Annotated in this window: 48 protein-coding genes (1 of these 48 cut by a window edge); 27 read left to right on the plus strand and 21 right to left on the minus strand. The window is 44.0% G+C overall.

Going from position 1 to position 51,985, the window contains the following annotated elements:
- The 5 genes in view from ACHUFM_RS04990 to ACHUFM_RS05010 are tightly spaced (at most 20 nt apart) and all read right to left on the minus strand, a layout consistent with a single transcriptional unit that may run on beyond the window.
- On the minus strand, positions 1-769 hold the 5' portion of the coding sequence (locus ACHUFM_RS04990; protein ID WP_394180153.1) for a VWA domain-containing protein. It extends 944 nt beyond the left edge of the window; the window shows 769 of its 1,713 coding nt (coding positions 1-769); it begins with the start codon at positions 767-769; the stop codon falls past the left edge of the window.
- On the minus strand, positions 766-1,764 hold the full coding sequence (locus ACHUFM_RS04995; protein WP_394180155.1) for a vWA domain-containing protein: 999 nt from the start codon (positions 1,762-1,764) through the stop codon (positions 766-768). Before ACHUFM_RS04995 ends, ACHUFM_RS04990 begins: the two co-directional genes overlap by 4 nt.
- Positions 1,757-2,230: a DUF4381 domain-containing protein gene (locus tag ACHUFM_RS05000; protein ID WP_394180157.1), complete on the minus strand. Its 474-nt coding sequence runs from the start codon at positions 2,228-2,230 to the stop codon at positions 1,757-1,759. Before ACHUFM_RS05000 ends, ACHUFM_RS04995 begins: the two co-directional genes overlap by 8 nt.
- The gene (locus tag ACHUFM_RS05005; RefSeq protein ID WP_394180159.1) at positions 2,230-3,141 is read right to left on the minus strand and encodes a DUF58 domain-containing protein; all 912 of its coding nucleotides are present in this window, start codon (positions 3,139-3,141) and stop codon (positions 2,230-2,232) included. The genes ACHUFM_RS05000 and ACHUFM_RS05005 overlap by 1 nt, the downstream gene beginning before the upstream one ends.
- Positions 3,142-3,161: 20 nt before the next feature.
- On the minus strand, positions 3,162-4,148 hold the full coding sequence (locus tag ACHUFM_RS05010) for an AAA family ATPase (RefSeq protein WP_394180334.1): 987 nt from the start codon (positions 4,146-4,148) through the stop codon (positions 3,162-3,164).
- 111 nt (positions 4,149-4,259) lie between these two features.
- On the opposite strand from ACHUFM_RS05010, the gene ACHUFM_RS05015 reads away from it, so the two are divergent.
- From ACHUFM_RS05015 to ACHUFM_RS05035, 5 genes are all read left to right on the plus strand, one after another.
- Positions 4,260-4,481 carry a DUF2835 domain-containing protein gene (locus ACHUFM_RS05015; RefSeq protein ID WP_394180161.1) on the plus strand — a complete coding sequence of 74 codons (222 nt, stop codon included), beginning with the start codon at positions 4,260-4,262 and terminating at the stop codon, positions 4,479-4,481.
- A 39-nt stretch (positions 4,482-4,520) separates the two neighbouring features.
- Positions 4,521-5,561 carry a quinone-dependent dihydroorotate dehydrogenase gene (locus tag ACHUFM_RS05020; RefSeq protein ID WP_394180163.1) on the plus strand — a complete coding sequence of 347 codons (1,041 nt, stop codon included), beginning with the start codon at positions 4,521-4,523 and terminating at the stop codon, positions 5,559-5,561.
- A gap of 126 nt (positions 5,562-5,687) precedes the next feature.
- Positions 5,688-7,859 (plus strand): bifunctional 23S rRNA (guanine(2069)-N(7))-methyltransferase RlmK/23S rRNA (guanine(2445)-N(2))-methyltransferase RlmL, encoded by a 2,172-nt coding sequence (rlmKL, locus tag ACHUFM_RS05025; RefSeq protein ID WP_394180165.1) that lies wholly within the window; start codon positions 5,688-5,690, stop codon positions 7,857-7,859.
- Positions 7,860-7,951: 92 nt separating this feature from the next.
- A complete protein-coding gene (purU, locus tag ACHUFM_RS05030) occupies positions 7,952-8,809 on the plus strand; it encodes a formyltetrahydrofolate deformylase (RefSeq protein WP_394180167.1) in 858 nt (285 codons plus the stop codon).
- A 162-nt stretch (positions 8,810-8,971) separates the two neighbouring features.
- On the plus strand, positions 8,972-9,235 hold the full coding sequence (locus ACHUFM_RS05035) for a formyltetrahydrofolate deformylase (RefSeq protein ID WP_231908859.1): 264 nt from the start codon (positions 8,972-8,974) through the stop codon (positions 9,233-9,235).
- A 77-nt stretch (positions 9,236-9,312) separates the two neighbouring features.
- Here ACHUFM_RS05035 and ACHUFM_RS05040 read toward each other — a convergent pair whose 3' ends face one another.
- Positions 9,313-10,383 carry a DUF3549 family protein gene (locus ACHUFM_RS05040; protein WP_394180170.1) on the minus strand — a complete coding sequence of 357 codons (1,071 nt, stop codon included), beginning with the start codon at positions 10,381-10,383 and terminating at the stop codon, positions 9,313-9,315.
- Positions 10,384-10,482: 99 nt separating this feature from the next.
- Here ACHUFM_RS05040 and ACHUFM_RS05045 point away from each other — a divergent pair, with 99 nt between their 5' ends.
- From ACHUFM_RS05045 to can, 5 genes are all read left to right on the plus strand, one after another.
- Positions 10,483-10,821 (plus strand): YqcC family protein, encoded by a 339-nt coding sequence (locus ACHUFM_RS05045; RefSeq protein ID WP_394180172.1) that lies wholly within the window; start codon positions 10,483-10,485, stop codon positions 10,819-10,821.
- 3 nt (positions 10,822-10,824) lie between these two features.
- Complete coding sequence (locus ACHUFM_RS05050; RefSeq protein ID WP_394180174.1) at positions 10,825-11,682, plus strand: DUF1853 family protein; 858 nt, start codon at positions 10,825-10,827, stop codon at positions 11,680-11,682.
- A gap of 67 nt (positions 11,683-11,749) precedes the next feature.
- On the plus strand, positions 11,750-13,765 hold the full coding sequence (locus tag ACHUFM_RS05055) for a putative bifunctional diguanylate cyclase/phosphodiesterase (RefSeq protein WP_394180176.1): 2,016 nt from the start codon (positions 11,750-11,752) through the stop codon (positions 13,763-13,765).
- A 92-nt stretch (positions 13,766-13,857) separates the two neighbouring features.
- Entirely contained in the window at positions 13,858-14,706 is an 849-nt protein-coding gene (locus tag ACHUFM_RS05060) for a putative RNA methyltransferase (protein ID WP_394180178.1), read from the plus strand.
- A 3-nt stretch (positions 14,707-14,709) separates the two neighbouring features.
- A complete protein-coding gene (gene can, locus ACHUFM_RS05065; protein ID WP_394180180.1) occupies positions 14,710-15,345 on the plus strand; it encodes a carbonate dehydratase in 636 nt (211 codons plus the stop codon).
- A 102-nt stretch (positions 15,346-15,447) separates the two neighbouring features.
- Here can and ACHUFM_RS05070 read toward each other — a convergent pair whose 3' ends face one another.
- Together ACHUFM_RS05070 and ACHUFM_RS05075 are read right to left on the minus strand one after the other, a co-directional pair.
- Positions 15,448-16,401, minus strand: coding sequence for a LysR family transcriptional regulator (locus tag ACHUFM_RS05070; protein ID WP_394180182.1), 954 nt, complete (start codon positions 16,399-16,401; stop codon positions 15,448-15,450).
- A 90-nt stretch (positions 16,402-16,491) separates the two neighbouring features.
- A complete protein-coding gene (locus tag ACHUFM_RS05075; RefSeq protein ID WP_394180184.1) occupies positions 16,492-17,682 on the minus strand; it encodes an AGE family epimerase/isomerase in 1,191 nt (396 codons plus the stop codon).
- A 130-nt stretch (positions 17,683-17,812) separates the two neighbouring features.
- Here ACHUFM_RS05075 and ACHUFM_RS05080 point away from each other — a divergent pair, with 130 nt between their 5' ends.
- Positions 17,813-19,060 (plus strand): ROK family transcriptional regulator, encoded by a 1,248-nt coding sequence (locus ACHUFM_RS05080; RefSeq protein WP_394180186.1) that lies wholly within the window; start codon positions 17,813-17,815, stop codon positions 19,058-19,060.
- Positions 19,061-19,064: 4 nt separating this feature from the next.
- Complete coding sequence (locus ACHUFM_RS05085) at positions 19,065-20,558, plus strand: TyrR/PhhR family helix-turn-helix DNA-binding protein (protein ID WP_394180188.1); 1,494 nt, start codon at positions 19,065-19,067, stop codon at positions 20,556-20,558.
- 62 nt (positions 20,559-20,620) lie between these two features.
- On the opposite strand, the gene ACHUFM_RS05090 is transcribed toward ACHUFM_RS05085, so the two are convergent.
- The 4 genes from ACHUFM_RS05090 to ACHUFM_RS05105 form a co-directional block, all read right to left on the minus strand.
- Positions 20,621-20,779 (minus strand): hypothetical protein, encoded by a 159-nt coding sequence (locus tag ACHUFM_RS05090; protein ID WP_394180190.1) that lies wholly within the window; start codon positions 20,777-20,779, stop codon positions 20,621-20,623.
- A gap of 119 nt (positions 20,780-20,898) precedes the next feature.
- Complete coding sequence (locus ACHUFM_RS05095; protein ID WP_394180192.1) at positions 20,899-21,720, minus strand: HAD hydrolase family protein; 822 nt, start codon at positions 21,718-21,720, stop codon at positions 20,899-20,901.
- Between the two features lie 155 nt (positions 21,721-21,875).
- Positions 21,876-22,223: a HopJ type III effector protein gene (locus ACHUFM_RS05100; RefSeq protein WP_394180194.1), complete on the minus strand. Its 348-nt coding sequence runs from the start codon at positions 22,221-22,223 to the stop codon at positions 21,876-21,878.
- Between the two features lie 43 nt (positions 22,224-22,266).
- A complete protein-coding gene (locus tag ACHUFM_RS05105) occupies positions 22,267-23,445 on the minus strand; it encodes a Bcr/CflA family multidrug efflux MFS transporter (RefSeq protein WP_394180196.1) in 1,179 nt (392 codons plus the stop codon).
- 250 nt (positions 23,446-23,695) lie between these two features.
- Here ACHUFM_RS05105 and ACHUFM_RS05110 point away from each other — a divergent pair, with 250 nt between their 5' ends.
- On the plus strand, positions 23,696-25,555 hold the full coding sequence (locus ACHUFM_RS05110; RefSeq protein ID WP_394180198.1) for an ABC transporter ATP-binding protein: 1,860 nt from the start codon (positions 23,696-23,698) through the stop codon (positions 25,553-25,555).
- A gap of 160 nt (positions 25,556-25,715) precedes the next feature.
- Here the strand turns inward: ACHUFM_RS05110 and ACHUFM_RS05115 are convergent, their stop codons facing one another.
- From ACHUFM_RS05115 to ACHUFM_RS05125, 3 genes are all read right to left on the minus strand, one after another.
- Positions 25,716-27,473 (minus strand): alpha-amylase family glycosyl hydrolase, encoded by a 1,758-nt coding sequence (locus ACHUFM_RS05115; protein WP_394180200.1) that lies wholly within the window; start codon positions 27,471-27,473, stop codon positions 25,716-25,718.
- Positions 27,474-27,545: 72 nt separating this feature from the next.
- Positions 27,546-28,772 (minus strand): glycosyltransferase family protein, encoded by a 1,227-nt coding sequence (locus tag ACHUFM_RS05120; RefSeq protein ID WP_063333375.1) that lies wholly within the window; start codon positions 28,770-28,772, stop codon positions 27,546-27,548.
- A 53-nt stretch (positions 28,773-28,825) separates the two neighbouring features.
- The gene (locus tag ACHUFM_RS05125) at positions 28,826-29,653 is read right to left on the minus strand and encodes an HAD-IIB family hydrolase (RefSeq protein ID WP_394180202.1); all 828 of its coding nucleotides are present in this window, start codon (positions 29,651-29,653) and stop codon (positions 28,826-28,828) included.
- A gap of 127 nt (positions 29,654-29,780) precedes the next feature.
- Between ACHUFM_RS05125 and ACHUFM_RS05130 the strand changes: the two genes are divergently transcribed.
- On the plus strand, positions 29,781-30,653 hold the full coding sequence (locus tag ACHUFM_RS05130; RefSeq protein WP_394180203.1) for a DMT family transporter: 873 nt from the start codon (positions 29,781-29,783) through the stop codon (positions 30,651-30,653).
- A 135-nt stretch (positions 30,654-30,788) separates the two neighbouring features.
- The gene (locus ACHUFM_RS05135) at positions 30,789-31,421 is read left to right on the plus strand and encodes a LysE family translocator (protein ID WP_394180204.1); all 633 of its coding nucleotides are present in this window, start codon (positions 30,789-30,791) and stop codon (positions 31,419-31,421) included.
- A gap of 134 nt (positions 31,422-31,555) precedes the next feature.
- Here the strand turns inward: ACHUFM_RS05135 and ACHUFM_RS05140 are convergent, their stop codons facing one another.
- Positions 31,556-31,981 (minus strand): DUF3010 family protein, encoded by a 426-nt coding sequence (locus ACHUFM_RS05140; RefSeq protein WP_394180206.1) that lies wholly within the window; start codon positions 31,979-31,981, stop codon positions 31,556-31,558.
- A 299-nt stretch (positions 31,982-32,280) separates the two neighbouring features.
- On the opposite strand from ACHUFM_RS05140, the gene ACHUFM_RS05145 reads away from it, so the two are divergent.
- On the plus strand, positions 32,281-33,525 hold the full coding sequence (locus tag ACHUFM_RS05145; protein ID WP_394180208.1) for a pyridoxal-phosphate-dependent aminotransferase family protein: 1,245 nt from the start codon (positions 32,281-32,283) through the stop codon (positions 33,523-33,525).
- A 34-nt stretch (positions 33,526-33,559) separates the two neighbouring features.
- On the opposite strand, the gene yddG is transcribed toward ACHUFM_RS05145, so the two are convergent.
- Positions 33,560-34,483 carry an aromatic amino acid exporter YddG gene (yddG, locus tag ACHUFM_RS05150; protein ID WP_394180210.1) on the minus strand — a complete coding sequence of 308 codons (924 nt, stop codon included), beginning with the start codon at positions 34,481-34,483 and terminating at the stop codon, positions 33,560-33,562.
- A 240-nt stretch (positions 34,484-34,723) separates the two neighbouring features.
- Between yddG and ACHUFM_RS05155 the strand changes: the two genes are divergently transcribed.
- The 6 genes from ACHUFM_RS05155 (at position 34,724) to ACHUFM_RS05180 (ending at position 41,021) form a co-directional block, all read left to right on the plus strand.
- On the plus strand, positions 34,724-35,716 hold the full coding sequence (locus tag ACHUFM_RS05155) for a Bug family tripartite tricarboxylate transporter substrate binding protein (protein WP_394180212.1): 993 nt from the start codon (positions 34,724-34,726) through the stop codon (positions 35,714-35,716).
- 82 nt (positions 35,717-35,798) lie between these two features.
- On the plus strand, positions 35,799-36,239 hold the full coding sequence (locus tag ACHUFM_RS05160; RefSeq protein WP_394180214.1) for a tripartite tricarboxylate transporter TctB family protein: 441 nt from the start codon (positions 35,799-35,801) through the stop codon (positions 36,237-36,239).
- Position 36,240: 1 nt separating this feature from the next.
- Positions 36,241-37,755 carry a tripartite tricarboxylate transporter permease gene (locus tag ACHUFM_RS05165; RefSeq protein WP_394180216.1) on the plus strand — a complete coding sequence of 505 codons (1,515 nt, stop codon included), beginning with the start codon at positions 36,241-36,243 and terminating at the stop codon, positions 37,753-37,755.
- A gap of 101 nt (positions 37,756-37,856) precedes the next feature.
- Entirely contained in the window at positions 37,857-38,540 is a 684-nt protein-coding gene (locus ACHUFM_RS05170; protein ID WP_394180218.1) for a response regulator transcription factor, read from the plus strand.
- Entirely contained in the window at positions 38,503-39,963 is a 1,461-nt protein-coding gene (locus ACHUFM_RS05175) for a sensor histidine kinase (RefSeq protein ID WP_394180220.1), read from the plus strand. Before ACHUFM_RS05170 ends, ACHUFM_RS05175 begins: the two co-directional genes overlap by 38 nt.
- Positions 39,963-41,021, plus strand: a complete 1,059-nt coding sequence (locus ACHUFM_RS05180; protein WP_394180222.1) for an ABC transporter substrate-binding protein — start codon at positions 39,963-39,965, stop codon at positions 41,019-41,021. The genes ACHUFM_RS05175 and ACHUFM_RS05180 overlap by 1 nt, the downstream gene beginning before the upstream one ends.
- Here ACHUFM_RS05180 and ACHUFM_RS05185 read toward each other — a convergent pair.
- Positions 41,005-41,724 carry an AraC family transcriptional regulator gene (locus ACHUFM_RS05185; RefSeq protein ID WP_394180224.1) on the minus strand — a complete coding sequence of 240 codons (720 nt, stop codon included), beginning with the start codon at positions 41,722-41,724 and terminating at the stop codon, positions 41,005-41,007. The genes ACHUFM_RS05180 and ACHUFM_RS05185 overlap by 17 nt on opposite strands.
- Before the next feature lie 110 nt (positions 41,725-41,834).
- Between ACHUFM_RS05185 and ACHUFM_RS05190 the strand changes: the two genes are divergently transcribed.
- Positions 41,835-42,452 (plus strand): cupredoxin domain-containing protein, encoded by a 618-nt coding sequence (locus tag ACHUFM_RS05190; RefSeq protein ID WP_394180226.1) that lies wholly within the window; start codon positions 41,835-41,837, stop codon positions 42,450-42,452.
- A gap of 84 nt (positions 42,453-42,536) precedes the next feature.
- On the opposite strand, the gene ACHUFM_RS05195 is transcribed toward ACHUFM_RS05190, so the two are convergent.
- The gene (locus ACHUFM_RS05195) at positions 42,537-44,015 is read right to left on the minus strand and encodes a RimK family protein (protein WP_394180228.1); all 1,479 of its coding nucleotides are present in this window, start codon (positions 44,013-44,015) and stop codon (positions 42,537-42,539) included.
- Between the two features lie 226 nt (positions 44,016-44,241).
- Here ACHUFM_RS05195 and ACHUFM_RS05200 point away from each other — a divergent pair, with 226 nt between their 5' ends.
- The 3 genes from ACHUFM_RS05200 to ACHUFM_RS05210 all read left to right on the plus strand — a co-directional run bounded on the left by ACHUFM_RS05200 (position 44,242) and on the right by ACHUFM_RS05210 (position 47,002).
- Positions 44,242-45,372, plus strand: coding sequence for a peptidase C39 family protein (locus ACHUFM_RS05200; protein WP_394180230.1), 1,131 nt, complete (start codon positions 44,242-44,244; stop codon positions 45,370-45,372).
- A 234-nt stretch (positions 45,373-45,606) separates the two neighbouring features.
- On the plus strand, positions 45,607-46,545 hold the full coding sequence (locus tag ACHUFM_RS05205) for an SPFH domain-containing protein (protein ID WP_394180232.1): 939 nt from the start codon (positions 45,607-45,609) through the stop codon (positions 46,543-46,545).
- Between the two features lies 1 nt (position 46,546).
- Positions 46,547-47,002: an NfeD family protein gene (locus ACHUFM_RS05210; protein ID WP_394180234.1), complete on the plus strand. Its 456-nt coding sequence runs from the start codon at positions 46,547-46,549 to the stop codon at positions 47,000-47,002.
- A 67-nt stretch (positions 47,003-47,069) separates the two neighbouring features.
- On the opposite strand, the gene ACHUFM_RS05215 is transcribed toward ACHUFM_RS05210, so the two are convergent.
- Together ACHUFM_RS05215 and ACHUFM_RS05220 are read right to left on the minus strand one after the other, a co-directional pair.
- Complete coding sequence (locus ACHUFM_RS05215) at positions 47,070-47,921, minus strand: universal stress protein (RefSeq protein WP_394180236.1); 852 nt, start codon at positions 47,919-47,921, stop codon at positions 47,070-47,072.
- A gap of 29 nt (positions 47,922-47,950) precedes the next feature.
- Positions 47,951-49,441, minus strand: coding sequence for a SulP family inorganic anion transporter (locus ACHUFM_RS05220; RefSeq protein WP_394180238.1), 1,491 nt, complete (start codon positions 49,439-49,441; stop codon positions 47,951-47,953).
- Positions 49,442-49,796: 355 nt separating this feature from the next.
- Here ACHUFM_RS05220 and ACHUFM_RS05225 point away from each other — a divergent pair.
- On the plus strand, positions 49,797-51,985 hold a 2,189-nt coding region (locus tag ACHUFM_RS05225; protein ID WP_394180240.1), incomplete at its 3' end, for a retention module-containing protein.

Below are 51,985 nucleotides of genomic sequence, written 5' to 3' on the forward strand. Positions count from 1 at the left end.
TAAGTTCCGTTAAAGGCGTGCTTGGAATAATGGTTTGGCCTGATTTTTTCAGTATGCGGCCATTGGGTAATTTGATTGGGCCGCCTTGATCTGTACCAAAGGCAATTAGGTCTAATGTAATGTTTTTATCGTCCAGTAAGCCTGGAATGATGTCTTTATCTCTATCGGCAAGGTCGTCGGTCAGCACAATCAGGTGCAGTGAGGAAGCGGGTTTATTTAAGCTCAATGCGGTTTCAATGGCTTGACTGAGATGGTTGCCATAAACGGGCATGATAATGGGCTCTAATGCCAGTAGAAAATGAATGATGGTGTCTTTGTCTTGGCTAAATGGGCTAATGACATAACTGTCTCCAGCGTAAGCCACTAAAGCCACATCGCCACCTTGAGTGTGATCTAAAATATCGCGAACGGTTTGTTTTAATTGTGTTTGGCGATTAGGTTTGATGTCGGTTGCGTACATAGAGAGGGATTGATCGACAATAAAGATGGTTTTCTGAGTGCTGATGTACATTGTATGAGGAGATTGTTGCCAACTGATCCCTGTTAAACCAATCCAACACAGCGACAAGCAAGCCACGCCAAGCCATTTATTGAGCACAGGTTGTGGCGAGGGGGCTTGTAAATAGGGGAGTAGGTGAGCGTCCACGAGTTGGTTAATCTGTTTGTGTTGTGCTTTTTTGCCATCGAAAAACCATGCCAATAACAAGGTTAATGGAATACAAAGAAGCCACCATGGGCGTTCAAAGTGTAGGGTGTCGAAAAGTATCATGTTCGCCCCCTTTTGCTTAAATAATAGCGATTATTAGAAATCAAGGAGAGGCTAAAACTTAAGATGGCAAACAGGGCAAACCAATGAAAAAAGGTGGTCACAGGGCGTTGCCAAACCTCTTCTGAAGGGGTGGGTTCCATTTCATCCAATTGTTGATAGATGCGCTGTAAATCTTCGGTACTTTTGGCTCGAAAGTATTGGCCACCGGTTTGAGAAGCAATGTTTTTTAATAGGTCTTCATCAAGGTCGCTGGATGGGTTAACTTCTTTTGGACCAAAAAAACCTCGTACCAACATGCTGTCCGCCCCTATCCCTATGGTGTGGATGCGAACATCCTGGGATGCGGCAAAGGCGGCCGCTTGGCTAGGCTGAACGCGTCCTGCTGTGTTGGCACCATCGGTCATAAGAATCAAGACTTTTTGATCAGACGCTTTGTCTTCAAGACGCTTAATGCCCAAGCCAATGGCATCTCCGATGGCGGTTCTTTGCCCTGCAAAGCCAATTTGCGTCTCTTGAACGAGTTGGTTGATGGTTTTGGTATCGAAGCTCAAAGGCGCCTGAAGAAATGCTTTTGTGCCAAAGACAATGATGCCAATACGATCGCCGCGACGTTTGTCTATGAAATCAGCCAGTACTGCTTTGGCGGCCTGTAAGCGATCAGCCGTTTGTTGATGGAGTGTCATGTCGGTGATTTTCATGCTGCCGGATAAGTCTAAGGCAATGAGTAAATCGCGTCCGGACGGTGTTACTTGTGTCGGTTCTCCGACCCAGGTCGGGCGGCTAATGGCAATCACTAACAGTATCCAAGCCAGCCATAGGAAACTTTTTCCGAATATGGATTGCCCTGCGGTTGTTGTCTTGTCTTGATGTTGGATTAGGTGTTGAGATTGAGCCCACCACAAGGCATCACGGCTTGGTTTGGCGTTGGGTAGCCAGCGAGCCAATAGTGGAATGGGCAAAACAATGAGGAACCAAGGCCACACAAATTCAAGCATGGTGCTTCCTAATCCAATAACGAGTGGTTGTGACCATTTTCTGAATCTCTTCGGTATTGATCTCGATTTCGGCTTGATATGGCGCGACGATAAAGGCTTCGCCGAGCTGTGCAAAATTATGCTTTTTTGTCATCTGTTGGTCTAAAACAGCGATAAGATCCCGGCTGTTTAGCGCGGCCTGTTGATCTTTACCTGAGCTGATGAGGCAGCGACGAATTAGCTCATGGCATAAAATAATATGGCGGCCTTCTAAGCCTTGGCGGGTTTGCTGTTTTAAAATGAGTAGTGCTTCACGTCGATAAGCTCGTTTCTTGTATCGCTTTAGTAGCCACCATAAAGTGCTGATGACCAGTATGCATAACAAAGCAAGCACAAGCCAAGTCCACCAAACGGGTGGCCACATGGCAACGGCATCGGGCAATAAATACCCTTTATTCGGTAAGTCTAAAGGCGATGCTTGGGTCATTATCCAATGGCTCCTAATGACAGCAAGTATCGCGCGATGCCTTCAGGGGGCTCAGATAAATCAAACACCAGATGTTCAATATCGAGCTGATTTAGCTGCTTTTTTAGCTGTTGATTCTGTTTCTGGAAGGCCTGCTGAGCCAAGTTTGAACTGCGTTCACTGATGTTCACTATGGACTCACCAGAGGCATTTTTAATCTGATATTGTCCTGGGGCAAGTTTAAAGGTGTTGGCGTCAATTATTTGAACCCAAAATACCTTATTGTGCTGCGCAAGTTGCTTTAAATAAAGCGTTTCAGGTCGACTGAGGTGTTGTTTGTCGGTCAAAATAATCACATCTTTATTGCGCGCTTTTAGACTGACCGGGTTTGGTGTCAGTACTTGCAGTGACGGTGTTGAGTGTTGACGTGATTGTATTAAGCTGGCTTGCGATAAAGGCTGAAATAATTTTGCTAACAGCGGTGTTGTTTGTTGCCAGATGTCGTGTCCACCAAAGCACAATCGATAGGAAAGCTTGTCACCTTGTTGTTTTGTCCGCCAAGCTAGGATGCCTGCTAGTTGTACAAAACGAGTGGAAATAAAACTGTATTTTGTACCGAAATAGGCGTCACTAGAGAGATCCATTAGGAGCAGCCTTTGGTGTTCGTTTTCTTGTGCATAGAGACGGGTTTGAACCTGGCCTGTGCGCGCGGTGACACGCCAATCAATATGGCGCAGATCATCACTGGCTTGATACGCGCGAAGTTCCAGCATTTCTAACCCTTGCCCTTTTAGATGAGCATGGCGCTCGCCACTGGTTAAAGCGAAGTGCTTTGCTCGTGGTGCGCGCCCAAGGTGTTTAGCATAATGCCCGAGTTGAGCAAAATCCACGTCTTGTAACTCAGGTGAAGAGGGGGCTAAAAGAGCACTCATAGTCATCTATATCGAATTAATCATAACGCTGGTACATGGCTAATGAGACGATTTAGTAAATCGTCTGTTGATAGACCAGAGGCTTGGGCTTCAAATGAGGTGATAATTCGGTGCCGAAGGACTGGCAAGGCGACTTGTCGAACATCGTCAGGGGTGACGAAATCGCGACCGTTTAGTAGGGCATTGGCACGAGCGCAACGATCTAATGCTAGTGTGCCACGTGGACTGGCTCCAAATTCAATCAGCTTCAAATCTTGCGCTTGTTGCCCAAGATACAGCTCTGGTTGGCGTGTCGCTACCACCAATTGCACAATATATTGCTCAACATTTTCAGACATGTATAAGCCCAATGCCTGTTGCTGTAAGGCCAGAATTTGCTCAGGACGACAAAGTGCTTGCGGTTTGTCTGTGGTGGTTTTGTGCAAGTCTTGTTGTCGAACGAGACGAAGTACTTCTAGTTCACTGTTGGCACTTGGGTAATTAAGGTTGATTTTCATCATAAAGCGATCAAGTTGCGCTTCAGGAAGAGGGTAAGTGCCTTCTTGCTCTATGGGGTTTTGGGTGGCGATGACAAAAAACAACGCTGGTAAAGGGTAGCTTTGATTGCCCACTGTGACTTGCTTTTCCCCCATGGCTTCCAGCAACGCGGATTGTACTTTTGCAGGTGCGCGGTTGATTTCATCGGCGAGTACAATGTCATTCATAATGGGCCCGGCGACAAAGCTAAACTGTCCGGTTTCTTGTTGGTAAATATCGGAGCCAGTTATATCGCCTGGAAGCAGGTCAGGTGTGAACTGAATACGTTGGAAGCGGCTGTCTATGGTATTGGCTAATGCCTTGGCAGCCGTGGTTTTGGCAATGCCTGGTGGCCCTTCTAAAAGAACGTGACCATTGGCGATCAGTGCAACCAATAATTCGTGTGTTAATTCTTCTTGACCAATAATGGCTTGATTGAGGTGATCTTTTAGTTGCTCAACAAGAGTTACCATCGAATTGAGATTCCTTATACTTCTGTCAAAAAAGGTGTGAAGGCCATATAATAGTGCCCATCTTATCGGATTCAAATCTTTACGCACAGAGCGAACTTTGTAAGGGTAATGTAAGCACAGGAAAGAATAATGGCGAAACTTGTATTAAATGTGGCTTTGCCTGCGTTTAAATATAAAGCTATGTATGCTGGTGCTGCAAAGAATTTAGTGGCAAGTAGCTTAGATGGACGTAAGGTGCAATTACCTTTGTCTGCGTTTCAATCTTTTGTCACCCACCAAGGCATTTATGGTCTGTTTGAAGTCGAGTTTGATAGTAGGAATAAATTAGTGGGTGTGACTAAACTGAGATGACACCCAAGATTGCAGATGATCCCATTGAGGAGCTTTTTTATGTATCAGTTTGCCCGCTCGCTATTGTTTAAACTAGACCCAGAAGTGTCACATGAGCTGTCGTTGGATATGCTCGCAGCGAGCAGTCGATTAGGCTTAAACAAATTCTTTTCTAGTTTGCCATCGACAAAACCAGTGGATGTAATGGGCTTGCGTTTTCCCAATGCAGTAGGTTTAGCAGCAGGGCTAGACAAAAATGCCGATGCCTTTGAAGCACTGGGTGCTTGTGGGTTCGGCTTTGTGGAAGTTGGGACAGTGACACCGAAAGGTCAAGCGGGTAACCCAAAACCGCGCTTGTTTCGACTGCCTGAGCACGAAGCCATTATCAACCGCATGGGGTTTAACAATAAGGGGGTTGATCACCTGGTTTCGCGTATTAAAAAGCATCGTTACCCAGGTATTTTAGGGGTAAATATTGGCAAAAATCTCAGCACTTCCGTTGAAGATGCTGCAGCCGATTATCTTGCCTGTCTGGAAGCCGTGATACCTTATGCTGACTATATTACAGCGAACATAAGCTCTCCAAATACACCCGGTTTGCGCAGCTTGCAATTTGGCGAGAGTCTCGCGGAATTGATTTCCCCATTGGTCGAAGCACGAGATCGCTACCAAGAAGAGAATGGCAAACGCGTTCCGTTGGCGGTAAAAATCGCGCCGGATATGTCGGACGATGAAATTAAATTGGTGGCTGATACCTTGGTGGAACAAAACGTCGATGGCATCATTGCGACCAACACGACCTTGTCTCGTGATGCAGTGAGCGGCCACCGTTTTGCAGAAGAGGCGGGTGGTTTGAGCGGTGCGCCAGTGCGTGATGCTTCAACGCATGTGGTGAGAGTGTTGGCCGAGCATTTGAAAGATACGTTACCTATTATTGGGGTTGGTGGTATTTCTACTGGCGCTGATGCGGTTGAAAAATTGCAAGCGGGTGCGCGATTGGTGCAAATGTATTCTGGCTTTATTTACCATGGACCTGAGTTGGTCAAAGAAGCCATTGCCAGTACCGACGCTTACTATCGAGAACGAGATTTGAATAACTGAATAACGAATTGAAATTTAGCGCGAGAGACGATGTGATCGTCTTCGTGCCAGGGCGGGATTTGATCCCGCCTTTCTTATTTATGGCTTGACCATATTGTCATGACACTGAACCAAAAGTATTGATTAATGAACCCAAATACAGAAACACCAGAGCAAGTGATGTACGCATTAGAAATAACCTGTCCAATCGGCATGGAGAATGTTCTTGAAAAAGAACTGCACGCTGAAGGCTTAACACAAACTCGCTTAGGTGAAGCGCAAGTTAAACTGACAACGGATTTAGAAGGCATTTACAAAGCATGTCTTTGGTCTCGCGTTGGCACTCGCGTCATGTTGCCCATCGCCCAATTTAAAATGGAATCGGCGGACGATTTGTACAATGGGGTAAAGGCCATTGATTGGTCACAACACTTGTTGGTCAGTAATACCATTGCGATTGATTGCCATGGTACGAACCATCACATTCGTAATACTCAGTTTGGTGCTGTGCGAACCAAAGATGCCATCGCTGACTATTTTGTTGCTCAAACTGGCGAACGACCAAGCGTTGAAAAAAATCAGCCTGATGTTCGGATTGCTGTTCGCATCAAGCGCGATGTTGTTACGGTAAGCATTGATTTGTCTGGCGAGAGTATGCACAGACGCAGTTATCGTCAGCAAGGGGCAATGGCACCGTTAAAAGAAAACTTAGCCGCTGGCTTGCTGTTAAGAGCGGGCTGGGGTGTGGATTCAGATCTGAAACAATTGATTGATCCCATGTGTGGTTCGGGGACGTTTTTGGTTGAGGCGGCATTGATGTCGTTGGACATTGCACCAGGCTTGCGTCGTCAGTACTGGGGATTTAAAGGTTGGAAGCAGCATGATCACCGTTTGTGGCAACAGTTAAATGACTTGGCGAAAAATCGTAAAAAAGACCCTGAAAGTTTAGGAATTCGCTTTCAGGGGACAGATCGAGAGCAAAAAGCCATTGCCGCCGCTCGCGAAAACATTAAGCGAGCAGGTTTAACAGGGCTCATCGAGGTGAGCATGTCGCCTTTCCAAGAGCACGAATTTATCGTTGATGAAGAAGCGCAACCAGGCTTGGTCATTACGAACCCTCCTTATGGTGAGCGTTTGGGTGATGAAATGGCATTGATTGCCTTGTATCGTCAGTTGGGTGAGTGGGTTGTGAAGCATGCTCATGGTTGGCAATTTATGATGCTGACCAGTAATGATCATTTAGCCCGTCAAATCCCTGTTCGACCGGAAAAAAGTACCCGCGTGATTAATGGTGGTATTGAGTGTCGTGCTTATCAATTTCCGGTATCGGACGCCAATATTAAAGCGGACGCGGTCGCCCAATCTGTGATGACACCGGGCGCGCAAATGGTGGCGAATCGTTTGCAAAAAAACCTGAAGAAAATGAAAAAATGGGCCGTTAAAAACAAAATTCAATGCTTCCGTGTGTACGATGCTGATATGCCTGAGTATGCCGTTGCGATTGATTTGTATAACGACTGGGCTCATGTGCAAGAGTATCAAGCGCCAAAAAGTGTTGACCCTGAAAAGGCTAAGCAACGGTTATTCGAAGTGGTGTCCGCGATTCCAGGCGCATTAAACATTGCAGAATCGAATGTGGTGGTGAAACATCGTCAGCGTCAAGCAGGGAAAGGCCAGTATGAGAAACTGGATCAATCACAACATGAAATGATCGTTGAAGAATACGGTTGTGACTTTATCGTTAATCTTAAAGATTATTTAGACACTGGGCTGTTTTTAGATCATCGACCGGTTCGTAAATTGATTCAACAAAAAGCCGACGGCGTGCGTTTCTTAAATCTATTTTGTTATACCGCGTCGGCGTCGGTTCATGCTGGTCAAGGTGGGGCTTTGACGACGTTGAGTGTTGATATGTCAAATACTTACACGGATTGGGCACGCCGTAATATTGAATTGAATGAGTTTTCCGATCGTGATCATACGGTAGTGCGAGCCGACTGTTTTGAGTGGTTAAAACAGAGTCGTGACGAATTTGATCTGATCTTTATGGATCCTCCGACCTTTTCTAACTCCAAAAAAATGGCAGATGTGTTAGACATCCAGCGAGATCACGGCGATTTGGTGAGATTGGCGATGGCGAGGTTGGCCGCTGAAGGTGAGCTTATTTTCTCTAATAATTACCGTCGTTTCCGTTTGGATGACGATTTAATGAGTGAATTTGATGTACAGGATATTACTCGTTCGACATTGGATCCGGATTTTGAGCGTAATACTAAGATCCACCAATGTTATCTAATTAAACATAAATCTGTGCCTTAAGCGTTGGATCCAGTATAATTTCCTGAAAATTAATTTCGATTGTTTGTAAGTTGTTTAACTTGCTGATTTTAAAAGGTTTATAAGTTTCTAGTATGAGAAAAACATTTCGTCTTGTGATTAGTTGTCCCGATCGAGTAGGGATTGTAGCGGCCGTTAGTCAGTTCTTAAACGAGCGTTCTGGTTCGATTATTGAAGCGAGTCACCACACAGACTTAGAGCAAAAGTGGTTTTTCATGCGTCATGATGTTGATGCCGAAAGCCTTTCAATTGACGTGGATACTTTCCGTAAGGAATTTGCGCCAATTGCAGAAGAATACAACATGAAGTGGTATGTGAAAGACAGTGAAGATCGTCCAAAAGTCATTTTAATGGCGACCAAAGAGTCTCACTGTTTAAATGACATCATGCACCGTTGGCACACAGGTGAACTGAACTGTGAAATTGTGGGGGTCATTGCGAACCATGAGGACCTTCGTTCTATGGTGGAATGGTATAAGGTCCCGTACTTCTGCATTTCGGTGCCAAAAGAAAATAAAATGCCAGCCTTCCAAGAAATTGAAGCGCGCATTGATGAAGTCGGCGCAGATACCATTGTGCTGGCGCGTTATATGCAAATTTTCCCAGAATATTTGTGTGAGAAATACAAGCATCGAGTAATCAATATTCACCATAGCTTCTTGCCGTCCTTCATTGGCGCTAAGCCTTATCATCAGGCTGCTGTGAGAGGGGTTAAGTTGATTGGGGCAACGTGTCATTATGTGACTGCGGATCTGGATGCAGGTCCAATCATTGAGCAAGATGTCATTCGAGTTCGTCACAGCCATTCTGCAGAAGATATGGTGCGACTGGGGAAAGACATTGAAAAACTGGTTCTGTCTCGAGGTTTACGTTATCACTTGGAAGACCGAGTGCTGGTGCATGGGAATAAGACGGTTGTCTTTGCTGACTAGGTCGCTAAAAAGTTGATGAAAAAGGGAAGACCTTGCAAAGGCCTTCCCTTTTTTTATGTTTTTTATCTTTTTGTAATATTAAGTTAGTTGAAATTTCGTTTTCCAAAAAAGCGTCTATAGTTATTTTTATGAGTTATTTAACGAGACGGCAATGAGAGGGAAATGATGAAACTCAAGTTAACGCCAACTCAAAATTTATGCGTTGGATTTTTAGAGTCTGGATTCAAGCTGGTCCAGATGGGAGAGCAATATTACTTTGTGAAGGGAGAGAGAAGGCAAAAAGTGCTCCCTAAAACGTTGGATGCTTTAGTTAACCGAGGTGCGTTGTCTTATACAGATCAAGGGGATTATATTTTAAGTGCTGAGTTTGTAGCTCATCGTAAACGTATGAGAGAAACCAACGAAGCGGTTCCTGTGCGTCATTAAGTGGTAGTTCTGCTTGTTTAACCCAAACCTTTCATTACTGAAAAGTTTGGGTTTTTTTTGAGCTTTTTTAATCTTATTTACTGGATGGAGCTTGGGGTTTCGGTAAATAAGTGACCCACTGCCTGAGCTAAGTTAGGACTAATGCGCTCACTTCGTAATAGCTGCCATAATGGTTGCTTGGTTTCTGGGTGTTGACTTAGTTCAGCGGTGATCTGTTTGAAGGCAATGTAACCGTCATCACGATGGGCGAGTTTTTCCATCACAATTCTAAGCAGTTGCGGGTTGGCGCTCAGCCAATGAGGGCACTTGGCGGCTAACGCTGCGATCAAGTGAATATCGTCATCTGTACAGCTGGCTAAGTCTCCTAGAGTACCAAACAAAGGCAGCAGCAAGCGATCATTGAATGGCGCTTTAGATAGGCCACGTACATAGCTGGCCTTTAATAACGCATCTTGCTCAGACGACAGTTTCGCTATCAATACTTCTTGCAGGCTCTCTGGTAAGTGTTGATGCTCTAAGGCGTGACAAAGAGCAGACACAAAGGCAGATGGTGCGTCCGTAAGGGCCTTTAATGCAAGATCACAATGAGTTGCGTCATCCATACGAACGGCCAGTTCGGCAATGCCTTGTAGGCCAAGATTTTGCCATTGGTCTCCTTGGGCGGAAATGTCACTTTGCAGATATTGAATCACATCGTGATAGTAATGAGACGCCGCTTTGTTCAAATCTTTGGCTAGTCGTGCGTGAAAGCTGGCCATGCGCTCTTGATCTGGTTTAAAAGCATAAGGACTATCTTCTAGTGCTTCTGATAAGCCTTGTTGTTCCCCCTTATGAAGGATTTTATCGACAATGGTTTTGATAAAATGGTCTCGGGTGCCTAAATTCAATGCGCCAGCTTCGTCCAGCGGTAACTTCAAAAACCAAATCACCCCTTCGTTTAAAACGTCATCTTTTGTGGCGTTTTTGTCTTTTAATAGGCAAGCTAACCATGCATGCTGTCGAAACGGGTAGGGATAAGCCTGTTGCTTACGGTCAAATTGGATGGCTTGCTGCGGCGTTATTTTGTTAAGGCAGCGTCCAAGATCGTAGTAGGTTACATCACAACCGACCATATCAAATAAGTCGGCAAGGGATTCAATTTTATTCATGCTAAATATTTGCTCAAGTGGCCGATAAATTACCCAATGTATTATTCATCGGTGATAAACAGAAAACCTATTTTACCGTTTTTATAAGGAGAAATCAGGTTGAATCAACCCTTTTCTGATCATCATACCCTAGCGGACCTGTTGATCGCATTGCAGATCAGCTTGCAAGACAGTGGACTCTGGGAATGCGAGCAACCCAGTCAAGAAGCATTACAAAGTCAGCAACCTTTTTGTATCGATACTATGTCCTTTGAGCAGTGGCTTCGATACGTGATGATAGAAAAATTTAAGCACCTTTTGCAAAGCGGTTCGGTTTTACCTAATCGTTGTCATATTTCGCCCATGGCAGAGGAGGCGTTTAAAGGAAATGCTGATGTTGACTTGGATCGTATAATTGGCTGCCTTGATCAAATAGACCAACATTTGAGTGGTCAATAAAGGATGTTGCCTTTGGATGCTAAGCAAGTATTGAGCGACTTGGAGTGGCTGGTGGATGGGCATTATATTCTTGCTGATTTTCAGTTGAAGCCATACTGGCGAACGGATTGGCAGGAAATACTTGCTTTGCACAGACAAAATCCAGCCTCTTTGATGGCAAAGCTTGAGCAAACGAAATCTCATTTCTTAGGCAGCTATTTCGAAGCCCTATTCAGCTTTGCTATTGCTGAGTTATCTGTACTAAGCATCCAACGTGAGCACTTTCAAATTTCGCGCCAAGGCAAAACATTAGGAGAAGTAGACATGCTTGTCGCTCTGCCTGATGGCTCACTGCAGCAGTTTGAGTTGGCCATTAAATTTTATCTCCATCGACCTGATTTAGCGCCCAATGACTGGATTGGGCCCAATAAGAATGATAGTTTGGTTAAAAAGGTTACTCGGGCTCAACAGCATCAATTACAAATTCTTAAGACAGAAGAGGGGGCTGATAGCATTCGGGATTTGTCTTCTGGTGGTGACATTCAGGCCAGTTTACTGATGTTTGGTCGTTTATATAGAGGGCTGCACACGGAATCTGATTTGGATGAGTGGTGGCGCGAAAAAGGTGGCGCGTGGCTTCGAGCCGGTGATATTTTATGGTTAAGGAAATACTTTTCGTACTTTATTGTTTTGGAAAAACCACATTGGATGGCTTTTCCGTGTTTTCAGGAGGATTTTACTTTCTTTTCTCCTGAAACTGCATACAATCTTGTAGGCAATTTCCTACATGATGGTCGCCCTTTGCACCTCTGTCTGAGTTCTACTGGATTTGAGGCAGAGGGTATAAAAAGGCATGTGTTTGTGGTTCCCGATACGTGGTGAAAACGGCTTGTCTAGCCAGTTATATAGTCGCTGTAGCATCTGATGTATTTGAGTAGTATTAAATTGAATGACTGACTTAGAAGAAGTTCTCCAAAATAAAATGCCATCTGCGGCATGGGTAATTGACGTCGAAAACTCGACTGTGCCCATGTTGAATGAGGCTGCAGAGCGTTTATTAGTCGGCTCAATAGGTCAAATACAGGCAGGTCAACGTCAAATTCCTCCTGCCCTGAAACAGAAATGGCAAAGTCGATTGTCCCGCTGTCAAAAAGGCCAGCAGTTCTTGTGTCGATGGCCTTTTTCATCTGATCCATCGCAAAGTCATCAATGCGTCGGAAGTGCGGTTAAGTTACCTGATGATCGCTATGGCATACTGCTCGAGGTCTCCATTACTGCCATCACTCAACCTCCCTGCGCTGTTCCTGAAAAAGATATGGGCTTGTTGCAGCAGTTTAAAACCTTGTCTTTTGCTATCTTTGCCCTTGATGGTCAATTTATCAACGCCAGTGAGTTTTTCCTTAACCATTTTGGTGAAGTGAAACACATTAATTATTTGTTTGCGGTGTCTTCAGCGGCAAAGAGTTTTATGGCTCGGGTTAATGGTCAGTCTAGTTTGTCACAAGAAATTATGCTATCGACAGCGAATGGCGTTCGTTGGCATAGAATTGAAGCCTGTTTTGATGCTGAATTAGGTCAAATATATCTATTAGCTCATGATATTCAGGAAGAACGAGATCACGAAGTGGCTTTATATCGGTTAAACAATTATGACAGTTTAACCAATTTGCCGAATCGAAACTTGTTGTACCAACAACTCGAAAGCGCCTTGCAGAATGCTAAAAAGCGCGGGCGTCAATTCGGTTTGATGTATTTAGATCTTGATGGTTTTAAGGTGGTCAATGATAACTTTGGCCATCGAGTTGGAGATGAATTGATTCAGCGTGTTGCTGAACGCATTAAGTCGAGCATTCCTTCTGGAGCTTGTTTATATCGCTTGGGTGGTGATGAGTTTGTTGTGGTATTAGAAAATACCAATGCGTTGTCAGAGCTTGAGGACATTGCGCAGAGTATTATGCAAAGTGCCAGTAATACATACCCTGTTGCGAAAATGGAAATGATGATCAGTGCCAGTATTGGGATTGCCAGTTACCCGCAACATGCGGATGATGTCGACAATTTACTGAAAAATGCGGACGCCGCGATGTATCGTGCCAAATCTACTGGGCATAATTTGTATTTTGTCTATGAAAATCAAATGGCCGATAACATTAATGCCCATTTGACCTTGGGTGGTGGTTTGCGCAAGGCGATTGAAAATGAAGAATTTGAATTGCATTATCAACCAAAAGTAGCCTTGCCTGATGAGAATGTGGTTGGTGCAGAGGCATTAATTCGTTGGAATCACCCAGAGTTAGGTATGGTGAGTCCAGATAAATTTATTCCTCTGGCAGAAGAGAGTGGTTTAATTCTGCCATTAGGCGAATGGGTCATTCGTCGTGCTTGTCGTCAGTTACAAGAATGGCGAGAACAGGGTTACCCTGCTATTTGTCTGTCCGTTAATTTGTCGAGTCGTCAATTTATGCAAGCCGATTTGGTGGACATGGTACAGGCGATTCTGGAAGAGACTGGGGTGGATCCTGCGTATCTGGAACTAGAATTAACGGAAAGCATGTTGATGACCGATGCTAAACAGTCAATTGAGAAGCTTCACAGTTTTAGAGAGCTTGGGCTCACTCTGTCTATCGATGACTTTGGCACGGGTTATTCCTCACTTTCTTATCTGAAGAAGTTTCCTATTCAAACCTTAAAAATCGACCGTTCATTCATCCATGATATTGGTATTGACGGTGATAATGATGCGATTGTCAAAGCCACCATAGCGATGGCCAAAAGCTTGAATCTGAAAGTGATTGCCGAGGGCGTGGAGCACAGATCGCAAGTGAATGCTTTAGGGGGGTATGATTGTCAAGAAGTGCAAGGGTATTTGTACTCCAAGCCATTGCCTAGTGATGATTTTGTGCAATTCATGCAAAAGCAAGTGGGCTATGAATCTTTCTCTCTTGTTGAAACGGGTTCCTTATAAAATGCAATTATTCGTCAATTTTCTAATGACCACTTGCGAGCGTATCAGGAACCTTTTAACCTAAGCGCCAGACTGTAATTGACGGATTAACTGTGCCTTCCCTCGAAAATTTATCTTGTCCTATTGATGGTACTGATCTTCAACTTGAAGGTCGAAGCTTAACCTGTGCTAATAACCATAGTTTTGATTTAGCCAAATCAGGCTATGTGAATTTATTACCAGTCCAAAACAAACGTTCGAAAGACCCTGGTGATAGCAAAGAAATGGTGTTGTCACGTCAAACCTTTCTTAATCAACAACATTATTCGCCGATTGTCGACGCGATTTTTGCTTCTTGGCCAAAGCAGCAACTTTTTAGTGGTGTTCGTATTTTGGATGCTGGTTGCGGTGAAGGATACTACTTATCACACCTTGGCAAAGTGTTTGATAAACACAATATTTTGACCGATCGGATTGGTCTGGATATTTCCAAATGGGCCGTGATGTCCGCCAGTAAACGCGATAAAGAGATTGGGTGGATTGTTGGTAGCAATGCCAGTTTGCCAGTGCCTGATAAGCGTTTTGATGTGATTTTATGCTTGTTTGGTTTTCCTGTATTTGATGAGTTTTCACGTGCTTTAGAAGACTCCGGACAGTTGTTGTTAGTCGAATCTGGACCGCGTCATTTGATTGAGTTACGCGAAGTGCTTTACGAGCGTATCCATGATTATAAACCGACTTATCCAGACGGCATTGCCAATTTTGAGTTGTATTCCGAAGAGTCAGAATGTTTTTCATTTGAACTAGATAGCCAAGCAAAAATTCAAGATTTATTGAGTATGACGCCACACATTCACAAGGCGTCATATGAAGGAAAATTGGCCATTCAAAAGATAGAAACGATGAGTATTACCGCCGATATTAGGTTGCGCTGGTATCGAAAAAAGACAGGAGAGAAGTAGATAATGCCAAAGCAAAAAATAGAAGACCTTTTTAAGAAGAACCGTGACTGGGCGACCAAGGTATCTGCAGAAGATCCAGAATTTTTTTCCACGCTATCAAAACAACAGCAGCCGGAGTATTTATGGATCGGCTGCGCGGACAGTCGAGTACCAGCTAATCAGATTGTCGATTTATTACCGGGGGAAGTATTTGTCCACCGTAATATTGCCAATGTTGTTGTCCATACGGATTTAAACTGTTTGTCTGTGATTCAGTTTGCTGTTGATGTACTCAAAGTGAAACACATCATGGTAGTAGGGCATTACGGTTGTGGTGGCATTAAAGCGGCGATGGGGACAGAAGAACATGGCATGATTGATAATTGGTTACGCCATATTAAAGATGTGTATCGTCTTCACCGTGAGGAAGTCGATGCCATTGACGATGAGCATCAACGCTTTGATCGTATGTGCGAATTGAATGTAATGGAACAAGTGTCTAATGTCTGTCAAAGTAGTATTGTTCAAAATGCTTGGAAGCAAGGTCAAGAATTGCATGTTCATGGCTGGTGCTACAGTATTGATAATGGCCATATTACGGATTTAAAAGTCTCAGTATCCGATGCCCAGCAAGCAAAAGAAGCGTTAGAAAACTTATAATAATAGACTTAAATAAAAAGCCTCTGATGCTTTTCTTAAAGGAGCGTCAGAGGCTTTTTTGTTGTCAAATCCTAGGTGTTTAACCCTAATGGCAGCGTTTCTTTAAAGATTGTTGCTTTCCGCAATGGCCTTAGCGCAAACCGCAATGCTAGAGCGCAACCAGATATGACCTGGGTCGTGTTGCAATAATGGGCTCCATAACATTTTTAGTTCGACGGGCTGAATATCAAAAGGCGGAGGTAAAACGGCCACATGAGGATTGTCTTTCATTAGGCGTGTGGCTAAAGAAGGCAAGGTCGCAATTAACCCTAGTTGTTCAGTCGCACGCATAGCGACATTGTAATTACGGGTGAATAGCCGAATATTACGTTTGAAGCCAAGGTCCGCTAACGTGCCATCGACCCAGCCCAGTTTTTGTACCTCTTCGGGCTGAATGCCCACACCAACACCGAAGCCGGTTTTGCTTACCCAAACGTGTGGTGAAGACAAGTAAGTTTCTAAACTGAAATTTTTAGCTATTTCGGAATTGGTTGGGACGAGACAAGAGAATTGGTCGACCCAAACGGATTTCTGATGGAATGACTGCGGTAGGGTGTCAAATCGATTGATGACTAAGTCGACTTTACCTTTTTCCACATCGTGGAAGCTAACATCACTTGGGTTCATTACATCCAAAATGACATTAGGTGCCTCTTCCTGTAATTTTTTCATTAATGGCGGAATGAGGGTGGCCTCTGCATAGTCACTGGCCATGATGCGAAAGACTCGTGAGCTGGATTCCGCCTCAAAATTCTGACCAAGATGTAACACCTCATCCACAGACTGTAGAATATTTTGTACTCTTGGTTGCAGCTGGATAGCAAGCGCCGTCGGCATCATGCCATCACTGGTTCGAACCAGTAGAGGGTCATGAAATAAATCTCTGAGTCGTCTTAGTCCATTACTCATGGCGGGCTGCGTGATACCGAGCTGATTGGCGGCATGAGTCACGTTTTGTTCTCTTAACAAAGAGTCTAAGTAACGAAGTAAATTGAGATCTATTTTGTCTAACTGCATATGGAGAGGGGCCCGTGTCCACTAACAATGGGGCTGCATCATACTCTATTTCTTGAATGAATAGAATGACCGCCCCATTTAGGCTAGAGATTAAATCTCCTTGCTGAGCAGTTCTATGACTTCATAACACGCGCCCATGGTGTGGTAATCGGTTTTGCCTGCCGGGCTTTTACAATCATCAATGGCTTGGTTATCTTGTGTCAGAATACGGAACCATGCGCCATATTGATGATCAATCATGTGCTCCCAACTGTATTGCCAGAGCTGCTGATATTTGTCCCAGTAGTGAGATTGTTGTGTCATCATGGCGAGCATGGCGGCCGCGGCAAAGGATTCGGCTTGTACCCAAAAATATTTATCGCCATCGCAGACCTTACCCTGAGGGTCATACCCATAACAAAGGCCGCCGTGTTGTTGATCCCAAGCTTTTTCCCAAGCTTGATTAAATAGACGCTCAGCCGTTGGAATAAGCCAATCGAGAGGTCGGCGCTGGTGGATTAGTAATAACAGTTTCGCCCATTCTGTTTGGTGGCCAGGCTGAAATCCCCATGGGCGGAATAAATGTTTAGGATCATCTTGGTTGTATTGCCAATCAACTTGCCAGTTCTGCTGGTAATGTTCCCATATTTCGCCATTTGCAAGTTCGGCTTGGCGCAGGCAAATGTTATGAGCCAAGGTTTGTGCACGATCAAGGTAATGGGCTTCTTGAGTTGCATCATAAGCGGCGAGCAAGGCTTCACAAGAATGCATGTTGGCATTTTGGCCTCGATAAGGAGACACAGTTTGCCAATCCGCTGTAATTTCGTCTTTATAAAGTTCGTGACTGGCATCCCAGAAGTGTTCTTCCATTGTTAAAAAGGTTTCTTCTAGCCAAGATTTTGCTTCATTGATACCAGCTTTGTAAGCCATTGAATACGCTAACATGACGAAGGCAAAGCCATAACAATGATTGGTTTCATCAAGGTTATCCTCGCCATTGAGTAGCCAGACATAGCCGCCATTTTCTCGTAAATGGCGCTGCCGCAAGTAGTTAACACCATGTCTAGTGGCATCAAGGTAAGCTTGTTGTGGATCGGCAAGATAGGCTTTGGCATAGTTAAAAACAAAGCGAGTACTACTTACTAGGTGGCGAGTGTCGGCGTCATAAATGTCACCGTTGTCTTTATAGAAATGATAAAAGCCACCTTTGGGATCGATACAACGAGGATGGTAAAACTCGAAAGTAGATTGAATATGAGACTTAAGAAAGTCGATAGACTGAAAGTCTACAGTTGCTGGCATGGTATTATCCTTAAAATGGTCGTGATGACCTTATTATTTTTGTTGCGTGGAAATTGACAATTTGCCGTCAAGTCCATGTCTAATGGTTACGTTATTAAAATAAACGTATTAAATCAACTAGATTTAATAAATGGAAGTGGTTAGTTTACAGGCCTCTAAAAAAGGTAAGGTTGAAATGAAGTCGTCAGGCAGTACTTCTGAACAAAGTCGCATCTACAATGAAAGAATCATTTTACAACTGGTTCGACAGCACCCAGAGATTTCTAGAATTGAAATTGCAAAACGAACTGGATTAAGTGCTCAAACCATTTCTGTGATTACCTCTTCATTGCTTGACAGAGAGTTACTTTGCGTAGTGGGTAAGGTGACCGGTCGTCGCGGTCAGCCTTCTATTAAATTAAGCATTAATCAGCAAGGCGCTTATGGTTTAGGGATTAATGTGGACCGTAATCACATTAGCGCCGCATTATTAGATTTTAGTGGTGCACAAGTTTTATTGTTAGAGCGAGAGGTATCTTTTCCAACCGAGTCTTCGGCGAAGAGCATTGCTCGTGATGTCATCGAAGAAGTGAAGCAAAAGCTTGGTCAGGATTGGTTAAAGGTAAAAGGCATTGGTTTGGCCAAACCAGATTATATGGATTCATGGTTAGACAGTTTGGTAACCAATTCAGATCAGCGCAGCGACCTTGACACGTTGAAGGCTGCGTTAGCTTATTGGCAATCCAGTGCGTTTGAGACTTGGTTGGCTGAGGTGACAAGCTTATCTTGTTTTTGTCAGAACGATGCTGCTGCTGCCGCGACCAGTGAATTATTGTTGGCGCCGAAAGCACCGTCAAAGGATTTCTTTTATCTGTTTGTTAGTACAGCGTGTGGTGGGAGTTTGGTGGCCAATGGTGAATGCTACTTCGGTGCCAATGGAAAAGCAGGCAGTTTTGGCCTGATTCCAACAGCGACAGGGAAGCATGGTCAATGGGTGTTAGAGGCGTTGTCATTATCGTCTCTTCATCGTTATTTAATGGCAAAGGAACTTGCTTGGCCTAGACAAGATTGTGGCTGGTTAGAAGCTTCTTATTGTATGGCCATTGAGAATTGGGCTTGGGAAGTGGCGGAGGAAGTAAAAGCAGCCTTAGTATCTGTGATCGCTTTGTATGATCCTCAGGTTATCTTGATTGGTGGACGATTGCCTGAAGTGGTTTTAACACAGTTGATTATGGCCTTGCGCCGGGCAGTATTGGCGAATATTGTGTTGCCTATGCCTGACATACAAATTGCACAAACGGGTTATACCGCAGGTGTGTTAGGGGCAGCCGTTTTACCACTGTACGAGACATTTGCACCACAGCAAAACGTATTATTGCTTAGCTCAAAAGGGTTGTGAGGTCATGAGGTTAGAAATTCAGTGCGAAGATAGAGTGGGTATGATGCGGGAGGTCTTGGATATCTTTATCCCTCATCAAATCGACATGCGTTTGGTGGAAGCTGACTCTAAGCGACGTTGTATTTATTGCGGATTTTCTGATATTCCTTTTTCTCAACTGCAGAATTTATTGGCTGAAATCCGAAAGTTAGACAGTGTAGAAGACGTTAAAACCATTCACTTTACCCCGTTTGAGCGGGAACATAACGCCCTTTATACCTTACTAGAAAGCCTGCCAGATGGTGTGATTGCGGTTGATCTTGCTGGCCGCATTACCATGGTGACTGAATTAGCAGCGAATGATTTAGGCACATCAGTAACTGACTTGATGTATCAACCTTTACAACAGTTTATTAAGGGCATTCACTTCTCAAAAAGTGCTTGGGCAAACCCCAAGGCGGGCATGAGTAAGAGAATTCGTATTCGTAACAAGACCTTGTTGTTAGAGATGCGTCCCTTCTTTGTTGTAGACGATGAAGGCGGTGACATTCCCGCTGGTACAGTGATTTATTTAAAGTCCGAGCAACGCTTGGATCGACAAGCTGCTAATCTAAAATTAGTGCCTGAAGCGGAAAACCATCTGGAAACGTTTTTTCAGCCAGAAGTAATCAAGAGTGCGGCGATGGCGCATACCCTTAAGCAAGCCAAAGCCTTTGCGGAAGTGAATGTACCATTATTTGTGCAGGGGGAGGTTGGAACAGGAAAGCATCATTTAATCGAAGCCTTATTCCAATACTGGCAGAAGCGCCAATCCGACCAAGACGCTGAGCTGGTGGTCCGTCATGCGAAAGACATTCAGTTTGATGATATTAAAGGCTTAGACAAGCATTCAGGTTGGTTTGTTATTGACCAGATTGAGCATTTGGCAGCAGAACAGCAATTAAACCTATCAAGTTGGTTGTATCAACAAGCGGATTCGGTAACTAGTTTCGATCGGCAAATGCGTTTGGTGACCTTGTCGAGTTTGTCTCAAGCGGGTTTATTGGCTACAGGTCTCGAAGCATCTTTGTACTTTGCGTTAGCCAAAGTCAGATTAATCATGCCTGCTCTTAGGGATCGCCGTGAAGATTTTGAAGGCTTAGTGATGCATTTACTGCGAGACTTAACGGAGCGTTATCGTAAACCTATGCCAAGTCTTTCTAAGGAAGCCTTGATTAAACTGAGTTTACATTCTTGGGATGGGAACTTGTCAGAACTGCAAAATGTGTGTTTGCAAACGTTGTTACAGACAAAAAATAAGAGATGGCAGGCGCAAGACATTGAATTACCAGAAGATAAGCACCTTTCTTTGAGGCTCAAAAATGATTCATTGGAACAAACAGTAAAAGCTTGGGAGTCAACATTGTTGAAGCAGCTTTATCCTCATTACCCAAGTACAAGGCGTTTAGCGAAAGCGGTCGGAATGAGTCACAGTGCTATTGCCAATAAACTCAAAGATTATGGCATCCAAGGGAAATAAAATCCCGCTTTTTGAATGTCGATACTACATTCGCGGGATTTCAAAAAAGAGTTGTGAATAGCTTAGTAAGGACGTTGGCGACGAATAGGTTGACGCTTTTCTTCGCGTTCAATCTTAATCGGCTGCAACTTTGTTTTTGACTGAGACACTGATTTCTGGATATTGGCTACCAAGAAAGCAATAACCGCACAAGCAGCTACGAATAAAACAAATTCAAACATGGCATTTCTCCAAACTAATTATTCTTATAACAATATGGTTCATTATGACCATAGGGTAAAGTGAAATATGTTGTCTTTTCGTTAATAAGGGCGAATTTTATGGTTTCAAGTCTCGCCGCTTATAGGTTGTATCTGGCGCGCAAATAACGAGCAACGCCATCCTCATCATGATGACCAATGACCTCAGTGGCGGCTTCTTTGACATGCAAAAGTGCGTTGTCAGTAGCAAAGGCTTCATCGGCTTGGTCAAACATCGACAAATCGTTATCACCGTCCCCAAAGACGATGAGTTTTTCGGCACCAACTTCTCGCTTTAGTTCCATTAATGCTGAGCCTTTACACACATTACTATGATGAACATCAATCCAATGGGCGTCGGGGTTGTAGATACCGCCCCCTGAATACGCGGTGAGATGATCGTGCTTGTGACTTTCTCGAACGATTTTTTCAATGAAATCTGGATGACCTAATGCGCTGATGTTGGTGATTTTCGAGTGCTTAGTAAGTTCTGTTAACGGGTATAAGCTCATATTTTTGTGATTACCGAGTTCATTGGCAATGTGATCACTCAAGTGGCCAATAAGTGGCGCGTGGTAAACTTGATGTGAGCCATCATCGGCTAAACAAAAGATAAAAGGCGTGATCTTGTGTTCGGCAAAGGTCAGTAATAGGTCAACAATGTGGTCATGATTTAACAAATGACGGTGGCGGTATTGGTTGGCTTGAGGCTCCCACCATTCCACGCCATTCTTAAAAATCTGCCAGTTAGGGAAGTCATGGCCAGCAATGCATGGCATGGCTGCTAGGTGAGTTCGCCCAGTGGCAATGGTGTAAAAAATACCCGCAGCTTTGAGCTTCTCAAGTGTTTCTAGGGTGTAATTAGACAACCGCTGATGTCGATTAAGCAGGGTGCAGTCTAAATCAAATGCCACTAGTTCCATAGTCACCTCATCTCATTGAGAGAGCACTATCGCATTTTGTGACTTTGAACTTCAACCTTTGTAAGGTTGATTTTTTGTATCTGGCGGTAAGAAAGGTCAAGTTAGAAGAAAAAGTAGGACGGTTTTTTATTTAGATTAACCATCCTACTTCAGCATTACTTTTCAGTTAATGCTGGCGCTGAAAAAACAATGCCTTTCCAGCCATTTAAAATAAACTGACGGATATTTTGGTGATCATTGCCCTGTGGGTTTTGTAGTACATCCACTCGGTAAAAGTCACCGAATAAAGCCAGAGTCTCAGCTTCGTTGAGTTGGTTTAGCGAAGCAAAGGCAAAAATTTTGCAAGAGCCATTGTTTTCATTCGCCGCGTTGGTTTGTTCACCATTGGTAAAGGCCGTTGGCGTGAATTCATATTCATGATCAATGACGGCAATAACGTCTTTAAATGCTACTTTTTCGGGTGATGATTTGACGATTTCAATTAACGTTTGTGTGTTTAGCATGACAACTCCAGCTAGGTTGGTGGTCACCTCAAATACCTTTGTTTTATTTGGTGTATTTGACGGTCAATTTAAAAAGGATGAAGGATATTAATCCGCAGCTCGCCATAGTGGCAAGCATGGGGACAAACGTCCCATTGTGAAAAATACTAACCATCGCACCACTCAGAGCGCCCAAGGCAAACCGTGAGGTGCCCGCCAGTGCAGTCACACTGCCATTGTTGTTACCAGCATTTTTCAAGGCACCTGCCATAAAACCGCTGCTTAAAATACCCATGGGGCCAACAAAAAGCATGCTGGCAAGCATAATAAGTGCTAGGGGTGGTTTTTCAAATAAGCACAATATCAACATAAAGATGGACGCTGCTAGGGGAATAAAACTGGCGTACTTGGACAGCACCTCGGTGCCCAGCTTTTCCACAAAGCGGCTATTGATGGTGGAGGCAACCATCATGGTGACGACGTTTACCCCAACAAGAAAGCCAAAATGAGCGGGATCAACATCATAAAGATCAATATAGACAAAAGAAGAGCCTGTGATAAAACTCATCATTCCGGAAAAGAAAAAGGCGCCAGCAGCAATATAACCAAAAACAGATGGATTCTTAATGAGAATGCCATAATTACGGATAGCGCCCCATAACGAAAAGGGGATACGTTTTTCTTTATAGAGAGTTTCTGGAATGTTGACCCAAAAGAGCACCATGGCAAGAATGGCGACGCCCCCTAAAAAGGTAAAAATAGAATGCCAGCTGAACAAGGTGAGAATGGCACCTCCCAAAATTGGCGCGGCAAGCGGCGCTAATGCCATGACTAACATAATCATTGACATAGCCTTGGCAAATTCATTAATGGATAGGCTGTCTTTTACTAGGGCTGGAATACATACGGCTACCGCTGCACCACCTAATGCTTGTATAGCTCGTCCCATCATGAGCACGTCGTAGCTTGGTGAAAAAGCGCAAATAAAGCTGCCAATCGAAAAGACACTTAGCCCACTCATGACCACTTTACGGCGTCCAATAGCATCGGAAATTGGACCAAACAGGATTTGTATAAAAGCAAAGACAATTAAGTACAAACTTAAGGTCATTTGCACCAAGCTGATATTGACATTCAGATCTTTGGCAATGCTGGGAATACTGGGTAAATAGGCATCGACAGCCAGTGGTGTGAGGCCTGATAATAAACCTAGAATGAGAATAATGGGTAAGGTTAAGGACATAATATGGCTTGAGTGAATCCCAATTGAGACGGTGGCTAAAAGAAAGTAATATTATAACGTTTTTGCTAATATATTAGACGAAATTAATTGTGTAAACACTGAGTAAAGACGTTGTTGGTTATCGTTTGATGCTCCATATTGTGTGGTTTTCAAATGGCTTACATGTTTCAATTTCGTCAACCCACTCTTTTCCCACCGCACCCTAGTCGATGCTTTAACTGATCTGCATCGGGCTGAGACAAGGACTATTATGTTAGGACTTTTTGAAAAATGGATTGCTGCTTATCCTCAACAAGAAGCTAAGCAAGCGCCAAACACACTTTACGCTTTTTGTCGTCATTACTCAAAAGGCGTTGAACTGCCATTGATACTGATGTCGTGCTTAACTGCCTTGATTGCGATTCTAGAAGTAACACTGTTTAGTTTTTTGGGACAGCTGGTGGATTGGTTGATCGATAAAGATCCGAGTACTTTTTTTGCTGAAGAAGGTACGCATTTGATGTTAATGGGGTTGATGATTCTGGTGGCCATGCCGCTGTTAACCTTTTTCCATTCAGCCATTATTCATCAGGTGTTGTTGGGCAATTATCCAATGCGAATTCGTTGGCTATCGCATCAATTTATTCTCAAGCAAAGCATGTCGTTTTTCCAGGATGAGTTCGCTGGGCGAATCTCCACCAAGGTGATGCAAACGTCCTTGGCGGTTCGTGAAACCGTGATGAAGCTGTTGGATGTATTGGTTTATATTGGTGTCTACTTTATTTCCATGGTGGTGTTAATTGCTAAAGCGGATTACCGACTCATGTTACCTATGTTGGGGTGGCTGGTTTGCTATGTTTTGCTGCAGCTTTATTTTGTGCCTAAGTTGAAAAAAATATCGGCAGAGCAAGCCGATGCTCGTTCTATTATGACTGGACGAGTGGTTGACAGTTACAGCAATATCTCAACGGTGAAACTGTTTTCACATCATGATCGTGAAGCAGATTATGCCAAAGAAGGCATGGATGGCTTTTTGCAAACCGTGTACAAGCAAATGCGTCTAGTCACCTTCCTGAATGTTGGTGTACAAGGCTGTAATTATCTATTGGCGTTTGTGATCGCTGGCATGTCTATCTGGTTGTGGTCAGACAGTGTGATTAGTGTGGGGGCCATTGCTATTTCGGTGAGCTTAGCACTGCGATTGAATGGCATGTCCCAGTGGATTATGTGGGAAGTCAGTGCTTTGTTTGAAAACATTGGTATGGTCAATGATGGTATGAAAACCCTGTCCCGTGAGATCGAAATTGAAGACAAACCAAGCGCGCCAGCGTTGCAGGTCACACAAGGTCAAATTGATTACAAAGCGGTGAATTTTCATTACGGCAAAACGGATCGTAAAGTCATTGAGGAGTTGGTTTTATCCATTAAGCCTGGCGAAAAAGTGGGCTTGGTTGGGCGCTCAGGCGCGGGTAAATCGACCATTGTTAATTTGCTGATGCGTTTTCATGATGTTGAATCAGGGCAAGTGTGCATCGATGGCCAAGATATCAGTCAAGTGACTCAGGAATCGCTGCGTGCTCAGATTGGTATGGTGACGCAAGACACGTCATTGTTGCATCGTACTGTGCGGGAAAACCTGCTTTATGGTCGTCCAGATGCCACGGAAGAAGAGATGATTGCGGCGGCGAAAAAAGCCGAAGCTCATGAGTTTATTCAGACGTTAACCGACCCATATGGCAATGTCGGTTACGATGCCATGGTCGGAGAGCGCGGCATTAAGCTCTCTGGCGGTCAGCGTCAGCGTGTGGCCATCGCTCGAGTGTTGCTAAAAGACGCACCTTTGTTGATTTTAGATGAGGCGACATCCGCTCTTGATTCTGAAGTTGAAGCCGCGATCCAAGACAGTTTGTATAAGCTCATGCAAGGTAAAACCGTCATCGCCATTGCTCACCGTTTATCAACCATTGCCGCGATGGATCGATTGATTGTCTTGGACAAAGGTCATGTGATAGAGCAAGGTAGTCATGAAGAATTAGTCAAGGCAAAAGGCATTTATGCGGCGCTATGGGCACATCAGACAGGAGGCTTTTTGGCCGAAGACGTGGTGTTAGAGTCAGATGAAGCCGTATAACACTGATGTGTTTGTTTTGTAGAAGCGTCTTTTGTTGATTCTTTAGTGATAAAAAATGCGACCGTATGATGTCATAAGGTCGCATTTTTATAGAGTTGTTTAAGTACAGCGTGACATGTGTTTACGTTTGATCTGCATTCATGAAGAGCTTCGTCGTCTCTTAATCATCTTTGATTTTCCCCTTCTTATTAGCCAACCAAACAAATTGATAAGGCATTAGGGTGACTTTACCCAGATGATCTTCATATACTTGTTCTGAAACAATATCTGTCCAAATGTCCGTTGCGATTAGATTTAACTCTGACAAGTTAAAATGTTGTGGCTGATCTGTCATGTTGTATACCGCAAAGAGGCTTTGTCGTCTGTCTAGGCTTTGGCGCCAAAAAGCAAAGAGGTTTTCCCCCATGTGCAAGATGTATTGCGTAGCATTGGGGTGGAAAGCCGGTTGAGCGCGACGCACTTTTAACAAGTTAGTGACACTGTTAAAGACTTTTTGATGGTGAGTCGGTGTATTCAGTGCGTGATCTAATTCATCCATGTCCCAAATATGGCGATTGATCGAACGGAAGTGCCCCGTATTATCGACCCGTTCAAAGTCATTTTCTGTCCCGAAAAGACTGTGAATGTAAAACGCGGGAACGCCTTCTAGCGCCATCATCACGCCTGCGGCACACAGGAAGCGAGCAAACTGCCATTGGTCTGGCCCTTGGTGCGCGGAACCTGATAAGGCATCCCATAGACTGATGTTGATCTCATACGGTTTGGCTTCGCCTTGTGGTGTGGTGCGTGAGCTGAGTTTGCCACCAAAACGCTTCATGGTGTTAATGAGTGTTTCCAGTTCCCATTCTGACAACAAACCTTCCGTTGGGCGCAAACCTATACCATCGTGCGAAGCAATGAAGTTTAGGTATGTCGTACCTTGCTGTGCAGGTGGCATGCTCATCAACCATTGTTTTAAGTGATGACAGTTACCCGTGACCAAACTGTTGATCAACAAAGGAGGTAAGGAGAAATTGTAAATCAAGTGGGCTTCGTTGGCGTTACCAAAGTAGGTTAGGTTTTCCTGATTTGGAATGTTAGTTTCGGTGATGATCACAGCTTCAGGGGCATAATGCTCTATCATTAAACGCAATAGACGAATCATTTCGTGGGTTTGGGGTAAGTTAATGCAAGTTGTCCCTGGGATTTTCCAAAGGAATGCGACGGCGTCCAGTCGGAACCAGCGAATCCCTTTTTCTAAATACAGACGAATAATACGAAGGAATTCGATCAAAACATCTGGGTTTTCAAAATTCAAATCGACCTGATCGTGACTAAAAGTACACCATACGTGTTTTTCACCGTTTTGGGTTTTTACTTCACGCAGCAGCGGAGAGGTCCGAGGTCTGACCACGGCGCTTAAATCGACATTTGGGTCTGCTTCATAGAAGAAAGTGGCGCCAGGTTCGACGCCCGCTTTATAGTTTTCAAACCACATGCTGCGACTTGAACAATGGTTGATGACCAAATCACCCATGACTTTAAAATCTTTCGATAAGTTGGACACATGATCCCAGTTACCGGATGAAGGATTGACGGTGGTGTAATCCATTACACTGAAACCGTCATCTGAACTGTAGGGAAAGAAAGGCAAAAGGTGAACAGCGGAAATGCAGCAGGCCAGTTTGCTTTTGACAAAATTATGCAAGGTTTCTAATGGCGCTTCGCCTTTTTTACGCAAGGTATCTGCGTACGTGATCAGCATGACGTCGGACTGATCCCATAAGTTTCTATGAGGTCGAGGCGACTCGGTCGCTGGATCAAGAAAGAAGGTTGCTAAACACTTTCTCGCCAACTCTTTGTGATCAAGTGTTGGGTAAAGAAGCTGCAAATGCGCCATTAACCTTTGCTCTAATTGTGATAAGGGAGCATGTTCCATAGTGAATTCCTGCTATTTCAAGTGATTGAAAACAACGCCGTAGCGCTCACTCAGTTAACGCGGTTAGCCCGATTACTTCGGGCCAAACTCGTTCATATCTTTTTCGACTGCGTCGGCCAGTTGTGACATCACGCCAGGGAAAGCACTGATGACACGATTCCAACTTGGAATAAACGGAGTTTCCATTGGGTTTTCTAAATATTGGTTGCCAGCTTTCATGATGTTGCTGGCAAATAATTCAACGGCCTGTTCTTCCGTGTGCACGTCCAGTTTTAGGCCATTAATTTCAGCATCATTACGGTAAGTTTCGATGAAGTCCAGTGCAACGCGGAAGTAGGTGGCTTTTATTGTACGGAAAGTTTCCTGATTGAAAATGGTGCCATTGGTTGCCAATTTACGGAAAATGGCTTTGGTGATGTCGATGGACATTTTCGATAAGCCACCATCATCGTTATCAGCGGATAAATCTTGATGTTTATGATCGTAAATGTCGGCAATGTCGACTTGGCATAAACGGTTAGGTGAATAGTTACGGTACATTTCACTTAACACACCAATCTCAAGTCCCCAGTCACTTGGGATGCGTAGATCCGTCATCACATCACGACGGAAAGAAAACTCTCCAGCTAATGGGTAGCGGTAGCTGTCGAGATAATCTAAATAATCAAGGTGTCCCAACACTTTCTTCAATGAGTAGAGCAAAGGCGTCACTAACAAACGACTGACTCGGCCGTTCATCTTGCCATTGGCTGCACGAGCATAAAAGCCCTTGCAGAACTCGTAGTTAAAATTGGGGTTGGCTACAGGGTAGATTAACCGTGCTAATAACTCGCGGTCATAAGTCACAATATCGCAGTCATGCATGGCAATTGATTCCGCTTTGCCGGCGGCAAGGTTGTAACCCATACAGAACCAAACATTTCGTCCTTTCCCTGGATCAGAAGGGGAAAGGTTTTCACCTTTTAAAACACTGTCAATTTCTCTTAGTCGAGGGCCATCGTTCCACAGAACTTTATAGTTTTGCGGTAACACACTGAAAAATTCTAAAGCATGGCGGTATTGCTCTTCGGTGGCTCGGTCCAAACCTATAATGATCTCTGATAAATAGGGGACTTGTTGAAGATGCTTAATGATGTTTGGCATGGCCGCTGTTTCTAGCTCGGAATACAAACAGGGCAGAATCAGGGACATAGGACGAGTCTTTGCAAATTCGCAAAGCTCTTTTTCCATTTCTTCAAGGGGTCGGTGTGCTAGGTTGTGAAGCGTGGTGATGATACCGTTTTGATGAAAGTCACCCATTATTAATCTCCTAAAATTGAAATGTCTGTTCGTTATTTTTGTCGAGCCTTGGGTTATAAAATGCCTTGCTTGATTAATACTTGGTTAATAGCTTGTGCCCAACCTTTAGGGCCGTAATCGTCAGTCAACCAAGCGTCACTTCGATTTGGTACTTCTGGTGGCGCATGAACGGGTGAGCGAATCACTACAGGAATGTCGGCTTTGCTGAGCATGCCAATGTCATTCTCACCGTCTCCTAGCGCCATAGTGGTAATGAGTTCGTCGTCCAAATGTTGGCTTTGATACAGGTCTTTTAACCAGAGCATGGCATTGGCTTTATCACAGTCTTTCCCCATTAAGTGGGAAAAACGCCCCCCTTTTTGAATTTGTACCCCATAGGGTTTTAGATAATCGCGAAAGCCTTGTAGAGCTTGGTTGGAGTCTGTCCATACCATAGGTTCAGTGAACTCTCTTTGCATAGCAAGCTTGGCATTTTCTTCGCTTAATCCGGTTAACTTGATTAGCTGGTCAACGCTCATGTCACTAAAACGTTGGAAGGTGAATGCCTCTTGTTGGTCGTCAGTCATTTTGATTAGCGCTTCCCGCTTGGGGCCGAATGCCTTTAGCCAATAATCACCAACCTCTTCTAAAGGTTCTTTAATATCTAATTCAAGGGCTTTTGGAATGTAAATAGCTGAACCATTTTCAACGATAAAAGGGTCAAGGTGGTTTAAGGCTTTTCTGAGTGGAAGTAATTCATGAAAGGTTTTGCTGGTATTAATGACGCAAGGAATAGCAAAAGTTTTAAGAGATAGCATGGCAGACTTTGCTGGTTCGAAGCTGTAGGTGTGGTGATCCAATAATGTGCCATCTAGGTCTGTAAATATTAATAGGCTTGTCATCTCGTTTCCAATTGTGAGTCCATCAAGGTATTGCTGTTGGACGTTAAGGTTAGTCTTGCAAATGTGGTGCCAGTGCGTGACAGTAGGCTTTCCTTTTATCAGCTTAACTAGGGTTTTAAACAATTAGATGACAAGTTTGCTACGTTTGTATGTCGGGATATTTTTGGCTCTGATGGCGTTTGCCGCCAATTCAGTTTTGAATCGTTTAGCATTAGCGGATGGTTTGATTGACCCTGGAAGCTTTACCCTTTGGCGTCTACTGAGTGGTGCCATTACTCTGATTTTATTGTGCTTGATTCATCGACTAGTAAAGGGCAGGGTGACTTTGTCTAGTATGATGCAGGAAGGCAGCTGGGCGTCAGCAACGGCCTTGTTTGTCTATGCTGTCGGCTTTTCCTATGCCTACATTACCCTGTCGACTGGTGTGGGCGCGTTGATTTTGTTTGCTGCAGTTCAGTTAACCTTAATTGGTTTTGCTATCTATTTCGGACAGACATTGGGACGACTTGAATGGTTTGGACTGGTGTTGGCTTTTTCCGGTTTTGTGTATTTAGTGTTACCTACATTAACCTCTCCTTCATTGACTGGCTTTGTGCTGATGACCTTAGCTGGCGTGGCGTGGGGCTTGTATACCTGGCGAGGTAAAAACTCTCGTTTTCCTTTGTTCGCCACAGCGTCTAATTTTGTGCGTACCTTGCCGATGTTGGTGATATTGCTGGTTCTGGTTAATCTCTTCGGTGTGTTGCAGAGCCGTGTTGATGGGATTTTACTTGCCGTGTTATCTGGTGCGGTCATGTCGGGGTTGGGTTATGCGCTTTGGTACGCCGTTCTGCCTCTAATCAGTGCTTCTATGGCTGCGGTGCTACAGCTTCTGGTGCCTATTATTGCCACCTTTGGGGGTGTGGTGTTTGCGGCTGAAAACATCAGCTTACACCTTGTTTCAGCGAGTGCGATTGTATTAGGTGGTGTACTGTTGGTGATCCTGGGAAGGAAAAAATAGGGCACTCTTTTGGTGCAAAACCACCTCTGTGCGTTTTTTTGGTGAGCTGATGTGGCGCAAGTTGTGGCATTAAGAGTCTGAAGGTTGTTCGGTTACATTGGTAAATGATTTGGGAAAAATAACAGGGAGTGTGTTTTGAAGATTGAACTGTGGTTTTTGTTTTTTTGTGCCTACTTATTCATTACTTTGGCCCCTGGGCCAAACGTCATTTTTGTGGTTCAGAATGCCGTTAAGTATGGGTATCGTAAAGCTTTGTTGTCGATTCTTGGGAACCTTACCTGCCAAGCTATTATCGTCCTTTTAGTGGCTTGTGGTGCTGGAGCCATGCTAGAGAAATCGCCGATGGCGTTTTTTATCCTAAAGGTGATTGGCGGAGTTTATCTTATATATCTGGGCGTGACTGGATTGTTGAATCAACGAAGGAAAGAGGGGGAAGGCAAGAAACTGGGGCAGAAAGAAGAAGAGAAGGCAGTGCCGTCGTGTTTTAAAACCGGGTTCTTCGTTTCTGCAAGTAATCCCAAAACAGTTATTTTTTTATCGGCTTTTTTGCCTCAGTTTGTATCGCCAGATCATGCGGTGACACTGCAATTTTTGATCATGTTTGCTTCTATCTGTCTGATCGTCATCTCGGTCCATCTTGCGTACTCTTATCTTGCTAAAAACATTTCAAATGCATTGCAAGCAAGTGGGCTCAGTAAGGCATTTTCAAAAATCTATCATACGATTTTCATTGTATTAGGTGGTGGTCTGATTTTGGGTAACAGATAGTGGGTTGAGCTTGGTGTTCTCTAAGGCAGAGAGCATGGATTTTGACTTTATCGCTTATGCTTAATCTAAAAAGTCTTGTTCATTCTATGCTTTGCCAGACACCGCTTTAGTGTCTGGCTTTACGCATAAAAAAATCAGTCTTGAGACAACGCCACATAGGCGACCGTAAAGGCGCCTTCCTGAAAGGCTTTCAATCCTGTTGCTTTGAAGGGAATCGGCAATGGGCTATTTTGCAAGGTTTCTTTGATTTTACTACTGTTGAACAGATCCACCTGAACACTGTCGATGAGTTGCAGTGCTGCTTCAATTTTAAATCCAACGGCTCCGCCGGCAAATTTTCCTTTGGTTGGGCGCTCTTTGATGGCGACCTGAGTGACTTTATAGTCTTCGAAAAGCTTTTTGAGTGTGAACTGTAGTTTGCGTATGTTTTCACTGTCATTCGGATTGTTTAAGGGAAGTCGGATTTGACGACAGTCAGGAATTTGAAATAAGCCGTCTTCTTTCGACATGAGACAAAGAATGGCTTCACTGCCTTTGATTTCGACACCACAAGTAATCATAAAATAGCCTTATCATTGAAGATTTTTGCCATTATCTCATACTTGTCGTGATTCTCGCAGAGTAAAAAAAGCTGCTTGTTTTCATGAAAAGAAGTCAGATCTAACGCGAAAAGGTTGGCCTCTGGTGGATTACACTCTTTTCATTTTCTTGTCTCTTAAAGTTACGCAGAATACGTTACTATTTCGAAATAATATTTTGTTAAATTGCAAAATACGAGATTTTCTACTGATTAATGTGCGAAAACGTATTTATAATCGGTAGTTGTTTTTCTTTACTCTGACAAATTAGGTTGTATTCAATGACTGCTTCATCGCCACTTGGCGTGACACCACCACTGGTAAAATCTTTAGATGAAATTCTGCCACACGAGCCTTTATTGATGATGGGGGCGGGTCCTGTGCCCATTCCAGAGCGCGTCGCTAAAGCCAACTCTGTGGTGATTAATCATTTGGGGAGTGTCATGGCCCAAGTAATTGACCAGGTTAAGTCCATGGCGCGCTACGTTTTTCAAACTGAATCCGAATGGGTTTTGGGTGTAGCGGGGCCGGCCTCGGCGGCGATGGAAATGGCGGTGGCCAATTTGTTGCAAAAAGATGAGCGAATCTTGTGTATCAACAATGGTTTCTTTAGTCATCGTATGGCAGAGATGGCGGCTCGTGTCGGTGCCGATGTTCATGAATTGCATGTTGGTACGTATGAAGCGGCGGACCCTGAACGGGTGCGTAAAGCGATTGAAGAAACGCGCCCCAAAGTGGTTACCTTGGTTCAGGGTGAAACCTCTAATACGGTGTTTAATCACACCTTGGAAGACATCGCTAAAATCGCAAAATCTTATGGCTGTTTGGTGGTGGTTGATGCGGTTTGTACCTTGAGTACCATGCCGTTAAAGATGGATGAGTGGCAAGTGGATGTGGTAATTACTGGCGGTCAAAAAGGTTTATCTTCTATTCCTGGTGCGTCTTTGTTGGCTTTTTCGGATGAGGCTTGGTCCGCTATTAAACGTCGTACTCAGCCTACCGCACAGTGGTGTTTTGATGTGCAATTGGCGGAAAATTTCTGGCATAAAAATGGCTATCATTATACCGCGCCTGTTTCTGGCATCATGGCGCTTCATGAAGCCTTGAAGCTGGTATGTGAAGAGACACTTGAGCAACGATTTGCTCGTCACTTACGTTGCTCAAAAGCCTTGCAGACGGGGATCGAAGGAATGGGGCTAGAGTTGTTCGTTGCGTCAGAAGCGCGACTGAATTCTGTGGTTGGGATTAATATTCCGCAAGGATTGACTGCCAATCAAATTTGTCATCATATTTCGGATGTATATCGAGTTGAAATAGCCGGTTCATTTGGACAACCTATTGTGCGCATTGGTCAAATGGGTGAGCAATGTCGTGAACACAACCTGTTCCGCACCTTGCATGCCCTAGGTAGTACTATGCGAGATTTGGGCGTAAAAGTGGATCAGCCTAATGGTATGGCTGAGATGGAAGCGTATTTGCAGCGTATGCCAAGAACCCTAGGGCAAGTGACTCAATCCGTCGCCTAGCCATGACAGATCATTTAGTTAGTAACAATGCCCCTTATGTTTGGGGCATTTTTGTTTCTGGCTTTTTATTTGGCATGAAACTGGCGAACAGGGCACCAAACGTAATGAATAAGCAGGCGATGATTTGCCCTTGGGTTAGTTCTGCTTCTGTAAACAGACCAAGCCAAGCTGTAGAAAGAGCGGGGGCGGTATAAGACAACACGCCTAATAAAGACAAATTGCCACGTTTAACACCAAAGTCCCAGCAGAAAAACGCCACACCAACTGGCCCTAATCCTAGACCAAGAATGGCGACCCAGGTACTGCTTGATAGAGTATCTGGTGTGGTTTCCATTGCGAAGTGACTAATGCCTGCCAGTATTGTGGTGATTAGGCAGTACCAAAGCACAGAGCTTGACGGTACATGTTGATAGCGTCGGTTAGCCACAGAATAACTAGACCACAGTAGGGCACAAGCAAAAGCCGCGGCATACCCAGTCCAATGTACTTCAATATTGTTGCTATCTGATAAGGGGGCTTTTGATTGCAACATGATGGCCGTACCAATAAAAGCAACGATGGCACCAACGAGGTGAGTCCAATATAGATAATTTCCCTTGGTCATACCGGCCATTAACACAATCAGCAGTGGCCATAAATAGGCGATGAGGCCAGCTTCCACTGGTGGTGCGTGCTGAAAAGCATAGAAATAACAAAAGTGATAGCAAAAAAAGCCTAGGCCACCCATGGCGATGGCGCTTTTGGGGGTGCCTTGCCAAGAGGCTTTGATTTCTCCTTTAGCAAGATAAACACAGAAAAATAGTATTGTCGCTACACCAAACGTTAGGGTTAACAGAAGCAAAGGTGGGACAAGACCTGCTTGTGTCGTAAACAGAGCTAAAATACTCCACAGCAGAATGGCAATGCTGCCAATGAGAGTGGCTTGTGGTGAGGAAGGAATCGACATAGCAGTACTCATTAATTGTCCTTAATAATAGATTTATCTACAGTTTATGGGGTTAAAGGCGTTTTGGCATTGTTAAAAAAGCGTAAAAGTGTTGTTAAAAACACGTTTTTTTACTAATAAAGCAAAATAAAAAAGGACATTGACAGGGTGGTGACAGGTTTGAAAGGTAAGGTGAAGTCCATCAAGTTTACTGATCATTCAATTTTAGAAACTTGACTCGCTAACAAAAACAATAACAAGCAGGAGAAAATCATGCTTAAACACCTATCTTTGAAGTCTGTTCTTGTCTCTGGTGCGGTTGCACTTTCTTTGGTCGGACAGGCTCATGCCTATGAACCTGCTCGCAGTGCTGAATGTATCGCCCCAGCAAACCCTGGTGGTGGTTGGGATTTCACTTGTCGTAGTGTCGGTAAGGTTTTAGTTGACCAAGATTACATCAAAGGCAATGTGCAAACGGTCAATATGTCCGGTGCTGGTGGTGGAGTAGCGTTTGCGCACACGGTCAGTAAACGTGCCAAAGATGATAATCTGATTGTTGCAGCTAGTACGGCAACCACAACTCGCCTTGCTCAAGGGCAATTTCCTGGTATGAACTCAGATCAAGTGAAATGGGTTGGTACATTGGGTGCGGATTACGGCATCATCGCCGTTGGTAAAGACTCAAAATACACTTCTCTTAATCAATTAATTGACGCCCTTAAGCAAGATCCAACTTCAGTGAAATTCGCTGGAGGTAGTGCATCTGGTGGTTGGGATCATCTAAAAGTCTTGATGACAGCGCAAAAAGCGCACGTTGAGAATTTACCAAAAGTCCGTTACTTGGCGTTTAGTGGTGGCTCTGAAGCCTTAGTTCAGGTTGTTGGTGGTCACGTAGATGCTTTTACTGGTGATGTTTCCGAAGTAAAAGGCTTTATGGATTCTGGTGATTTACGTGTGCTAGCGGTGCTATCGGAGCAACGTTTGCCTGCGCCATTTAACGCTATTCCAACGGCCATGGAGCAAGGTATCGATTCTGTTGCTCCAAACTGGCGTGGTTTTTACGTACCAGGTAATGCCAGTCAAGAGTCCTACGATTGGTGGGTAGATACCATGAACGAGTTGTACACCACTCAAGAATGGAAAGACATCATGACTAAGAATGGCCTGATGCCATTCCATAAATCAGGTGCCGAGTTCACTCAATTCGTTAAAAATCAAACTTTGGACATTCAAATCCTATCGAAAGACATTGGTTTGATCCGCTAATAGCGCACCGCTATTTGGAGGGGGGAACCCCTCCTGTTTTCTCTTTTTAAATTCTACTGATTAACTAACATGGAGCAGAAACATGCGCGTAAATGATCGTGTGTTTGGCATGCTGATGCTAATTCTCGCCGTTGCCTATGGTTGGGAAGCGACTCAATTTCCGGTGCCTTTTGGTGGGCATGAAAGTGTCGGACCTGAAACTTTTCCTATTATGCTGTCCATTATTCTCGGGATCAGCTCAATTTATATGATGGTAAAACCAGACCCAGATGAGAAGTGGGCTCCAGCGGCTATGTTAGTGGAACTGACTATTGTGGTGTTGGCAATGTTGGTTTTTGCTTGGGCGATTGAACCTATTGGGTTTATGCCGGCCGCCGCATTGGTCGTGACGTTTTTATGCTGGCGCATGGGGGCAAGTGTATCGAAGAGTGTTATTACCGGTGTGATTAGTTCTGTTGCCATCTTCTTCTTATTCAATCATGTGCTTGAGTTAGCTCTGCCACTCGGTTTATTGGAGTTTTAATATGGATACGATCAGCTTATTGATGCAAGGCTTTGCCGTTGCATTATCGCCAGAAAGTATTATGTTTGCCGTGGCGGGGGCGATTCTGGGAACGCTTATCGGTGCTCTGCCTGGTCTTGGGCCGGCTAATGGTGTAGCCATTTTGATCCCATTGGCATTTAGCTTGGGTTTATCACCTACGTCGTCACTTATCTTGTTGACCTCTGTGTATGCTGGGGCCATGTATGGGGGCCGTATCTCCTCTATCTTGTTAAACATTCCTGGTGATGAGCCAGCCATGATGACCTGTTTAGACGGTTACCCAATGGCGCTAAAAGGTAAAGCCGCTGAAGCCTTAGCCATTTCGGCCATTGCTTCGTTTATCGGTAGCTTTATTGCTACCATTGGTTTAGTTATTCTGGCACCGATCTTAGCGAAATTTGCGTTGAAGTTTGGCCCATCTGAATATTTTGCTTTATTTGCGTTGGCCTTTGCGACACTTGGTGGTATCACAGGTAAGAACCAATTTAAAACCCTTATGGCGGCGGCCATTGGTTTAATGATTGCGACGGTAGGAATTGACATTTCGACTGGTGTTCAGCGTTATACCTTTAATACCTTAGAGTTGTTTGAAGGGGTAGATTTCATTATTGCCATTGTTGGTTTGTTTGCCATCAGTGAATTGCTGTTTTTCCTTGAACGCCATGCGGGTGATGGTTTAAAGCAAGTGGCGATTAATAAGTTAAAGTTGTCGGCAAAAGACATTATTGCCGTATTGCCAGCGTCCATTCGTGGTGCTTTGCTGGGCTTTGTTTCTGGTGTTTTGCCTGGTGCTGGTGCGTCTTTGGGGAGTTTTATCAGTTACACGCTGGAGAAACGGACTTCTGATAAAGGTGAGTTTGGTAAAGGTGATCCTCGAGGTGTGGCTGCCCCAGAGGCGGGTAACAACGGTGCCGCTTCAGGAGCCTTGGTGCCAATGCTGACCTTAGGTGTACCAGGTAGTGGTACGACCGCCGTATTGTTAGCTATGTTGATTTCGTTAAATATTTCACCTGGCCCTATGTTGTTTCAGCAAAATGCGGATCTGGTTTGGGGTGTGATTGCCGCGATGTTTGTTGGTAACCTAGTATTGCTCCTGTTGAACATTCCGATGGTTGGCATCTTCGTTAAATTGTTGAGCATTCCACCGAAATATCTTATGCCGATTGTGACCTTGATTGCATCTGTGGGGATTTACTCTGTCAGTCATAGTGCTTTAGATTTGTATTTCATGGTGGGCTTTGGTGTCGCGGGTTATATTTTCCGCAAAGTCGATATTCCATTAGTGCCAATTATTTTGGGGATGTTGCTTGGGCCGGAAATGGAAAAAAGCTTACGTCATGCATTGGTGTTATCGGATGGTGATTGGGGTGTGCTTTTTAATAGTGGCTTGAGTATTGGTCTTTGGACTGTGGCAATTCTTGGCTTAGTTCTGCCTATTATTGTTGGTCCAATTGTCCGTGCTAAAATGGCGAGATCAAAAAATAGTACTCGCTAGTTACTAAAGCAATTATTAGAAACTGAAAAATTCGGACGGTATTTACTGTTCGAATTTTTTTGCGTTATACCAAAAAATAATAATGAATTAGCAGGCCCCTTATGAGAATTTTAGTCGTCGAAGACACTCAGGTATTAGGTCAAGCCATATATGAGCGGTTAACCTCGCTTGGTCATGGTGTTGATTTGATAACAGATGGTAAGCAGGCAGATGAAATGCTGCGTTATCAATCTGTGGATTTGATTTTACTGGATTTGAATTTGCCGGGGTTGTCTGGTCTGCAATTATTACAAAAATTGCGACAGCGTGATGATGATACACCGGTGCTTATTTTAACGGCTCGTGATCACATTGATGATCGTATTCGTTTGTTGGATGCTGGTGCAGATGATTATTTGACCAAGCCCTTTGACTTTGGTGAACTCGAAGCTAGATGTAGAGCTTTATTAAGACGTAAGCAAGGCTACGCCACCAACGTAACAGAGCATGGTAATATTCAAGTAAATCGTGACAGTCGACAGGTGTTTATTGAAGGTGAATTAACGCTCATCACCAATCGTGAATTTCGCTTGCTGGAGATCTTCCTTGGGCACCTAGGGCGAGTATTAAGCAAAGATGAAATAACCGATCACCTTTTTAATTTCAATGAAACGCCAGGGCCGAATGCCATTGAGTTGTATGTTGGGCGCTTGCGCAAAAAAATGCTGAAAGGCGATTTAATGATCAGTACATTGAGGGGAATTGGTTATGTGGCAGAAATCACTCAGCCCACAAAATCTGAGTGATGATGAGAAGCTGGCTTTAAAAAAAGCCCCTTCATTACGCTTTCGTTTTATTGTCTCAGGTGTCATTGTTATATGCGTTATTGCAGGCATTGCGATAAATCTAATTTTTGATTACAGTCGCCAATTGGCGGATTTATCCTATGATCGACTGTTACGCAGTGCCTTATTGCAAATGGATGAAAATGTCGCACTGATAGACAACCAGGTCAGTGTTGATATTCCTTGGTCCGCGTTCGCTACTCTAGCTCAAGCTGATGAAGATCGAGTGTTTTATAAAGTTGAGAGTCTAGAGCAGGGTTTTATTACTGGCTATGATAACCTTGGCTCCCAACCGCCAAAACAACCTGTTTTGGATCAAATGCAATTTTATAATCAAAGTTATTCCGGAGAATCGGTTCGATTTGCCTGGCTTGAGCGTCATCTTACCAATCCTGAAAGCGCACAAACTGTTCGTATCATCTTAGGTCAAACACGCTTGTCTAGGGAAAAAATGGCTTCCTCCATTACTCAGCGTGCCGTTGAGGTGGTGGTATTAATTGCGTTGGTTGCCATTGCCTTAATTATGATCGGCAGTCATTTGGTATTGCGTCCTCTGCATCGTATTGAGTGGGCACTAGAAGAACGCGTAAAAGGGGATTTGACCCCCATTACGATCAATACTCCGAAAGAAACCCATCACCTAAAAGTGGCCATCAACCACTTTATGGCACGCTTGCAAAAAAATCTTGAACAACTTGAAAATTATACCGCTGACGCAGCGCATCAATTACGAACACCGTTGGCAAGTCTGAAGGCATTAGCAGAAAATGCACGTGATAATACTTCACCAGAAAAGCAGCATCAGGCCCTAGCGAATATCGTTCGCCAGTGTGATTATTTGAGTCAGACCGTTACTTTATTATTGAATCAAGCGGTGGTGTCTCATCGATTGCAAACTCACCGATTAGAGCCTATGGATTTATTGGTGCCTATTACGGCGTCTTGTCGTGAACACGCGGTGCCCGCTTTGCATCAAGGAGTGCGTTTGTCTTACGAATGCTCTCTTCAGGAGGCTTTGGTGCTTGGTGATGGTTTTTCGCTTCAGCAGATGATGCAAAATTTAATTGAAAATGCGGTGCGATATAGTGGCCATCAAGAACAGCAGCAAACAGATGTGATTGTTCGAGTAGAGGAGTTGCCGAAAACCTACCGTATTCAGGTGATTGATTATGGTGATGGCATTGCTGAAGAAGAAAAAGAGCGCGTATTTGAGCGCTTTTATCGGGCTCGTTATGATATCGCTGGAAGTGGTGTTGGTTTGTCTATGGTGAAAGACATTTTAGATCATCACCATGCTCACATCGAAATTCTCGATACTCAACCCAAGGGCACGACCTTTCAGGTGGACATAGACAAATTGAGCTTTTTTAGAGGACGAATCTGATGAAAGCATGGCTGGCGTTTATCATGTGTTTTGGTTTGTCCTTAGCTTGGGCCGAATCGCCAACCGTTTGGTTTGGGAAAAAGAATGCGTCACGGGTATTAGTGATTAACTCGGCTTTGGACTTGACGTCCTTTGAACCCATTTTGCAGGATTTTGTCGCGCAATATCCAGACGTGCGAGTGGCTTATCGTGATGTGAATACCCTTGAGCTCTATTATTTGACCATTGAGGAACAATCGAGTCCAGTGGCGAGTTTGGCCATTAGCAGTGCAATGGATCTGCATTTTAAGTTGGTTAATGATGGTTATGCCCGAACCTATCAGTCGAGTTTAACGGACAATCTACCGCAAGATTTTAAGTGGCGTGACCAGCTTTTTGCGTTTTCATTAGAGCCGATTGTGATGCTGGTAAACAAAGACGCCTTTCCTGGGCCTTTGCCAGAAGACCGACAGTCGTTATTGCAGACCATACGACAGCATGGGCAAGCCATGACAAAACGTATTGGCACCTATGATATTCGTCAAAGTGGTGTTGGGTATCTTTTGGCGAGTCAGGATGCACGTCAGGCGGATTTAACATGGGGGCGTCTGTTGGAGGCGTTTGGTAGCCACGATGTACAGACCTACTGTTGCACTCATAATATCATCGACGATGTGGCCGACGGTAAGTTGGTATTGGGTTATAACCTGCTTGGCTCTTACGCTTCTCAAAGGGCAAAAGACGACGATCGTCTCAAAATGATTTTGCCGAAAGATTTTACTTTGATGTTGATGCGCGCCGCCTTGGTTCCTAAAAATGCGCCCAACCCTCAGGATGCTGGCTTGTTTATTGATTTTTTATTGTCAGATCGCGCTCAAAAAATGATGCAAGAGCAAGGTTTATTATTTCCAATTCACCCTGATGTGAAAAATGCAGATGATCCTTTTGTGGTGAGTGCGCCAGGGCCAACAGGGATTATAGAATTGGATCAGCAATTATTAGTGGGTCGAGATTATGCAAAACAGCAGCGTTTCATTCGTAACTGGGAAATCGCGTTTGAAATCAGTCAGCAGGAATAAGTCGGTATTGCCCTGGGGTGACGTTTTCGTATTGGCGAAATAAACGCACCAAGGCACTAGCATTCGATAGGCCGACTTTTTCTGCCACTTCTTCTAGACTTTGGTTACTGTGATGGAGCCAGTGCTTGGCCTGTTTTAGCTGTTGTAATCTTTGATACTGCTTAGGGGTTACTTTTAAATGGCGTTTAAATAATACTGTCAATTGGCTTTGGCTTAAGTGCACATGTTGGGCAAGTTGCTCAATGCTCATATCAGCATTTTCTGCTTGTTCGAGTAAATAAATGGCGTTACGCAGTCTTTGGTCGGGCTGCAAAATGCGTTCATTAGGGATGGGCAATAAACGTTCTAATAACGCTAATGCTTGTTGTTTTCGTGTTATGTTATTGTCTTTCACTAAGCTGGCAAGAAAAGGCAAATAGGCTTGGGCTTGCGGTGTTAGCTCAATAAAGGCTTTGGTGCTAATGAGTTTTTCATCCCAAATGGGCAGAGCGTTGAGAATTAGACATTGATTATCCTGTAAGGCCAAATGAGTATGTGCTTGTTCGGTTGAGATCATACAAGCTTGGCCAAATTGGACATTGGCTTGTTGGCCTTCGACTTCCAAATTGAGTTGGCCTGATAAGGGTAAAACAATTTGTGTATGCTGATGCAAATGCGCTTTGGCAGTATCTTGATAAGACAGAATTTCAATGGCATCACGCATGTAAATAACCTTAGACTTTTTCGTTGTGATTTGATTAGTTTAGGGAACGAATAAAAACTTATGTAGACTGATACTCTATATTGAACTCATTAAAAGCAAAAGGAGAATCTATGCGCAATCTGTGTATTGGGATGTTGGCACTTTGTTGGCAGGTTGCTCATGCCGAAGTGGCATTGCAGATTTTGGATCAAGATCAACAGCCTGTGTCAGATGCGGTGGTGTTGGTGGTCAGTAAACAGATAGCAACACCACAACAAAATGCGATTGTTGATCAAATAGATTCTGCTTTTGTGCCTCGTGTGGCTGTGATTCAAAAAGGTCAGTCGGTGGCTTTTCCTAACAGCGACGATATCCGTCATCATGTTTATAGCTTTTCAGAACCTAAAAGCTTCGAAATCAAGTTATATAAGGGCTCTGATATTGCGCCTATTGAATTTGATCAGGCTGGTTTGGTGATTTTGGGCTGTAATATTCACGACGATATGATTGGTTACATTTTTGTAGCAGATAATCAGTTTGCTGTAAAAAGCAATGAAAACGGCTGGGTTACTTTGCCTGTTGATGTGGGTGATGAGGTTACTGTTTGGAGTGAACGTTTCGTAGCCGGTGTGGAGCATATGGAGAAATTCACCATCGGAGACGGCGAACGACAACGTGTTAGCTTAGAATTGTATCCTGTTGTTGAGGTGTCAGATCATCAAGACCATGACAGCGTGTATGACTGGTGATTCTTCTGATCCAGAAAGAATATCCTTAAACAAAATGCAGACACTCTAAGCGCGCATACGTTAGAGTGTTGCAAAAGATGCGCTTTATAAATGAGGAGTGTCACTGCGTTTAAGCTGCATACGGCGTAAAAATTCCGACATAATATGCATATAAAGCTCGTCACCTAAATATTTGTCTTCCACGCCGCGGTCAATGCTAGGGTTGTCGTTGACTTCTATCACGTATCCGCGACCATTTACTTCTTTCACATCCACACCGTATAAACCATCACCTATAGGCTTAGTGGCAGCGATGGCGGCTTGCAACACTCGTCGTGGCACCTCGAAGGTTGGCAAGGTATCAAAACCACCGCTTTTGCTCTTGCTGCCTGTGTGCTGGTAAATTTGCCAGTGGTTTTTCACCATATAGTAGCGACAGGCAAAGATGGGTTTGCTGTTCAGAATGCCGATTCGCCAATCAAACTCGGTATACAAATATTCTTGTACTAACAGAAGCGATGACTTTTTAAACAAGGTATTTAAGCTTTCTGTTAAATCCTGACGATTCTCGGCTTTAATCACCCCTTTAGAAAAAGCACCGTCTGGAATTTTCACTACCATAGGGTAGCTGATAGCCGCTTCTAAGGTACTTTCTAAGTCTTTCTCTCCCTTATGTACTATGCGTGTTTTAGGGCAAGGTACCTTGTGGGTATTAAATAAGTCTGCCAAATATACCTTGTTAGTACAGCGCATGATGGACTGAGGGTCGTCCATTACGACCAAACCTGCTTCTTCCGCTTTTTTGGCAAATCGATAGGTATGGTGGTCGATGTTGGTGGTTTCTCGAATGAACAAACCATCGTATTCCGCTAACCGCATGATGTCTTTTGGTCCAATGGTATCCACTTGTATGCCTAATTGTTTACCTGCTTGAATAAATTTCTTCAGGGCTTGAGCATCACTCGGTGGCATGGCTTCTTCTGGATTAACCAGCATGGCTAAGTCAAATTTTGCGGCACGTTGAGAGCGGCTTTTGTTCCAAACTTTTGTGCTAAACGCTTCCAGTGATTCCGCAAACAAAGTTTCCTCTTCATCATTAAGCTGTTTATGAGACGCTACTTGAAGATCACTGACTTGCCAGGTTTTACGGTATTTCAATTTCACTTCTAATACAGGACAAGGAAAAGCTTCGAACAATTTACGAGAAAACTCTTTCATTTCCGGCTTGGTGGTTTTGCCAAAAATACAATGGAATTGAATGTCAGTCGCTTGTTCTGGTGTGCCAAGGCGGTCAGCCAAGGCGGGTAAAAGTTGAGCGACTTGCATTTCGTACAAGGCTTTTTTGCTGATGTCATTTAATACGCGTACGGATGGCATGACGTGATGCCCACGACTTTCTGCTAACAATGAACAATAGTAGCCGTCAGACAGGTATTTGCTGCTTTTACATAAGTTGATGATTCGTGTTCTGCCTTGGCTTTTGGTTGCCAGATTCAGATATTGCGTGAACGTAATAACACGATCACTGGGCAGAAAGGCGGACCAGTCTTTGAGCTGATCAACAACAATGTAAGTTTGTGCCATTGGCTTTGTTTTCCCCTCTAGAAAAACATAAAAAATAGGATGGTTTAGCCGTTTATTAGGTCATGCTAAATCGTGCAGATAGTGCGCTTGTTATAATGCTAATACAATAAAAAAATGCATCTAAATAGAAAAAAATCTTTTTTTATTTTGGATGAAAAATAGACTGTTTTTTTATCAATATTCCTCCTAGAATGCGCTCTCTTTTAGCCCAATTTCGAGGCGTGCTATGACTCAATTATCCCATTCAATTTCTCTTTCTGATGTGTTTGTTCGTTCTGCAACACTAGATGATGTTACTCGGTTAATTGAGATAGAAAATTCCGCATTTTCAGGTGACCGCCTCAGTCGTCGCAGTTTTCGTCACGCCATTAAAAGCCAAGGAGCGGCGTTGTTGGTTGCTGTTGCTGATGGTGTGTTAGGTTATGCTTTATTGCATCTGCGCCAAGGGACACGTTTAGCGCGTTTGTATTCTCTAGCAGTTTCACCTGAGGCAAGAGGTTTGGGGGTGGCGAAAACCTTATTATTGGCAATAGAAAAGCAAGCTATGAAGCAAGGAAAAAGCTTGTTACGGCTCGAGGTGAGTGAAAAAAATAGTCAGGCCATTCAGCTTTACAGCAAGCTTGGTTATCGTGAGTTTGGTCATTATCAAGCCTATTATGAAGATGCAACCGACGCGTTGCGTATGCAAAAAGTCTTGCGACCAGGGCAAGAAGTACCGAGTAGTCGTCGTGTACCATGGTTAGCTCAAGGTACACCATTTACCTGTGGTCCAGCTTCGTTGCAAATGGTGCTGTCGACGCTTGATGACGGCTATCAAGCCACGCCAGATAAAGAGTTAGATATTTGGCGAGAAGCGACGACGATATTTATGACGTCAGGTCACGGTGGCAGTCATCCTATGGGGCTTGCATTGGCGGCCAAAAAACGCGGCTTGAAAGCCGAGGTGTGTTTGAGTCAAACGGAGCCCTTGTTTGTTGATGGAGTAAGAGATGAGCTGAAAAAAGATGTGATTATTCGTGTGCACGTTAGTTTTACTAGGCAATGCGAACAACAATCTGTGCCAGTTCAGTATGAGGCCTTAGCAATGCAGGCGCTGACGACCGCCTTTGATCAAGGTAAGTTGGCTATTATTCTTATTAGTACCTATCGTATGGACGGTAAAAAAGCGCCGCATTGGGTCGTGATGTCGGGTTATGATGAACATAATATTTATGTGCATGATCCAGACTACGAGGCAAACGATCAGTTGCAAAATGAAATGGATTGTCAGTATGTACCTATTGCACGAAAAGAGTTTGAAAAAATGTCTCGATTCGGTCAAAAGCGTCTGCAAGCTATTGTTTTATTGTGGGTTTAATCTAGTTGGTGTTTTTAATGGATTGCCTATAAGATGGTTATCTTGCAGTAAGGATAGTTGTCTAAAATAAGTTGATTTTATTTTTTATCAAGTTTTTTATTGAGCAATAAAGTTGTCTTCATAAGAAGGTTTATCGGTTATCTATTTAGATATAGAAACCGTGTTTAGGATATTGTGTTTTCTCAGCTCTATTCAAACCGTATTGTCATGGGTTTAAAAAAAGGATCTCAAAGAATGGAAATGGTTATTCATTATTTATTAAGTGTACAGGTACTGGTACTGATTTTAGCGGTCTTCCTGCTAAAGAGTTCGATTAAATTTGTGCCGCAAAACCGTGCTTTCCTGATTGAGCGTTTTGGTAAATATCAATCGACTAAAGAAGCGGGCTTAAACTTCATTGTGCCATTTGTTGATCGTGTTGCGGCAGATCGTTCTTTAAAAGAGCAAGCGGTTGATGTGCCTGAGCAGAGTGCGATTACCAAAGACAATATCTCACTTCACGTTGATGGTGTGCTGTATTTTCGAGTGTTAGATCCATACAAAGCGACCTATGGTGTTGATAATTATGTTTTTGCTGTGACTCAGTTAGCGCAAACGACCATGCGTTCTGAGTTGGGCAAAATGGAATTGGACAAAACCTTTGAAGAGCGGGACCAATTGAATACCAACATTGTTTCTGCGATCAATGAGGCGGCAGGGCCTTGGGGTATTCAGGTCTTACGTTATGAAATCAAAGACATCATTCCACCTCATTCTGTAATGGAAGCGATGGAAGCGCAAATGAAAGCCGAGCGTGTTAAGCGTGCGCAGATTCTTGAGTCTGAGGGCGATCGTCAAGCGGCCATTAACCGTGCGGAAGGTGAAAAAGCGTCTGTTGTACTCGCAGCGGAAGCCGACAAAGCAGAACAAGTATTGCGTGCGGAAGGTGAAGCGAAAGCCATCGTTGCGGTCGCTGAGGCACAGGCTGAGGCATTGCGTAAAGTGGGTGAAGCTGCTGCCACAGAGCAGGGGCAGAAAGCCATTCAGCTCGATCTTGCGACAAAAGCGATTGAAGCCAAGCGTGCTATTGCAAAAGAGTCGTCGGTTGTTTTATTACCAGATGGCGCGACGGAAGCCTCTTCTTTGGTGGCGCAAGCAACTACCATTATCCAGCAAATGAATAAAGGCAATTAGTATGGATTTTTTCACCGAAAACCTTGTTCAGAGCTTTTTAGTTGTGGGCTTAATCTTATTGGTGATCGAAGTGGCGGTGTTAGGGTTCACGACCTTTTTTTTATTTTTTGCTGGGGTGGCTGCCATTGCAACAAGCGTGCTTTTGTATGCTGACGTTATTCCAAATACCTTGCTTAGCTCGTTAATGAGTACAGGTGTGTTAACTCTGGTGGCTGCCTTAGTTTTGTGGCGACCATTAAAGGCAATGCAAGCTAATGTGAGTCGTAAGAAAGCGCAAGGGGATTTGGTTGGTCATCAGTTTGTGTTGCAAGATAGGGTGTCAGCAAACGAATCGCCAAGCTACTCTTATTCTGGCGTAAAATGGCAGCTGATTAGTCAGCAACCCCTTGAAGCCGGCACGCGAGTTGAAGTGACAGAAGCAGAAGTGGGCATGTTTCATATTAAAGCGGTTGAATAGGCAGTTTAAATAACAAAAAACCAGACAGATGGAAATCTTGTCTGGTTTTTTGTGCGTGTTGAAAAAATCAACGTAGGATGAGCAATGGAATATTACTTTCAATGATCATTTTGTTGGTATTGCTGCCAACAAAAAATTGACGGACTTTTGAATGAGCGTAAGCCCCCATAGCCATTAGCTCAATATTATGATCTTCACGATACTGAGTGAGAACAGGATAAATTTTACCGGCTTGAATACTGGCAGTCACTTGAAAACCTTCCTCTTCTAAGAGAGTTTGGGCGGCCTCCAACTTTTCTTTGCGCTCTGGTGTGTCGTCTCCAGCCATAACTAAATGACATTTAAGGCCTAGTAATAAAGGGCTTTTAGCAATTTTAGCAATGGCGTTATCTGCCGCTTCGCGCCCATCATAGGCAATCATAAAATTCTTCGGTGGTGTGAATTTACCAATGCTGATAAGAATAGGGCGATGTTGGCTACGTGCCACTCGTTCAATATGAGAGCCAATGGTGTGAGCATTCATTGTGTGGTGTTCGCCTAAGCGTCCTAGAACGATCAGGCGAGTATCTTCTTCTAGTTCTGCTAAGTTTTCAATAAGATCGCCGTGTCGCTGTAATTGAGATACTTGTTTGGCGCCGGCCTGCAAGGCATAAGACTTGGCGTTGTCCAAAATCATTTTGCCATGCTCAAGTGCTAACTTAGCGCGTTTTGCATCGAGCTCGACTAATTCATCAAGCAAATGCTCGCGGCTACCAAAACCAATGGAGCCGGATAGGTCTTCTTCCGTTCGGCTCTCGTCTTTTTCTAAAGAGTGCAACAAAATCAGAGGACAGGATAATTGTTTCGCCGCCCACACTGAAGCGGAGGTGACGTATTCTGATAATGAAGAACCATCAATACAGGCAATTACGTTTGTCATGGTTGCACTCCTTTTTTATTTTAATGGTTTTAGTGTCCGCCCATCAATTTTTCAACTTCTTCGGGGTTGTTGTGAACACCAAATTTATCAACGACGGTCGCACTGGCTTGGTTCATGCCGATTAAATCAATATCCGCGCCTTCACGACGGAATTTAATCACCACCTTATCCAAGGCTGATACCGATGTAATGTCCCAAAAATGGGCATCTGATAAATCAATCGTAACCTTTTCGACGACTTCTTTAAAATCGAAAGAAGCTGTAAATTGATCAGAAGACGCAAAAAAGACTTGTCCAATCACTTTGTATTTTCTGTGTCCAGTGGTATCACCTAGTTCACTTGTAACGGCCATGAAGCGGCCAATTTTGTTGGCAAAAAACATGGCCGCTAACAATACGCCAACAAACACGCCTAACGCTAAGTTATGTGTGTAAACCACGATAGAAACAGTGGCTAACATAACAATGTTAGTTGAAAGTGGGTGTTTTTTCAGGTTAATCACGGATTCCCAAGAAAAAGTGCCGATGGAAACCATGATCATCACAGCAACCAGTGCAGCCATCGGAATTTGACCGATTAGGTCGTCTAAGAATACCACCATGATGAGCAGCAAGAAGCCGGCAATAAAAGTGGATAATCGGCCGCGACCACCAGATTTTACGTTAATCACAGATTGACCAATCATGGCACAGCCTGCCATACCGCCAAGTAAACCAGACGTGATGTTAGCAACCCCTTGGCCTTTACACTCACGGTTTTTATCACTATTAGTATCTGTGAATTCATCAACGATCGTGGCTGTCATCATAGATTCAAGTAAACCAACGACAGCTAAGCCTAAGGAGTAAGGCAAAATGATCCAAAGGGTTTCAAGGTTTAAAGGCACATCAGGCCATAAGAATATTGGTAACGTATCTGGTAGCTCACCCATATCACCAACGGTACGAATGTCCAGTCCATAAGTCATGGCAAAACCGGTGAGAAGAACAATACAGACTAAAGGCGAAGGAATGGCTTTACCAATCACGGGCAGCAGTGGAAATAGATAAATGATGCCTAAACCAACTGCTGTCATCGCGTATACGTGCCAAGTAACGTTGGTTAGTTCGGGTAATTGCGCCATAAAAATTAAGATGGCTAAGGCGTTAACAAAGCCAGTCACAACGGATCTAGAAACAAACCGCATTAGGCTGCCTAATTTGAGGTAACCAGCAATAATTTGAAACACACCGGTTAATAAAGTGGCCGCCAACAAATATTGTAAGCCGTGATCTTTAACCAAGGTGACCATGAGCAGTGCCATAGCACCAGTGGCGGCTGAAATCATGCCAGGGCGGCCGCCGAAAAACGAAATCACCACCGCAATACAGAATGAGGCATACAGGCCGACTTTTGGATCAACGCCTGCAATAATAGAGAATGCAATGGCTTCAGGAATGAGCGCCAATGCAACAACAGTACCGGCGAGAGAGTCGCCTTTTATATTTGAGAACCAGTCTCGTTTTATCGAATCGATCATGTATTACCTTCTGTATGTATTTAGTCGCAATGAAAATTGCTATCAAGAGTGGCGTCGGGGCTCAACAAACAACTGGAAGGTTGTCTTGTGGGGGTACTATTAGAGTCTAGAAAAGGCTCAGATACACCATGGAAGAATGGTTGATAGTACAAACGCCAGAAAGTGTCGAAATTATAAAGAGTTAGCCTATTAAAGGCAATCATAAGGCTTATTTATGATGCTTCGGTTACAGAGCTTAACATTAATACACAAAGAACTTGGTCGAACTGTACCAAGGTACAATAGCGACAATTCCCTAACACCTCTATCTTGTAATCAATCATAAATTTAATCCGTCATTTACCGGAGACACTACATGAGCGATAACCAAGTATCCTTTGCTACCCTAGGCGATCAAGTCGGTATTATTACTAAATTAAGCGGTTCAGTTGTTGTTGAATCCATTGATGGTCAAGAACGAGTAGTAAAAGTTGGCGACCCAGTATTCTTTGGTGAAGTCGTTCGTACTGGAAATAACGGTAGCGTGACGATTGCCTTTGTAGATGGCACCGAAGTGGTTATCGGAAGTGATGCTAATGTCGAAATAAATGACGAAATTTATAATTCAGGCGATAACGATGACCTTGTGGCGGATTCATCCAGTGATGTGGATGCTCTTCAAGAAGCGATTTTATCCGGTGATGACCCAACCTTAATTCAAGAAGCGCCGGCCGCAGGTGAAACGCCTAGTGAGCAAGACCGTGTCGATGTTGAAATTGAACGAAATGACAACAGTGCCTTACCAGGCTTTGGTAGTGACACATTAAGTTCACTGCCAACTTATGGTTATGATACGGATAATGGATTTGGCTCTAATCTTCGAAATACAGCTAACACAACGATAAGTGAATCAACTTCAAATGATTCAGTTGAAGATACTGTAGCCGAAGCCGGTACAGTAACAATTGATACCATTACATTAGATGACCAGATTGACGCGTCAGAAGCATTAGGTTTGGTGTCTGTTACCGGTACTGCTGCTGGGGGCGATATCTCAACTGGCGATACCGTTACGTTAGTCATCGCAGGAAATACGTATATAACGACCGTGCAATCAGATTCTACTTGGTCTGTTGATGTTGACGGTATGGATTTAGTTGCTGATACAGAGTTTGATGCGGTTGTATTATCTGCAGATGAAGCAGGTAATACGGTTGAAAGCGTCGGTTCATCAACACATACTGTGGATGATTCTGAGCTTCTTGTGAACCTGGATATTGATCCAATTACTGAAGACAGTGTTATCAATGCAGCTGAAGCGTTAACAACGGTAACGGTTACAGGGACAGTAACTGGCGATAGCTTTGAAACTGGTACTGTAACCTTAGTAATTAATGATGTTAATTATACTGCTGATGTAAATGACGACGGCACTTGGTCTGTTGATGTGGCTGGCAGCGATTTGGCTGCGGACTCTGATACCGAAGTTTCTGCAAGTGTGACTGTGAGTAATAGTATTGGTCAGGAAGGAACTGCTGCAACAACTGAAGCATATTTCATAGACACATCTGCTAGAGCCTCAATTCGTGTTAATTCAATCACAAGTGATGATGTTATTAGCGCCGATGAAAGTGCTTCCACTGTCACAGTCTCCGGTCGAGTTGGTTTCGATGCATCAGCAGGTGATATTGTCACAATGACAATTGGCGGTACTTTATATACAGCTGAAGTTCAGGCCAATAAAACTTGGAGTGTAGAAGTTGCTGGTAGTGACCTTGCAGTAGATACATCTTTTGATGTGACTGTTACAGGAGAAGATGCATCTGGTAACCCATATTCAGCAACAACGACTTCAACTCATACGGTTGATACGTCTGCGGATGCGGGTACGGTGACCGTGAATGCGATTACGTCTGATGACGTGATCAACGCGACGGAAGCGACAGGCACAGTTGCGGTGTCCGGTACGGCGACAGGTGGCGATATCGCAGAAGACGATACCGTGACCTTGGAGATCAACGGCACGACTTACACAACAGAAGTTGATGAAAACGGCGAATGGTCTGTAGACGTCGCGGGTTCTGACCTTGCAGCGGACACCGAGTTCGATGCGGTCGTGACGTCTTCTGATGACGCGGGCAACACAGTCGATACAACCGGTTCTTCAACTCATACGGTCGATGTTGAAATCGGCACGCCAGCGATCACCTTCGAAAGCACCGGTGAAGACGACATATACAACGCAGAAGAAGTTGCCGCAGGCGAAGCCGGCACGATCACAGCGACGATCTCGGTGGCCGGCTCCGAAGTGGGCGACACCTTGACGTACAGCGTGAACGATGGCGACGACATCACGGTCACCTTAAACGCAGAAGATATCGCGAATGGTGTTGCGATCGAAGTGTCTCCAGAAGACACAGTGACAGCGACCTTGTCGGATGAGGCGGGCAACACATCCACAGCAGCGACAGAGACAGCGGCGGCAGCGGATGTTGAAATCGGCACGCCAGCGATCACCTTCGAAAGCACCGGTGAAGACGACATATACAACGCAGAAGAAGTTGC

It is taken from the genome of Marinomonas posidonica (assembly GCF_043643765.1).
GTDB lineage: Bacteria > Pseudomonadota > Gammaproteobacteria > Pseudomonadales > Marinomonadaceae > Marinomonas > Marinomonas posidonica_A.

What these genes read in the sequence shown, in the direction of transcription:
- ACHUFM_RS04995 (WP_394180155.1), bottom strand. Translation starts at nt 1,764, where the DNA reads ATGCTTGAATTTGTGTGGCCTTGGTTCCTCATTGTTTTGCCCATTCCA.
- ACHUFM_RS05000 (WP_394180157.1), bottom strand. Translation starts at nt 2,230, where the DNA reads ATGACCCAAGCATCGCCTTTAGACTTACCGAATAAAGGGTATTTATTG.
- ACHUFM_RS05005 (WP_394180159.1), bottom strand. Translation starts at nt 3,141, where the DNA reads ATGAGTGCTCTTTTAGCCCCCTCTTCACCTGAGTTACAAGACGTGGAT.
- ACHUFM_RS05015 (WP_394180161.1), top strand. Translation starts at nt 4,260, where the DNA reads ATGGCGAAACTTGTATTAAATGTGGCTTTGCCTGCGTTTAAATATAAA.
- ACHUFM_RS05020 (WP_394180163.1), top strand. Translation starts at nt 4,521, where the DNA reads ATGTATCAGTTTGCCCGCTCGCTATTGTTTAAACTAGACCCAGAAGTG.
- rlmKL (WP_394180165.1), top strand. Translation starts at nt 5,688, where the DNA reads ATGAACCCAAATACAGAAACACCAGAGCAAGTGATGTACGCATTAGAA.
- purU (WP_394180167.1), top strand. Translation starts at nt 7,952, where the DNA reads ATGAGAAAAACATTTCGTCTTGTGATTAGTTGTCCCGATCGAGTAGGG.
- ACHUFM_RS05035 (WP_231908859.1), top strand. Translation starts at nt 8,972, where the DNA reads ATGATGAAACTCAAGTTAACGCCAACTCAAAATTTATGCGTTGGATTT.
- ACHUFM_RS05040 (WP_394180170.1), bottom strand. Translation starts at nt 10,383, where the DNA reads ATGAATAAAATTGAATCCCTTGCCGACTTATTTGATATGGTCGGTTGT.
- ACHUFM_RS05050 (WP_394180174.1), top strand. Translation starts at nt 10,825, where the DNA reads ATGTTGCCTTTGGATGCTAAGCAAGTATTGAGCGACTTGGAGTGGCTG.
- ACHUFM_RS05055 (WP_394180176.1), top strand. Translation starts at nt 11,750, where the DNA reads ATGACTGACTTAGAAGAAGTTCTCCAAAATAAAATGCCATCTGCGGCA.
- can (WP_394180180.1), top strand. Translation starts at nt 14,710, where the DNA reads ATGCCAAAGCAAAAAATAGAAGACCTTTTTAAGAAGAACCGTGACTGG.
- ACHUFM_RS05070 (WP_394180182.1), bottom strand. Translation starts at nt 16,401, where the DNA reads ATGCAGTTAGACAAAATAGATCTCAATTTACTTCGTTACTTAGACTCT.
- ACHUFM_RS05075 (WP_394180184.1), bottom strand. Translation starts at nt 17,682, where the DNA reads ATGCCAGCAACTGTAGACTTTCAGTCTATCGACTTTCTTAAGTCTCAT.
- ACHUFM_RS05080 (WP_394180186.1), top strand. Translation starts at nt 17,813, where the DNA reads ATGGAAGTGGTTAGTTTACAGGCCTCTAAAAAAGGTAAGGTTGAAATG.
- ACHUFM_RS05085 (WP_394180188.1), top strand. Translation starts at nt 19,065, where the DNA reads ATGAGGTTAGAAATTCAGTGCGAAGATAGAGTGGGTATGATGCGGGAG.
- ACHUFM_RS05090 (WP_394180190.1), bottom strand. Translation starts at nt 20,779, where the DNA reads ATGTTTGAATTTGTTTTATTCGTAGCTGCTTGTGCGGTTATTGCTTTC.
- ACHUFM_RS05095 (WP_394180192.1), bottom strand. Translation starts at nt 21,720, where the DNA reads ATGGAACTAGTGGCATTTGATTTAGACTGCACCCTGCTTAATCGACAT.
- ACHUFM_RS05100 (WP_394180194.1), bottom strand. Translation starts at nt 22,223, where the DNA reads ATGCTAAACACACAAACGTTAATTGAAATCGTCAAATCATCACCCGAA.
- ACHUFM_RS05105 (WP_394180196.1), bottom strand. Translation starts at nt 23,445, where the DNA reads ATGTCCTTAACCTTACCCATTATTCTCATTCTAGGTTTATTATCAGGC.
- ACHUFM_RS05110 (WP_394180198.1), top strand. Translation starts at nt 23,696, where the DNA reads ATGTTAGGACTTTTTGAAAAATGGATTGCTGCTTATCCTCAACAAGAA.
- ACHUFM_RS05115 (WP_394180200.1), bottom strand. Translation starts at nt 27,473, where the DNA reads ATGGAACATGCTCCCTTATCACAATTAGAGCAAAGGTTAATGGCGCAT.
- ACHUFM_RS05120 (WP_063333375.1), bottom strand. Translation starts at nt 28,772, where the DNA reads ATGGGTGACTTTCATCAAAACGGTATCATCACCACGCTTCACAACCTA.
- ACHUFM_RS05125 (WP_394180202.1), bottom strand. Translation starts at nt 29,653, where the DNA reads ATGACAAGCCTATTAATATTTACAGACCTAGATGGCACATTATTGGAT.
- ACHUFM_RS05130 (WP_394180203.1), top strand. Translation starts at nt 29,781, where the DNA reads ATGACAAGTTTGCTACGTTTGTATGTCGGGATATTTTTGGCTCTGATG.
- ACHUFM_RS05140 (WP_394180206.1), bottom strand. Translation starts at nt 31,981, where the DNA reads ATGATTACTTGTGGTGTCGAAATCAAAGGCAGTGAAGCCATTCTTTGT.
- ACHUFM_RS05145 (WP_394180208.1), top strand. Translation starts at nt 32,281, where the DNA reads ATGACTGCTTCATCGCCACTTGGCGTGACACCACCACTGGTAAAATCT.
- yddG (WP_394180210.1), bottom strand. Translation starts at nt 34,483, where the DNA reads ATGAGTACTGCTATGTCGATTCCTTCCTCACCACAAGCCACTCTCATT.
- ACHUFM_RS05155 (WP_394180212.1), top strand. Translation starts at nt 34,724, where the DNA reads ATGCTTAAACACCTATCTTTGAAGTCTGTTCTTGTCTCTGGTGCGGTT.
- ACHUFM_RS05160 (WP_394180214.1), top strand. Translation starts at nt 35,799, where the DNA reads ATGCGCGTAAATGATCGTGTGTTTGGCATGCTGATGCTAATTCTCGCC.
- ACHUFM_RS05165 (WP_394180216.1), top strand. Translation starts at nt 36,241, where the DNA reads ATGGATACGATCAGCTTATTGATGCAAGGCTTTGCCGTTGCATTATCG.
- ACHUFM_RS05170 (WP_394180218.1), top strand. Translation starts at nt 37,857, where the DNA reads ATGAGAATTTTAGTCGTCGAAGACACTCAGGTATTAGGTCAAGCCATA.
- ACHUFM_RS05175 (WP_394180220.1), top strand. Translation starts at nt 38,503, where the DNA reads ATGTGGCAGAAATCACTCAGCCCACAAAATCTGAGTGATGATGAGAAG.
- ACHUFM_RS05180 (WP_394180222.1), top strand. Translation starts at nt 39,963, where the DNA reads ATGAAAGCATGGCTGGCGTTTATCATGTGTTTTGGTTTGTCCTTAGCT.
- ACHUFM_RS05185 (WP_394180224.1), bottom strand. Translation starts at nt 41,724, where the DNA reads ATGCGTGATGCCATTGAAATTCTGTCTTATCAAGATACTGCCAAAGCG.
- ACHUFM_RS05190 (WP_394180226.1), top strand. Translation starts at nt 41,835, where the DNA reads ATGCGCAATCTGTGTATTGGGATGTTGGCACTTTGTTGGCAGGTTGCT.
- ACHUFM_RS05195 (WP_394180228.1), bottom strand. Translation starts at nt 44,015, where the DNA reads ATGGCACAAACTTACATTGTTGTTGATCAGCTCAAAGACTGGTCCGCC.
- ACHUFM_RS05200 (WP_394180230.1), top strand. Translation starts at nt 44,242, where the DNA reads ATGACTCAATTATCCCATTCAATTTCTCTTTCTGATGTGTTTGTTCGT.
- ACHUFM_RS05205 (WP_394180232.1), top strand. Translation starts at nt 45,607, where the DNA reads ATGGAAATGGTTATTCATTATTTATTAAGTGTACAGGTACTGGTACTG.
- ACHUFM_RS05210 (WP_394180234.1), top strand. Translation starts at nt 46,547, where the DNA reads ATGGATTTTTTCACCGAAAACCTTGTTCAGAGCTTTTTAGTTGTGGGC.
- ACHUFM_RS05215 (WP_394180236.1), bottom strand. Translation starts at nt 47,921, where the DNA reads ATGACAAACGTAATTGCCTGTATTGATGGTTCTTCATTATCAGAATAC.
- ACHUFM_RS05220 (WP_394180238.1), bottom strand. Translation starts at nt 49,441, where the DNA reads ATGATCGATTCGATAAAACGAGACTGGTTCTCAAATATAAAAGGCGAC.